The sequence below is a fragment of the Salidesulfovibrio brasiliensis JCM 12178 genome (genome assembly GCF_001311825.1).
Classification (GTDB): domain Bacteria; phylum Desulfobacterota; class Desulfovibrionia; order Desulfovibrionales; family Desulfovibrionaceae; genus Pseudodesulfovibrio; species Pseudodesulfovibrio brasiliensis.
On record NZ_BBCB01000003.1, the window covers coordinates 1 to 56,752 of the forward strand.

Consider the following 56,752-nt stretch of genomic DNA (forward strand, 5'->3'; position numbering starts at 1 on the left):
ATATGAGCGGGCTTTTTTGCGTCAACATGGCATGGTTCCACAAATACACAAACGGCAGGCAGGGACGGCTATGCAACTTCCAAAGCAGCCATTTACGGCATATTTGGCACCTCGGGGTTTTGTCAGCGACCTCGTGCGTGAACTTGGTGGAAAGCGGGCAGGCCTCGTGGTTCGGGACAGGTTGGTCCTTCGCCCCGGCGAGCCTGTCGAGTCCGCGTGGGCGCACAATGTCTGGTTTGATCCCCAGGTCATCACTATTTCGTCCATCAAGGACGCGGCCCGCCAACTGAAGGCGATCCAGCGCAACTGGAGCCTGTATTCCGTTGACAACCACCGCCGCGCAAAGCTCATTCAGGAGCAACTCCCTCACGTTTCAGCCAAGCCGATCCCGTTCGGCAGTCCTCTTCCTGACAGCCCGCTCGGCTCGTGGACCCTCTGGAGTCACGACACCGTCATTGCATCGCCGACATGCTCCAGCCCTGTGTCGGATGGTGAATACTATTTCGTGGAAAACAAAACAGATCCGCCCAACCGCGCATATCTCAAGCTGTGGGAGACGTTTACCCGTCTGAACCGTTTTCCGCGCCCCGGCGAACTCTGCCTTGACCTTGGCAGCAGCCCCGGCGGCTGGAGCTGGGTTGCAGCCGAGTGCGGGGCCTATGTATTCAGCATCGACAAAGCGCCGCTGGACGGAAGGATTGACCGTCACCCACGCATTCAACACTGCATCGGCAGCGGATTCGGTCTCGATCCCCGACATTGCGGCACCATAGACTGGCTATTCTCGGACATGGCCTGTTACCCCGAGCGTCTGTACAATCTTGTGACCCGTTGGCTTGAGCTTGGCCGATGCAGGAATTTTGTCTGCACCGTCAAGCTGCAGGGCGAAGAATATGCCAAAGATCTTGAACCCTTTATGGCCATCCCCGGCTCTCGTCTCATGCATCTGTCTCACAACAAGCATGAGCTGACCTGGGTTCTTTTCGACACGATCTAATACTGCTGGCATACCCGGCCGGTTGTGCTATGGCTTGGGTATGAAGGTCTTTTCAGCCATACTTTTTTTTGCGGTCCTGCTCGGCCCGCTGTCGGCTTCAGCTTTGGAACTGGCGCTGCCTCTTTACGCAGGTGCCAGCGATCCTGTGCTGGTCGAAATGGTTGATCTTGATCCGCGCCCCGGTTCGTGCGACGCCAATGGCGGCGAGCTGGCGCGGGACGGCTCTCGATACACGGCGCTCATGCTTCCGGAGCGCCTGGTGCACCATGGGGTATACGTCCTTGCGGCAGCCGCCGGTCGTGTCTCCCGCGTCGGCATGACCGACTCCGGCGCTGTGAGCGTCTCCATAATGCACGACAACAACTGGCAGACGACCTATGCAGGGATAGCCCCGGATTCCCTTTCCGTGTCGGTGGGGAACACTGTGGAGCAAGGTGCGCCGCTCGGTCTTCTGGCCCATGGTCGAAAAGGTATTCACTCTGCGCTTCAGTTCATGGTCACGCGAGCAGGTCGGGCGTACTGTCCTTTCTCCGGTGTTCCTGAAGGCGGCGGCTGCGGCTCACGAGGTGTACCCATGTGGACCATGCGTGCCGAGCTTGCCATGGCGTATCGCTCCGAGGCGGTCGTTGACGCAGGATTCGGGTTCAATTCACCAGCAGGGGTGGTCTTTCCTGCGCCGCCTTTTGCGTTTCCGGCTCAATCCGATCCGGTGTTCTGTGCCACGGTGATGGGAGCCCGGTCCGGAGACATCATGCACCTCTCCATCCACTCGGGACATTCGCCTGTTGCAACGCGTAAAATCGTCATTCAGCATGAGAAGAAAATCACCTCGGAATGCCTTGCGGTCCCAGCCCGCTCTGGGCTATCCAAGAGCTTCCGGGGCGAGATGCGCCTCGAGCGGGAGCGTGACGGGATGCGGGCAACAGTGCTCAAGGCCTCGGCTTCCGGAAGCTGGAGGTAGCATGTATTTCGAGAGCCCGAACGGCTCAGACACCGAGTTTTTGCCGCCGGACGTTCTGAGCCGGGAGGATGTCGCCCGTCAGGCACAGGCCATCAAGGCTTCCGGCGCATTCTGTTTTTCCGATTACATTCCGTTTGGGCTGATGGTTCTCAACGATCACCGGCAGGCTGTTTTCGCCAATCGCGGTGCGCTGCGCATGATCGATGCGGAGTCGGCCGCAGATGTGGTGGGCAAACGCCCCGGCACGATTTTTCGTTGTATTCACGCCAACAGCCGGGAGAACGGTTGCGGCACGACGGTTTTCTGCCGGGAGTGCGGGGCGGCCAATGCCATCAAATCGTCGCTGGGCGGGACCGAGGCGCAGGGAGAGTGCCGGATGCTTTGCGAGCGCGGTGACGGTCCGGAAGCCGTGGATCTTCGCGTCACCGCTGCACCGTACGTCAGTGAAGACGGTGAGCAGTTTACCGTGTTCTCACTGGAAGACATATCCGCAGACAAGCGCCGCCGGGTGCTTGAGCGCGTTTTCTTTCACGACATCCTCAACCACGCTGGGGGCCTGCGGGGCATGGCCCAGTTCATTGCGGGCAATCCGGGGTCCTTTGACGAGGAAATCGCCTCGGTCATGGCAATGACGCTTGAAAAGCTCCTGAACGAGATTCTTGCACACAAGGACCTGACCGCCGCCGAAAGTGGCGAACTCCATCCCGTATCCAAGCGTATCCATACGGTTGAGCACATCACCAACGTGGCCAGAGTGTATCGTAAGCACGTGGTCGCCGAAGACAAGCGGGTGGTGGTGGACCCCGCATCGGTTGATGTTTCCATGGATGTGGACCCGGTGCTCCTGAACCGCGTTATCGGCAACATGGTCAAGAACGCGCTGGAAGCCAGCGTCTCTGGCGAGGCAGTGACCATCGGCTGCCGTGAGGAACAGGGGGCTGTCGTGTTCAGCGTGCACAATCCGGGCGTGATGCCGGAAAAGGTCAAGCGGCAGGTGTTCAAGCGCTCCTTTTCTACCAAGGGCGTTGATCGCGGCCTCGGAACGTACAGCATTCTGCTTCTGGGCGAGAAGTATCTCGGCGGAAAGGTCGGGTTCAGCTCCGACGAAGGCTTCGGCACCGAGTTCCGAATAGCTTTGCCCGTGTAGAAAGGAAAACGGCCCGTCTCCTGCGAGACGGGCCGTTTTTTTCGTGCTGTTCAGGCGCGCTAGAGCACTTCGCAGCCGTCTTCGGTAATGAGCACTTCGTGTTCCCAGCGGATGCCGCCCCAGTCCGACCAGTACAGGCCGGGCTCCACGGTGACGATCATGCCGGGTTTGAGTTCGCCCTTGGCGTGGCGGCTCAGGCGTGGCGCCTCGTGAGTTTCAAGCCCAACCCCATGGCCGAGGCCGTGGGTGAAGTAGTCGGCGACGCCGCGTTTTTCCAGATAGTCCCACGACGCTTTCCAGCCGTCATAGCAGGTCAGGCCCGGTCGCAGGATGTCAATGGCAGCCTGTTGCGCGCCCTGAACCATCTCCAGAACCTCCCTGAAGCGGTCGGAGGGCGTGTCGCCCACCCAGAAGGTCCGCGTCTGATCGGAATTGTAGTTGTCAAAGCGGCAGCCGGTGTCGATGAGCACCAACTCGTTGTCGCGGAGCGGTTCGTCGGACGGCACACAGTGGGGCAGGGCAGCGTTTGGCCCAACGCCCACGATGGTGGAGAAGGCCAGCTCCTGAGCGCCGTTTTCGCGGAAGAATTTCTCGATCTCCCAGGCAATGTCTTTTTCGCTCCTGCCGGGTTCGAGCTGTGTTTCGATGTAGGCCATGAGCCGGTGGTTCAGGTCCATGGAACGCTTCAGGCGGGCGATCTCGTCTGCGTCCTTGATGACGCGCAGTTCCTCCACCAGTTCCTTGGCCGAAACCAGCTCCAGATGCGACTTGAGGCCTTCGTAATCGAAGAGGCTCATGGCTTCCGGTTCAAAGGCCACGGTTTTGTACCCCTTGCCCCGCAGGAACGTGGCGATGGTTTCCAGCCGCTTGGCCGAGTAGATGCAAATGTTTGCCTCGTCCCAGTGCCGTTTGGCCGCGTCCTCAAAGCGCGGGTCGGTGAAGAGGTAGTCCGGGCCGTCCTTGGTGATGCACAGCCAGCCGGAGGTCTCGTTGCACTGTCCGTCGTGCAGCTCGAAGCCGCTGAGGTAGTAGCGGTTGGCGGCGTGGGAGACGATGAGCGCGGGCAGGTCGCGTTCGGTCAGGAGTCGCTTGAGGTTCTGCCTTCTGGTTTCAAATGCGGTGTTATCCATGATTACTTCCGAGTGTAGGTTGTTTCCGGGGTTCCCTGAACGATGAAGTCGGCCCATTCCACGCCCTGCATGACGCTGTGATCCATGTTGGCCGCCTCGTACTTCCAGCCGCCGAAGCGACCGCGGGAGTAGATGCCCTGCGCCTCCAGCCGGGGCTGGATGTGATTCAGTCCGGCATCGCGCTCAAGGGTGGGCACCGGGTAGCCGTAGTCCACGCTGATCTCCCAGCGGGTCAGGATGTCAGGCTTTCGGGAGCCGTCCATGAGGGTCGTGTTCACGAGCCCGTCCACGGTGCGTTCCATGAGGCTGTCGAGCGCTTCCGGCTTGTGCTCCGAGTAGGACGTCTCGCACATGAAGGCGAGCTGGTTGCCGGGGTCGGCCGTATTGTTGGGCGAATAGTTGTGGAAGTTCGTGACCCTGTAGAAGGGGCAGTTGTCTTCCGGGAAATACATCCAGCAGCGGCTGTTGCGTTCGGACGGGGCCTTGACGTCAAGCCCCACGCCGCCCACATACACGCCGTTGCGCTTGAGCTTTTTGGTGGCTTCGACCATGGCTTCGTCTCGCTGGGCGAGCCACTGCCCGGCGAGAATATCCAGCGGGGCCGTGTTGAGCAGATGCTCGTATTCCACGGTCAGTCCCTGCTGCGTGGTGAGGGTCCGCGCCTGGCCGTCCACCTGCGCGACCGCCTGACCGTAGTGAATCTTTTCGCCGAGGGTGTCTGCCAGTCGGCGGAAGATTTCTCCGGTGCCGCCGTGCAGGGGGAAGAAGAAGGTGTTGTTCGGCCCCCAGCCCACGTCGTCTGTTTCAAGGACGATGTTCTTGATGACACCTTTGAGGTCCACCACGCTCACGCGCTCGCCGATCCAGTCGTACTGCATCAGCTCCGGCGGCGTGGCCCATACCTTGTAATTATAGGGCCAGAGAAAATGTCTGCCGATGCCTTTGCCGAAGATGTGCTCGATCCATTCGCCGAAGTTGTTCGGTCGTGTTTCGGGGCGTTTGCCCGGCAGAAGACCGCGAACGCATTCCCACCGGGCCTCGGGGGGCAGGTGGCGGATGTTGTTCTGGAACGGGTAGGGCACCCATGTCCCGCAGGAACGTACCCACGATTCGCGCTGGTGTTCGAGCCGGTCGTCGCCCATGAGGGTGTCCATGAGGCGGTCGAAATAGTTGTAATGGGAGAACACCACGTGACCGCCGATGTCCCATGTGAATCCGGCATTGTCGCGGAAACTGGCCGCCAGCCCGCCCGCGTGGTCGTTTCGCTCCAGAACCACGCAGTCGTGTTCGCCCAGTTCCGCCAGCCGGTGGGCGGCTCCAAGCCCGGTGGGACCGGCCCCGATGATGGCGTATTTCGTCTTCATGCACCCTCCTGATTTCCGGTGCCGTATTGCACGCTATATTGGCGTCACAATCAAGCCCGGACCGAAAATAACATGCCGCGAACATAGTGTAACTTACCTTTCGTTACGGTGTCACGGTTTCGTAACAGCATATTGGTACCACATCCGGGTCGACGCTGAGGCGTGTCAATTTTTGAGACCTGAAATACCTTTATCTGGAGGAAGAAATGAAAAAGTCCCTCATCGCCATTGTGGCGCTGCTCGTTCTGTCCGTGGCCTCTCTGGCCTCTGCCGCTGAAATCAAAGTCAAGGGTTCCACCACTGTTGACCCGGCCATGAAGAAGTGGGCCGCCGCCTACGAAAAAGCCAATCCCGGCGTGCATTTCTCCATCTCCGCCACCGGCTCCGGTGACGGCGCCAAGGCCATCATCAACGGCACTGCCCAGATCGGCATGATGTCCCGCGACATGAAGCCCGCCGAAGTTGAAAAGTGCAAGGCCAACGGCATCGAGCCCAAGCAGTTCGTGGTTGCCCTCGACTGCCTCGTGCCCATCGTGCACCCCTCCAACTCCGTCTCCGGCCTGAGCACCGACCAGCTCAAGGACATCTATCAGGAAAAGATCACCGACTGGAAGGCCGTCGGCGGCACCCCCGGCTTCATCGCCCTGTTCTCCCGTGAGACCAACTCCGGTACTTACGAAGTGTGGCACAAGAAAGTCATGAAGAAGGAAGACGAAGCCCAGCTCGTTTCCCGCATGCCTTCCAACGCCGCCATGCTGCCAAGATCGCCGGTAACAAGAAGGGCATCGGCTACGTGGGTCTCGGCTTCCTGAGCTCCTCCGTCAAGGCTCTCACCGTCAACGGTGTCGAAGCCAACGTCGAAAACGCCATCAACAAGTCCTACCCGCTTTCCCGCGGCCTGAACCTCTACACCGCTGGCGAGCCCACCGGTGAAGTCAAGAAGTTCATCGACTTCTGCATGAGCGCCGAAGGTCAGGCCATCGTGCAGGAAGTCGGCTTCGTGCCCGTCAACTAAGCGTCATTCCGAGAGGAATCGCTGAGCTAGACAAGTAAACCCGCCCGGGGTGCCACGCGCGCCCCGGCGGAATCCCTTGAAAAGGGGCCGGAGGAACAGATTCAATGAGAAGACAGACCAAGGAAAGAGTGATTCAGGGAATATTCTTCTCCTGTGCCAGCCTTTCCATCATCGCCCTGGGCTGATCATGTACTTCCTGGTCACGGAAGCCCTGCCGACCTTCACCGGCTTTGACGCCATGGGTGAACATCACAGCGGCGTCTCCTTTATAGATTTCATTTTCGGTGACAGGTGGATGCCCGTATCCGAGAATCCGCGCTGGGGGATTTTACCTCTGATCATGGGTTCCGTCTGGGTGACGCTCATCTCCTCGGCCATTGCCATTCCGCTTGGCATCATGACCGCCGTGTACCTTGCCGAGATCGCGCCGCCGAAAGTGCGTGAAATCGTCAAGCCCATGGTGGAACTGCTCGCCTCCCTGCCGTCCGTCGTCATCGGCTTTTTCGGGCTGGCGGTGGTCGCCCCCATCATGCTGGAGATTTTCAACATCCGCTTCGGCGTGAACATGCTCAACGCGAGCATCATGCTGGCCTTCATGGCCGTTCCCACCATCACCTCCATCGCCGAGGACGCGATTCACTCCGTCCCCGATGAGTTGAAGGAAGGTTCGCTCGCGCTGGGTGCAACGCATTTCGAAACCATTCGCCGCGTCATTTTGCCCGCATCGCTTTCCGGCCTCTCCACGGCCGTCATTCTGGGCATGTCCCGCTCCATCGGCGAGACCATGGTCGTGCTCATGGTCGCAGGCGGCGCGCCGCGCATCCCGCAGACGATCTTCGATCCGGTCCGGCCCATGCCCGCAAGCATCGCCGCGGAAATGGGCGAGACCAGCTTCGGTCTGGAGATGCACTACTTCGCGCTGTTCGCCATCGCGATGGTGCTGTTCCTCATCACCTTCATGTTCAACCTGCTGGCTGACCACATCGCTCACAAGTACAAGCAGGTCGGCTCCGCCACCCTGTAAGGGAGAAGAACCATGTCCGAAACGGTTAGCGAAGTTGCCCAGATGCAGCGAAACGGTGATGAAGGCCGCCTTGCGCGGCGCAGGATCACCCAGCACTTCTGGTTCAATCTCTTCCGCTTTGCGGTGCTCATCAACGGTCTGGCCCTGTTCATCATCGTGGGCTACATGGTCTACTACGGCCTGCCCGCCATCAGCTGGGACTTTCTTACCGGAATGCCCACGGAAGGCGGCCTTGCCGGGGGAATCTTCCCCTGCATCGTGGGGACCTTTTACCTGAGCATAGGCTCCATGGCTCTGGCTCTGCCGCTGGGCGTGGCCGCAGCCATCTATCTTCACGAATACGCCAAACCCGGACTGGCCATGCGCCTTATCCGGCTGGCCATCAACAACCTCGCCGGCGTTCCGTCCGTCGTGTTCGGTCTCTTCGGCATGGCCTTCTTCGTGGCCGCGCGCGACCTCGGCGGCCTCGGCCTCGGCGTGTCCATCGCGGCAGGCGCCATGACGCTGGCGGTGCTCATCCTGCCGGTCATCATCGGTACCTCCGAAGAAGCGCTCCGGTCCGTGCCGGACACATTCCGCGAAGCCTCGCTCGGTCTCGGCGCCACCAAATGGCAGACCATCTTCAAGGTAGTGCTGCCTGCGGCGCTGCCCGGCGTGCTCACCGGCTCCATTCTGTCCATCTCCCGCGCGGCGGGCGAGACTGCGGCCATCATGTTCACGGCTGCGGCCAGCTACAACCCGCGCCTGCCCGCCTCCATCTTCAACGAGGTCATGGCCCTGCCGTACCAGATTTACAGCCTGTCCGTTTCCTCCACCGACCCGGAGGCGACCCTGCCGCTGCAGTACGGCACCTCATTGGTGCTCATCACGCTGGTGCTGGGCATGAACCTCGTCGCCATCGTCCTTCGTTCCAAGCTGCGCAAGCGTCTGGTACGATAGGAGCGCGGCTGTCCTGAAAATTTGAAGCCCCTGCCGTGATACGGCAGGGGCTTTTTGCTTCAGGGGCGGCTTACCCATTGCCAAACAGGGGCCCATGGGTATAATCGCGTCGTCAACCAAAGGAGAATCCGATGCTTTTGAAAGGAAAGAAAGCGCTCATCTTCGGCGTGGTCAATGAACGCAGCATTGCCTACGGCATCGCCAAGCAGTTCAAGGAGCAGGGCGCGCGCCTTGCTTTCAGCTACGCCGCAGATCCCATTAAACGCCGTCTGGAGCCCATCTGCGAGGAGCTCGGCGGCGAGTTCATGTTCAAGTGCGACGTCACCTCCGACGAGGAGTTGGCCGAAGGCGCGCAGCTGGTCAAGGACCAGTGGGGCGACGTGGACGTGCTGGTGCACTCCATCGCCTACGCCAACCGCGACGACCTCAAGGGCCGTTTCATCGACACCAGCCGCGAAGGCTACAAGGTGGCGCTGGACGTGTCGTCCTATTCCCTCGTGGCCCTCTGCCGCGAATATGAGAAACTCTTCAACCCCGGCGGCTCCGTGCTGACGCTCAGCTACTACGGCGCGGGCAAGGTCGTGGCCAATTACAACGCCATGGGCGTTGCCAAGGCCGCACTGGAGGCCTGCGTGCGCTACCTGTCCGTCGATCTCGGCGAATCGGGCGTGCGTATCAACGCCATCAGCGCCGGGCCGGTCAAGACCATGGCCGCCACCGCCATTTCCGGCTTCAGCTCCATCCTCAGCCGCATTGAGGAAAAAGCGCCGCTCAAACGGAACATCACGATTGACGACGTGGGCAAATGCGCCCTGTATCTCGCCTCGGACCTCTCGTCCGGCACCACCGGCGACGTCATCTTCGTGGACTCCGGCTACAACATCATGGGCGTCTAGCCCGCCCCGGCACACGATCTGGCATTACGGCCCCTGTCGATTCGGCAGGGGCCTTTTATTGTGGGCGATGAAGAAAGCAGGGTGCGTTAGCTACAGAGCGCAGCCGGGAAGCGCATGGTCGCGGTGGTGCCGCGCCCCGGTTCGGACTGGAAGTCGAGGCTGCCGCCGTGCTCGTGCATGATGGTGGCGGAGATGGACAGGCCGAGGCCGGTGCCGCCCTCCTGCCTGCGGGTGGTGTAGAAGGGGTCCTGAATGTGCTTGAGGTCGGCCGGGTCGATGCCGCGCCCGGTGTCCGTCACCGCGACGAACGGGCCGCTCCCGTCCGTGCCGATGCGGACCGTGATGCGCCCTCCGCTCTCGGGCAGCGCGTCGCAGGCGTTCAGGAGCAGGTTGAGCATGACCTGTATGAGCCGCTGCTCGTCGCCGTTCACATGCACGGGCGGGTCGGCGGGGTGCGCCTCAAGCTCTGCGCCGTGGCTCTTGAGCCGGTGCCCGAGAAATGTTCCGGCCACGTCGAGAACGCGGTTCAGGTCAACGGGCTCGCGGTGGTCCACGGGCGCCTGCCGGGAGTAGTCCTTGAGCCGCGTGACCATGGAGCTGATGCGTCCGGTGGCGTCGATCATCTCCTGCATGAGGTAGGGGAGCTGTTCGCGGACTTCTCCGTACTGCAGCCCGCCGAGCAGGAATTCGCCGTGGTCTTCGGCAAATTCGTCCATGAGATGCAGGGCGTCTCGCCAGACGTCCCGCAGCAGGGGCAGGTTCAGGGAGAGATGGCTGGCCGGGTTGTTGATCTCGTGGGCAAGCCCGGCCACGAGCACGCCGAGGGCGGCCATTTTGTCCGCCTGTGCCGCCTGTTGGCGACGAAGCTCCGTGCTCCGCTGTGCGGCTTTCTTGCCGGATATGTCCGTGAGCTTGCCCTCCAGATACAGCGTCCTGCCGTCCGTGTCCTTTTCCGAGCGACAGTTGAATTCCACCCAGATGACCGAGCCGTCCTTGCGGCGCATGCGCGTCTCGAAGTCCTTGACCACGCCCTGACTGCGCAGCACCGAGAAGACCCGTTCCCGGTCTTCGGCGTCGCAGTAGAGCTGGCCGCTGATGTCGCGGACTGAGTCCATGAGGTCCAGCGGCGACTCGTAGCCGAGGATGCGGGCCATCTCGCGGTTGGCCTCGATGAAACGGCCCTGCGGGGTGGAGCGAAAGATGCCTTCCAGCGCCTTGTCGAAGATGGAGCGGTACTTGTGGCCTTCCTTCTCCTTCTCGCTCCATTCGGTGATGTCGTGGGCAAAGACGGCCACGCCTGTGATGCGCCCGTCTTCCACGATGGGGAAATAGGTGTTCTGGTAATGCTCGGGGCCGCCGTGACTCAGCCGGTACTGGCGTTTGAGCATGTAGGTCTCGCCGGAGAGGGCGCGGTCGAAATGCCGGATGGCGGCCTCACGTTCTTCCGGGGTGCCGAGAACGTCGGGAACGGCCATGCCCTGCTGGATGTCCACGCCCCATTTCTGGCGCACGAAGAGTCTGTGGGCGCGGTTGAAGGCGGTATAGCGGTACTCGGTGTCCAGCGAGAAGCACATGACGTTGTCGGGCGCGTCCAGCAGGGTCCGGAGCCGTGAAAGCTCGTCCTCCAGTTCCCTGATGCGCCGTTTCTCGTCACTCATGGGCTAGTCCTTGCGCCGCATGTTGTTCAGCCGCTTGTTCAGGGCCTGACGGCTGACGCCGATCAGCTGCGCGGCGAGGCTCTGGTTGCCGTCGGTTCGGCGCATGGCCTCTTGCACGAGGTCGTCGCAGACTTCCTTGAGCGAGGGCAGCTCCGGGCCGAAGACCGTCCGCGTGCCCTGCGGCGGGGGCGTCAGGTCGGCCCTGTTGCTCACGGTCTCGCGGATTCGGGCCATGTCCAGCGTGCCTTCGTGGGAGGCACGCACCGCGTCGTGGATGAGAAAGCGCAACTCGCGCACGTTGCCCGGAAAGGCGTAGCCCGAGAGCAGGGTGATGGCCTCCTGCGGGATGTCCAGCACCGGGCGGTTTTCTTCGCGGCAGACCTCGCGCATGAAGTGGTTGACCAGCAGGGGCAGGTCCTCCATGCGCTCCCTGAGCGGCGGAATGTGCACATGGTGGGCGCTCAGGCGGTAGTAGAGGTCGCTTCGGAAGCGGGCGTTGCTGCCCAGCGCGGAAATGTCGGCGTTGGTGGCGGCCACGATGCGGGCGTCGGTCTTGCGCGTCAGGTCCGAGCCGAGGGGCAGGTATTCGCGTTCCTGCACCAGCCGCAGGAGCTTGAGCTGCGAGGCCTGCGAGAGGTCGCCGATCTCGTCCAGAAAGAGCGTGCCGCCTCTGGCGTTTTCCACCAGCCGGAGCGGGAGGCGTCTGCGCCGGTGAACGCGCCCTTGCGGTGCCCGAAGAGGGTGTCCGCAAAGATGTTGTCGTCAAGCCCGGCCACGTTCACGGGCACGAACTCGCCGCTTCTGCCGGAGACATGGTGCACGGCCCGGGCCAGCAGCTCCTTGCCCACGCCGGACTCGCCGGTGATGAGCAGGGGCTGGGTGCTCCGGCCCACGGCCTCCACGTACTGAAACACCAGCCGCATGGCCTTGCTGCAGGTGACGATGTGCTCGAAGGCCTCGGGCGTTTTCAGGGTGTCCTGCAGGAAGCTCTTTTTAAGCGAGGCGTTTTCCCGGCGCAGCTCACGGATTTCCAGCGCGTGCCGGATGCCGTTGACGAGGCTGGACTTGTCGTAGGTCTTGACCATGAAGTCGAAGGCCCCGAGCTTGATGCAACGCACGGCGGCTTCCACCTGACTCATGCCCGTGACCACGATGATGGGGATGTCCGGGTGGGTGGCGTGGACTCGTTCGATGAGTTCCTCGCCGGACATGCCGGGCATGGAGAGGTCTGCGGCGATGGCCTCCACCGGGGTCTCGGCCAGAAGCGGCTCCACCTCGCGGGCGTCGGTCAGGCCGATGACGTTGTCGATGCCGCCGGAGCGCAGGGCGAGGGTGAAGGAGCGCAGCCACGACGGTTCGTCGTCCACGAGGAGCACGGGGTTATGGGGGTACATGCCGTTCATCCGGTTCTCGCTCATGGTTGATCTTTACCCGTATTCCCGGTCGTCTACAAGTGCGGGGGCGTCGGCTTCCAGTTCCGCGCCCTCGGGCAGGATGTCGATGACCGGGTTGAGCTTGACCCGGCCGATGAACGCGGCGCGGAAGGCCTCCACGTCGAGGTCGCCGTCGAGCTGAAGCTTCACGGTGATGCGGTCGCGGCCCTGCGGGTTGTCGAGGGCGACCTGATGCCGGGTTACGGAGTCGAACATGGCGGCAACTTCGGCCACCTGCGAGGGGTAGACGAACTGGCCCTTGACTTTGGCGGTGTCGTCGGCCCTGCCGAGGATTCCGGCCAGCTTGACGGTTTTTCTGCCGCAGGCGCACTCGTCGCTCACGATGCGGGAGAGGTCGCCCGTGGCAAGGCGGATCATGGGATAGTCGGTGGTGAAGGGCGTGACCACCACTTCGCCGGTCTCGCCCTCGGGGAGCGGCTCGCCCGTTACCGGGTCGCAAATCTCCACGTGGCAGCGGGACGAGAGGTGCATGCCGCCCAACTCACTGCATTCGTAGGCGATGCAGCCCACGTCTGCGGTGCCGTACCCCTGCCGGATGACCATGCCGAACATCGCCTCCACTTCGGTGCGCAGGGATTCGGGCAGACGTTCGGCGGCCACGAAGGCGGTGCGCATGGTGATGTCCGTGCCGAGGTCGAGCCCCTGCTTCACGGCCTTTTCCCCGAGAATCTTCAGAAAACTGGTCATGCCCACGAAACCGGTGACGGGCAGGGTGGTCATGAGCTCAAGCTGCACGTCCGAGTTGCCGGGACCGGCCGGAATAACGGCGCAACCCAGCTCGTGCAGCGGCTCCTCAAGCATCAGGCCCGCCGGGGTCAGGTGGTAGCTGAAGGTCATCTGCACGAGGTCGCCGGAGCGGAATCCCGCGGCGTGGAACGCCTCGGCCCAGCCCCAGTAGTCCTCGCCGCGCCCTTCGGGATCAAGCAGCGGGCCGGGGGACTGGTAGACGCGGCGCAGGGAGCCTGCGGGCGCGGTCAGGAACCAGTCGAGCCCCTTTTCCTGTTGCAGTCTGGCGAGGTCCTTCTTGCGAAGCGGCGGTATTTTGGAAAAGTCATCCAGCGTGCCGATGACGTGGGGGGCCATGCTCGCGCTGTCCAGCCGCTGGCGGAACTCATCGCAGTGTTCGGCGGCGTGCCGGACCACGCGCCTGAGTTCGCCCAGCACGCGCTCGTTTCGCACGGTCATGGGTTCGGATTCCTGCGGCCGGTAGTGGTCGGTGCTCTTCATGTCCGTCTCCGTGGGGTTAGCCGAGCCAGCGTTTGCGCCTGCGGTAGTGTTTCACGTCGCGATAGCTTCGCTTTTCGCCGCCGTTGGAAATGCCGAGGTAGAACTCCTGCACGTCCGCGTTGTTCAAAAGCTCCGGGCCGGGACCGTCCATGACGATGCGGCCGTTTTCCATGATGTAGCCGTAATCCGCGATGGAGAGCGCCATGCGCGCGTTCTGTTCCACCAGCAGCACGGTCACGCCCTCTTCCCGGTTGAACCGCTTCACGATTTCAAAGATTTCCTCCACCAGCAGCGGGGCGAGGCCGAGGGACGGTTCGTCCAGAAGCAGCAGCCGGGGCCGGGCCATCATGGCGCGTCCGATGGCAAGCATCTGCTGTTCGCCGCCGGAAAGGTATCCGGCGAGCTGGGTGCGCCGCTCCTTGAGCCGTGGGAAATAGTCATACACTTTTTCGAGGTTCGGGGCGAACTCCTTGCGCGGGCGGGTGTAGGCCCCGCAGCGCAGATTTTCCTCCACGCCGAGGTCCTCGAAGATGCGGCGGCCCTCCATGACCTGAAAGACGCCTTTTCGGACCAGCTTCTCCGGGCTGCCCCGGCCCACGGTCTCGCCAGCGTAGACAAGCTCGCCGGACGTGACCTTGCCGTTCTCCCCGGCCAGCAGGCCCGAGATGGCCTTGAGGGTGGTGGACTTGCCCGCGCCGTTGGCCCCGAGCAGGGCCGTGATGCCGCCTTCCGGGACCTTCAGGGAGAGCCCTTTGAGCACCAGCACCACGTCGTTGTAGACCACTTCCAGATTTCGCACTTCCAGCAGATTCATCGCGTGTCCTTGTTTCCGGCCCGCCCGAAGGCGGGCCGGGTGTCGTCGTGCCTAGTGGCCGAGCCACTTCCTGTCGCGCGGCAGGGTTTCAATGCCGAGCGACTTCATTTCGCCGTTTTCGTAGGTGACCACGTTTACGGCCATGTTGGGCCGGTGGTCATCCGGGAAGAAGCTGATGGCCGGGGCCAGCCCCATGGGGTCGTAGTCACGCATGTTCTCCAGCGCGGCCTTGATGCTCTCGCCGGTCACTTCGCCGGAGTCTGCGGCGCGGCGCATGCCTTCGGCCAGCACCAGCATGGAGACAAAGCCGCGTACGTAGTGGGTCATCTGGGGTTCGCCGCCGGTCAGCTTCTCAATGACCTTCATGCCCGGAACGTCCTGCCCGTAGATGGCTGCGGCCTGCAGGCCGAGGTGTCCGTTGGCCGCGTCACCGGCCATTTTCTGCAGGTTCTCGTCGTTACCCCAGATGTTGACGATGAAGGTGGTGTTCATGCCGAGCTTCTTGGCATCCTTCATGATGACCGCCGTGGAAGGCGTGGTGCCGCCCACCCACACGAAGTCCGGGGCTTTTTTCTTCAGGCTCAGAAGCTGCGGGGAGGCGTCCATGGCCTTGAGACTCACGTTCTCCTCGCCCACGATCTCGAAGCCCAGCTCTTCGGCGTACTCTTTCAGGGCCGGGATGGGCACCAGGCCGTAGGGCTTGTCAGGATACAGGAAGGCGATGCGCGGCGTGCCGGTGCCTTTCCAGTTGCTCTTTGCGTATTTGAGCCCCGCGCGGCCCTGCGTGGAGTAGTCCGGGGCCACGGTAAAGTTGTACGGAGCCTTTTCCGGGTCCATGAGGTGCGGGGAGTAGGAGGCGGAGAAGACCGGGATGCGGTCCTTGGCCACGAAGCGGACGAGGGCTTCGGTGTCGCCGGTGCCCCAGCCCTGCATGGCCACGATGCCCTTGCTCTTGAACCGCTTGTAGGCAGAAAGCGCCTGCGGGACCTTGTAGGCGTAGTCCACCTGATCGTAGGCGATCTCTTCGCCGCCGATGCCGCCGTTGTCGTTCAGGTAGGTGATGCAGTCCTTGATGCCTTTGGCGTAGGGCGTGCCCACGCTCGAGGTGGGGCCGGAGAGGTCGGACAGCACGCCGATTCTGATCTCTGCCAGCGCCGGGACCGCCATGAGGACGGCCATGACCACTGCCAGCGCGGTGATGTGACGTTTTTTCATTCCCATGCTCCTTCGTTTGGGTAAAAGGGTGTCCCGCGCTAGTAAGCGAACGGGTAAAGCTTCCAGTACGCCTTTGCCAGCCGCCACTGCCTGACCAGCCCTTCGGGCTCGAAGATCAGGAAGAGCACCAGTGCCAGCCCGAACACGCCTTCCTTGAGCGCGGCCACCATGGTGGTCACGTCCGGGAAGAACGATCCCGCGGCCCCGGCCGCAAGGTTCAGCAGTTCCGGCAACAGGGTGATGAACACGGCGCCGAAGATGGAGCCGAGCACCGAGCCCATGCCGCCGATGATGATCATGGCGAGGTAGTTGATGGACAGGGCGATGGAGAATTGCTCGGGGGTTATGTACATGGTGTACGCGCCCCAGAGGCCGCCCGCGATGCCCGCCATGAACGCGCTCAGGGCGAACGCCCCGAGCTTGGTGGTGAAGAGGTTCACGCCCACGTTTTCCGCAGACTGGTGGAAGTCCCGGATGGCGACGAAGGCCCGCCCGAAGCGGCTTCGCATGACGTTCGTGGCTGCCAGCACGCACAGGGCCGCGGCCCCGAAGATGAGGTAGTACATGCGCTCGTCCGTATCGAACACGAAGCCGAAGATGGACGGGGAATCCACGGGCATGCCGGACGCGCCGCCGGTGACGGGGTCCCAGTGCAGGAACACGTATTCGAGGATGAGCTGGGCCGCCAGCGTGGAGATGGCGAGGTAGATGCCCTTGAGCCTCAGGGACGGGATGCCGAAAATCATGCCCGCCAGCGCCGTGACAGCCCCGCCGAGCAGGATGGCGGCGAGAAACGGCACGCCGTGCCCGGCAAACCACGCCGTGGCGTACGCGCCACGCCCACGAACGCGCCCTGACCGAGGGACATCTGGCCGCACATGCCGGTGAGCAGGTTGAGCGACACCGCCGCGATCACCGCGATCATGATGAGGTTCATGATGGAGACCACGTACAGGTCGAAGACCTGCGGCACCGCGACCATGGCGAGCAGGAAAAGCCCGAGGCAGACCTTCTGGAACCGCGTCGGGAAGAGCGCCTTCTCGCCGCTGTAGCTGGTGAAGAACAGACCGCACTGTTTCATGCTAGACCCTCTCGATTTCCTCGGTTCCGAACAGTCCGTACGGCTTGACCATCAGGATGATGACCAGCACCACGAAGGAGGCCACCTCGCGGAATCCGCCGAGGTTCAGGAACTCCCGCGCCGCGCCTTCGCAGACGTTTTCCAGCACGCCGATGATGAGTCCGCCGAGGGCCGCCCCGAGCAGGCTGTCCAGCCCGCCGAGGATGACCGCCGGGAAGACCTTTAGGCCGAGGTACCCGAGCTGCGAGTTGATGCCGTTGATGTTGCCGAGGATGATGCCGCCGATGCTGGAGACGATGGCCGCGATGCACCAGCTCATGGCGAAGATGTTTCGGATGCCGATGCCCATGGACTGGGCCGCCTGCTGGTCGAAGGCCGTGGCGCGCATGGCGATGCCCATGGACGAGTACTTGAAGAACAGCGAGAAGATGCCGAAGAGCACGAGGCAGAGCACGAAGGCCGCGATGTAGACCGGGGCCACGGGCACGCCCGCGATCATGATCGGGTCCTGCGGCAGAATCTGCGGGAACACGCGAATCTGCGTGCCCCAGAACAGCTGCACCAGCGACTTGAGGATTGATGACAATCCGATGGTGACCATGATCACCGAGATGATCGGCTCGCCCACCAGCGGCCGGAGCACCAGCCGTTCCACCACAAGACCCAGCAGCACCGAGAACCCGAGCGTCATCAGGAAGGAAATGAAAAACGGAATCTGGTATTGCACGGTCAGCGAAAAACAGACGTAAGCGCCGACCATGACCAGTTCGCCCTGCGCGAAGTTGACCACCTTGGTGGCCTTGAAGATGATCACGAATCCCAGCGCAACGAGGCTGTAGATCGAGCCGACAACGAGGCCGGTGATGACGAGTTGGAGATAGTATTCCATCTAGGTCTCCGGGGTTCGGGCCGGAACGGGAACGTCCCGGACGGTGATGAGGCCGCACATCTCGCGTTCGGAGCCGTCCTGATAGCGGATGCATGCCGTGAGGTTCAGGTTGCCGGTGCCGTTGTAGAGCGCGGTGATGAGGTCGCCGTAGCGCTGCTCGATGATCTTGCGCCGGATCTTCCGGGTCCGGGTCAGTTCGCCGTCGTCCGCGTCCAGCTCCTTGAAGAGCAGGGCGAACCGCCTGATCTCCGTTCCCTCCTGCAAGGATTCGTTGACGCGCTCCACCTCGCTCTGGATCAGGTCGTACAGCTCGGGCTTGGCCGCGAGGTCCTGATAGGTGGTGTAGGTGAGCTGCTCGGCCTCGGCCCAGCGGCCAGCGATGTCCGCGTCAAGGCAGATGATGGCCGCGATGTGTTCGCGCCCGCGCCCGAAGACCACGGCCTCCTGCACGAAGGTGGAGAACTTGAGCTTGTTTTCGATGAACTGGGGCGAGAAGCGCAGGCCCCCCTGCATATCCATGACATCCGAGAGGCGGTCGATGATGACCAGCTGGCCGTCGTCCGTGAAGAATCCGGCGTCGCCCGACTTGAGCCAGCCGTCCTCCACGGTCTCGGCAGTGGCTTCCGGGTTGTTGAGGTAGCCCTGAAACACTGCCGGGCTTTTGGAGAGCACTTCGCCCTCCTCCGAGATGCGGATTTCCGTTTCTTCGATGGGGTGCCCCACGGTCTCCACGGCGATTTCGCCGTCGCGGTGGATGCAGGAGATTCCCGCGATTTCGGTCTGGCCGTAAATCTGCTTCAGGTTTACCCCGAGGGCGTGGAAGAAGGCGAAGGTGTCCGGCCCGAGCGGTGCGCCGCCCGTGGACGCCGAGCGCACCCGTGAGAAGCCGAGGCGGTCGCGCAGGGCCCGAAACAGGCAGGCGTCTGCGAGCTTCTTGCCGAGCCTGTCCACGAGGCCCGGTGCCTCGCCCGCCAGCACCTTGGCGGCGTACCGGGTGCCCATGGGCAGGAAGGTGTTGAAGAGAAACCGCTTGAAGGGCGTGGACTCCATGACCTTGACGCGCACCGACGCGGCCATGTTTTCCCAGACGCGCGGCGGCGAGAAGATGAGGTGCGGGCCGATCTCGCGGATGTCCTCGCGCACGGTGTCCGGCTCTTCCGGGAAGTTGACGCAGAAGCCGAAGAGCAGGGCCGACGAGGAGGCCATCATCTGCTCGCCCATCCATGCCAGCGGCAGGAAGGAGACGAACTCGTCCGTGTCTTTCTTGGGGTCGGAAAGGCCGAGATTCCAAGCCATGGAAAGCAGGTTGCGGTGGCTCAGCAGCGCCAGCTTGGGGCGCCCGGTGGTGCCGGAGGTGGTGGCGATGAGCGCGGTGTCGTCCGGGGAGACGCCGCTCGCCAGATGATCGAAGGAGACCGGATTGGCACGGCCCATGGCCCGGACAGCGTCGAAGTCCATGAGCCCCTCGACCGCGTAGCCCGCCAGCTTTGGGGTCGTGATAGATGATGTATTCGAGGTGCGGCAGGTTGTCGCTGAAGGAGAGGATCTTGTCCACCTGCTCCTGATCCTCGGCCACAACGAGGCGTGCCTTGGAAATCTCGAAGATGAACTCGATTTCGTCCGGCGGCGCGTCCTGATACAGGCCGAGAGAGATGCCGCCGAGGCCCTGAATTGCGGTCTGGGCCCAGAGCCATTCGGGGCGGTTGTCGCCGATGATGACGATGATGTCTTCCCGGCCGAGGCCGAGCTGCCGCAGTCCGCCGGCGAACTCTTCGGTGATGGTCAGGTAGTCCTCGTAGGTGTAGCTCTGCCAGATGCCGAGGTATTTCTCGCGCATGGCGGTGCGGGTGCCGCGATCCTCGGCGTTTTTGACCAGCAGCGCCGGAAGGGTGGTGTCGTACGCTTTCATGGCTACCGTCCCAGATGCACGCCGTCGTCGTCGCCGAGGTAGGCGCTGACGACCTTGGGGTTGCTGCGGACCTCGTCGGCGCGCCCGAGGCCAGCACGCGGCCGAAGTCGAGGACCACGACCTTGTCCGAAATATCCATGACCACGCCCATGTCGTGCTCCACCAGAAAGACCGTGACGCCCCATTCCTCGTTTATGTCGAGGATGTAGCGGGCCATGTCCTCGGTCTCTTCGAGGTTCATGCCCGCCATGGGTTCGTCCAGCAGGATGAGTTCCGGCTCGGCGGCCAGTGCGCGGCCGAGCTCCACCTTTTTCTGCACACCGTAGCAGGTGCCCGGCGATGCTGTGGCGGTATGGGGAGAGGCCGAGGAAGTCGATGATCTGTTCCACTCGCTCGCGGTGGATGGCTTCCTCCCGCCGGGCCTTGCCGAAGTAAAAGATAGAGGCGATGAGGCCGTAGTCCATGCGCGAGTGGCGGCCGGTCATGAGGTTGTCGAGGACCGAGAGGCCCTTGAAGAGCGCGATGTTCTGGAAGGTCCTTGCCAGCCCGAAGGCGGTGCGTTTGTGGGGCGGCACGCCCAGCAGCTTCCGGCCGCCCATGGTAATGCTGCCGGAGTCGGGCACGTAACGGCCCGAGATGCAGTTGAGCATGCTGGTCTTGCCCGCGCCGTTGGGACCGATGAGCGAGGTGATGGCCCCTTTGGGCACGGTGCAGGAGACGCGGGTGAGCGCTGCAACGCCTTTGAAGGTCAGGGTCATGTCCCCGATTTCGAGGAGGGTGTCGCCGTTACTGCCAGTCATGGCGGAAGTCCTCCGGGCCGACCACTTCGTAGCCGACCTTCTGCAATGATCCGGCGATGGACGAGGGGTTGGGCGTGTCCACGCGCACCACGACCATGCGGCGGTCCTTGTGGTGGAAGGTGCCCGTTGAAATAATGGAATAGCCGAGGTCGTCGATGATGGCCGAGACTTCGCGCAGCACGCCGGGGCGGTCCGCCACTTCGAAGACGATGCGGGAGCCGCCTTCTGCAAAGCCCAGCTCCTCGGCAAGCACGTCGAGAATGACGGTGCGGTTGATGTAGCCGATGAGCTTGCCGGACTCGTCCACCACGGCCAGCCCGGCGAGATCCTTTTCGCGCATGATGACCGCGGCTTCCTCGATCTCCATTTCCGGCGGCACGGTGGTGATGTCCGTGCGCATGATGCGCTTCATGGTCAGCTTGGACAGCAGGTAGTTGAGTTCGTGCTTGTCCAGCCCGGTCATGTGCGAGGGCATGGCGGCGCTGACGTCCTCGCGCCGGGCGTAGCCCACCAGTGTCCCGTTGTCCTTCACCAGAATCATCCAGAGACGTTTCTCTTCCATGATCCGTTCCGCGTCCTCGGCCAGCATGTCCGGTGTGGCGGTTACGAAATCCTTGAGCATCTTGAGCCCTACGAACATGGTCACTCCTCGTTGATTGCGTTGCGGCCTGTGCCGGAGTGTCCATAGGAAGGTTCATGCCAATTTGGTTGCAAAGGATGAAGCAGGAGGCTTTTCAAGATGTGACGTAAATAAAAGTTCTTTCATTTGCGAATGTTGCGCAATGATCATTTTAATGAATGCGTTCGGGCAGGATGGGTCTTGCAACGTAAGGAGACATTTGCGTAGAGGGTGGGCAGGTTTTTCTGCAACTTTTATTGACAGGATGCGCGAGGTGTTTGTTGCTATGCGCCAAATGTTGCAAACAGCGCCTTTGCAACTTTTTTTTGCGCAAGCAACTAAAGTTGCGATTTGTTGCGCGTGTTAGTGAATCCGGGGGGTTGAAGGCGGGCCGGTGGGTGTCCGGCCCGCCTTCCAGGAGAGGGAGGTTCTGTTATGCGGCATCCCTGATCCGGGCTCCGAAGAGTTCCCAGGTCTCAAGGAAAGTTTGGTCAAAGGTGCGATGCTCCATGCGGGAGCGTGCCTTGCGGCGCATGTAGTTGAGCCGTTCGGGGGCATCGGTGAGGTGCAGGATGGCGCGGATGAGCGCGTCCGGGTCTGCGGCGGGGATCACCAGCCCGGTTTCGTCCGGGTCGATGTTCTCGCAGGGGCCGCCTTCGTCCGTGACGATGCAGGGCAGCCCCGAGGCTTGGGCTTCGAGGACCACGTTCCCGAAGGTGTCCGTTGCCGAAGGAAAGACGAAGATGTCCGAGCTTGCGTAAGCTGCGGAAAGGTCCTCCCCGTGCAGCGGGCCGGTGAAGACGGCTGGCGTGCCGCGCAGAGTGCGCTTCATTTCGTCGAGATACGGCCCGTCTCCGATGACCACCAGCGAGACGCCCGGACGCATCCGGGAGAGCCTGCGGTACGCCTCGGCGAGGGTGTCGAGGCCCTTCTCCTTGGACACGCGGCCCACGTAGAGGAGCTTGGTGTCGGCCTGCACGTTGAATTTGTTAAAAAAGCCGTTGCGCTTGGCCGGATGGAAGCGCTCCACGTCCACGCCGCGAGGGTAGGTGGTTATCTTGCCGGGATCGATGCCCCGGTCGATAAGCTCCTGCCGAGTGGCTTCGGAGGGCGCGTAGATGACCTGCATCTGGTTGTAGAACCATGTCATGAATCGCCAGCAGCCGTCTTCCAGCGCGGTGTCCTCGGTAAAGGCGCGCACGTACTGGGGGAATGCGGTGTGGTAGGTGCCGTGGAACGGAATCTTGAGAATCTTCGATACCGCCAGCCCGGCGAGTCCCACCGGTCCCGGCGTAGCCGCAAGGATGCAGTCGAACTCCCTGTCGAAGCAGTATTCCAGCATTTCGAGCACCGGCGGATAGCGCAGGGTCAGCTCCGGATATTCCGGAATGGTGAATTCGCCCACCGGGTCGAAGTTGGCAAGGCCCCGGCGCGAGCCGTCCGAGCCGCAGGTGACCACGGTCATCTGCTTGCCGTGGCGAGAGACGAGGTCCAGCTGGCTCTTGATGGTCTTGGCCACGCCGTTGATCTCGTCGAACGTGTCCGTGAAGTGGGCGATGCGCAAGGGGCGCTTCTGCTGGTCCTGCACGCCGAACCGCTTCAGTGCGCGGTTGCAGAAGGTGCGCTCCCGGCTGAAGAGGTCGTAGCCCACGAAGTACGGCGCGAGCAGAACATACAGCGATCCGGCCGAGCCGATGGTATGAAATATGTCGAAAAAGTTGCCGCCCATGGCGCTGTCGAGCACCTTGTCAGCAAAGTTTCGGAGCACCCGGTTGGCCGAGCCGGAGATGAACCGGGCCAGCTCGTTTTCCAGCAGCCGCGGCTCGCCGCCCTTGCCGTGCGCCACGCGCATCAGGTCCGGGTCTGCGGTGATGATGTCCGAGGCGCTCTTCAAAAGCGAGTCGCGCATGGAGTCGTCGTGCGAGGAGGAAAAGGAGTGCAGCGCGGCCTTGCTCCTGCCCACGAAGCGGCGGAAGCGGTGGATGATGCCGCCCGGGTCCTCGGTGCGCGCAGGGTCGAGAATCTTTTCCCCGAAGCGCATGACAACGTGCTGCCGCGCGGCGTCCGAGAGGTTGGCCCGGCGCATGTAGAACTGGTAGCGATGCCGTACAGGTTGTGGGCCATGGTGCGCGGGGTGGCGGCTTCGCCTGCCGGGGCGCAGGTGCCGTCAGCAATGGCCTGTTTGAGCCCGTTCACGCAGGCCTTGCCGTTGAAGCGGGTGTGCATGCGGGCGATGTTGATGGAGCTGTGGTCGTCCGATCCGCCCACGATGACCTTTTGCCACGGCGTCTTTGACACCGGTTCGATGCCGTGGATGTCGGCAAGGCGTTCCATGAGGCGCGGGCCAAGGCCGTTCACCACCGCTTGCAGGGATTCGTTCTGGCGAGCATCCCGGGAGCCGTTGGCCTCCAGCACGTCAAAGAGCAGGAGGGCCTGCTCGAAGTGCTCAAGCGTCAGGCGGTCGTTGACCGCGAAGAGCGGGTGGGCCAGCGCGTGGGTGATGTTCTGCTCATGCAGGTAGGGCACGAGGTCGAAGACGTTTTCCCGGAGCTTCTGGAACTCGGCGTGCTGGGCCTCGGTGATGTCCCATGCGAGGACGTGGAGTTTGCAGCCGTCATCAGGGAAGTAGGTGGTGATCTCCTCACTGATGAACGTGTCGTCGTGGTGGGCGATTTCAAGGGCACCATCGATGGTGTTGTGGTCGCTGATGGTGACGAGGTCCATGCCCCGTTTTTTGGCGGTTTCATAGATGAGCGCCGGATCGGTGAAACTCTCCGGGCAGCCGATTTTTTGCAGGATCCATTGCGACGGGCGCTTGGAAAAGCGCGAATGCACGTGCAGATCGATCCTGAGCGGTGTGTCGCCCATGGCGTGCTCTCCTTGCTGTGTTATGCGCAGGCAGGGAGGCCGGTCTCGCGGTCTTCCTGACAGCGAATGCACAGACGGGCGTCGGGGCGGGCCATGAGGCGGGCCTCGCCGATGTCGTCGCCGCATTCGGTGCAGATCCGAATTCGGGGGAGTTGATCCGCTCGAGGGCTTCCTCGATGCGCTGGACCTTCTCCCGGTCACGTTCCTTCAGAGCCAGGGCCATGCTGTGAGCGGTAAGCTGGGTGGCGTAATCCGCATCGTCAGCAAAGTTTTCGAGCGCAAGGTGAGATTCTTCATGACCGGCAGCGATGATGCTGTTCAGGGAATCGGTCAGACGGGCCTTGATGGTGCTTTTGGCAACTTCGTTCATGACGACCTCCGACGGTTCGGGTGTTATGTCTTGCTCTATGTAGCCACAGCAGGGATGCGTGTCGTTTCAGCGCCGTTACGCTTGCGGTTCACTTGTGTGGAGAAAAAAGGGGCTTGGGACGATTTACGGGGGCGTGAAAGCGGAGTAGACTCCCGCCTCATGAAATGGTTCTTTTTTCTTGTGGCATATCTGGCCGGGACGTGCGCTGCCGTTCAGGTTGGTGTGAACAACAGCCTTCGCGCCGCCCTCGGGTCGTCCATCAGTACCGCGCTGGTCTCCTTCGGCGTGGGCACGGTGGTGCTGCTCGGCTTCGTACTGCTGGCCCGCATCCCCATGCCGCTGGCGCAGGCCGCCGCCTCCGGGCCGTTCTGGATATGGCTCGGCGGCGTGCTCGGGGCCACCTTTGTGGCGGCAAGCATCCTCGTTGCGGCAAACATCGGCGCGGCCGGGGCCATGGTCTGGATCATCGCGGCGCAGCTCATCACTTCCATGCTGCTCGACCACTACGGCTTCTTCGGCTTCCACGTCCGGGAGATCAATCCGGTCCGCGTGGTGGGCGCGTTGCTCCTGCTCGCGGGGGCGTTCATGGTCAGCCGCTACTAATCGAATACGGAGTTGGATAATGAATCTTCTGAAGAATATCGGCGCGGTCTGCCGCATGATCAAGATCGAGCACTCGGTGTTCGCCCTGCCGTTCGCCTATGTGGGCGCGTTCTTTGCCGCCGGGGGCTGGCCCGGCTGGCGGGTGATGATCTTCCTGACCGTGGCCATGGTGGCTGTGCGCTCCTTTGCCATGGCCTTCAACCGCCTCGCGGACGTGGACATCGACGCAAAGAACCCCCGCACACAGGATCGGCCGCTCATCTCGGGCGAGCTGACCCCGCGCTTCACCATGCAGTTCATCGCGGTCTGCGCCGCCGTGTTCGTGCTTGCGTGTGCCGGGCTGAACTGGGTCTGCCTCGCGCTTTCGCCGCTGGCGCTCGGGTGGTCGGCGTTTTATTCCTACTGCAAGCGGTTCACCCACTGGTGCCACTTTGTGCTCGGCTCGGTACTCGGGCTTGCGCCTGTGGCCGGGTGGCTGGCCGTTACCGCCGAGATTTCGCTGGCCTCGGTGCTCTTCTTTTTCGGCGTCCTATTCTGGGTGGCCGGGTTCGACCTGCTGTATGCCTGTCAGGACCGCGAGTTCGACCGCGAGGAAGGACTCCACTCCATCCCCGCCAACCTCGGGATTCGCGCCGCGCTGGGCATCTCCTCGGTCAGCCATTTCGCCACGGCGGTGTTCTTTCTGCTCGCCGGAGCTGCCGCCGGTGCAGGGATCGTCTATTATCTCGCGGCACTGGCCGTTGGCGGCTTTCTCATGTGGGAGCACAGGCTCATCTCCGCCGAAGACATGAGCCGCGTGAACCTTGCTTTTTTCACCGTAAATGGTGTTATTTCAGTATTGCTGTTCGTCGGCGTGCTCGTCGACATCGCCATACGCTAACCAGGGGGAGACGTGATGCCTGAAGCGATGCAGAAGATTCTGGAAACCCTGAAAAGTCTTTTCATCAAGGCGCAGGAGCGGCTGCTGACCGTGGAAGCTGCGTTGCAGGGGCTTCTCGTGCTGGCCTCGTTCTTTCTGGCCCTGCTCGTCTGGAAGCCTGTGGAGCGGCGCGTCCGCAGCAAAGCCGAGGCCATCGACGGCGAATGGGTGGCCCAGCTGCTGCGCACCTTCGCCCGATACGGCTGGCTTATTCCGTTCATGCTGCTCTGCCAGATTTCCGCATTTGCCATGGGCATGGCCGGAAAGCCGACGCTCATAATAGGCATCTTCACCAATCTTTCCGCTGCATGGTTCGCGGCGCAGATTCTTCGCTCTCTCGTGCCCAGCCGGTTCTGGGGCAAGATGCTTGCCTACACCGCATGGGCCATGGCCGCGCTGCACATCCTCGGTCTGCTGGAGCCGGTCATCGGTTTTCTCGACGGCCTCGGCGTCACCTTCGGCGAGACGCGGCTCACAGCGCTGGTGCTGGTCAAGGGCGTGCTGCTGGGCGTGATTCTCCTGCAGGCCGCTGCGGTCACGTCCCGCGTGGCAGACCAGAGGATTACACACTCCAGCCTGTCGCCGTCTTTGCAGGTGCTGTTTGTCAAGACGCTTCGCTTCGGTCTGTTTGCGGGAGCCGGGCTGGTGGTCATCAGCTCCATGGGCATCAGCATGACCAGCTTCGCGGTCTTCTCCGGCGCTGTCGGCGTGGGTATCGGTTTCGGTCTGCAGAAAATCTTCTCCAACCTCGTGTCCGGCGTCATTCTGCTGCTGGACCGCTCCATCAAGCCGGGCGACACCATCGAGGTGCAGGCGCGTACGGCTACATCCGTTCGCTGCATGCCCGGTACGCCTCGGTGCTCACCCGCGACGGCAAGGAATACCTGATTCCCAACGAGCTGTTGATTACCAATCAGGTCATCAACTGGACCTTCTCCGACAACCAGGTTCGGCTGCGCCTGCCCGTGGGCGTGACCTATGAGTCGGACCTGCGACTGGCCCTGGAGCTGATGGAAAAGGCCGCCGAGAAATGCCCGCGCGTCATGAAGGACCCCGAGCCCGCCGCCCGGATCATCGGCTTTGGCGACAGCAGCGTGGACCTTGAACTGCGCGTGTGGATTCGCGACTCCGACAAGGGCATCGGCGGGGTGCGTCATGACGTGTTGCTCGCCATCTGGGATTCCTTCCACGAAAACGGCGTCGGTATGCCGTTCCCGCAGCGTGACGTGCTGCTGAAGCAGGATTCGGAACTCAAGGTGACGCTCGACGACAAAAGGCGATAAGTCTCGCAATGAAATAATGGCGAATGGATGGAGATGTGCTATTATTAGTGTATGGTGCTCTCCATCCGTTTTGTCGCAATCATCTTCCTGCTGATCTCGGCCGTTCTGCCGGTCCGTGCCGACGGGCTTGAGCTGACGCAGACGGAGCGCGAGTGGATTGCCTCATCAGACTCCATCCGCGTCTTCATCGGCAACTGGCCGCCCTTTCAAATCATGGAGCCTGCGCCGCACGGCATCTGCCGTGACTACCTTGAACTGGTGGAGCAGAAGACCGGGCTTGATTTCGAGTATGTCAAGGCACCCGCCACATGGGGCCAGACTCTGGAGAGCATGCGGGGGGACGATCCTCTCGTAGACGTCCTGCCCACCATTCGCCGCACCAAGGCCCGTGAACAATACCTGCTCATGACCGATCCCTATCTCGCTCTGCCGTGGGTCATTGTCACCAGAAAGGATTACCCCAGAGTCAGTAGCCTTGCGGACCTGCCCGGTGCGGCAGTCGCCGTGCCCAAGGACTTTGTCATTCATGAAATGATGGAGCGGGACTATCCCGACATGCGCTACCTGCTGACCGATAATCCAGAGCAGGCGCTCATGGCCGTCTCCACGGGAGCGGTGGATGCCTTTGTTGGCAATATCGCCGGGGCGGCGTGGCTTATCGACAAGAACGGCCTGTCCAATCTCAAGATAGCCTCCTCCACCGAGTATGGACGACATGAACAGAGCATGGGCGTGCGACGCGACATGCCGGAGCTTGCGTCCGTCCTGAACAAGGCTTTGGCTTCGATCACTCCGGAGGAGCGCGCGCAGATACTGAACCACTGGGGCATGCTGCGGGTGGAACAGACCGTGGCCTTTGGAGATATTCTGCATTGGGCATTGATGATTTTGTTGCCGGGTGCGGGCATCGTGCTGGTGCTGTGCTACTCGAACCGCAAGCTCAGGCGGGAGGTGGCCGAGCGCAAGGAGGCCGAACGAAGAGCCCGCGAAAGTCAGGAGGTTCTCCAACATGTCTTTGACGGTCTTCATGCGGCGGTTGTGACTGTAGAGCCAAAGGATCAGGTCGTCATTGATGCCAATGAGCAGGCCGAGGTGTTGACCGGCTATTCTCGTGAAGAGCTCATCGGTCGCACCTGTCATTTTCTCTGCGGCAGGATGAGCGCCAAGGGCCAGTTTGCCGGGTGCCCGCTTCTGAACAAGAACATCCATCTCGGCGAGTTCGTCGCCACGCGTGCCGACGGGCGCAAGGTGCCGATAATGAAGACCGTGGTGGCCTCCCGGCGCGAGGGACGTGTGGTTTTCCTCGAAGTCATATTCGACATCTCCGAGAAAAAGGAAATGGAGCGGAATCACCTTCAGGCCCAGAAGCTGGAATCCATCGGACGCCTTGCCGCGGGCGTGGCCCATGAGATCAACACTCCCTCCCAGTTTGTCGGGGATAACCTGCGGTTCCTGAAGGAAGAGCTGGAGCCGTTCATCTCCATGGTCGACGAGGCGCGAAAAGAGCTTTGTCCGACACTTGAAAATATGCCGAAGCAGGGAGCCGTGGAACGGTTCTGCGACGAGTCCCATACCGGATACCTGCTTGAGGAGATGCCGCAGGCGCTGGATGAGACTCTGGACGGAGTCAAGAGGATCACGCAAATCGTGCGGAGCATGAAATCCTTTGCGCATCCTGACGAAATCCGGCCCATCGAGATCGACGTTGCGGAAGCGGTGCAGAACACCGTTATGGTCGCCAGAAACGAGTGGAAACAGGTGGCCGACGTGCAGGTTGACGTTCCTGAGAAGCTGCCGCGCATCAGGGTCATCCCCGGCCAGTTCAATCAGGTGGTGCTCAATCTGCTCATCAATGCCGTGGACGCCATCCGGGAGAAGGTGGAGGGCAGCGGCGACATCGGCAGGGTCAGGATCACCGGCAGGCTCCATGGCGACATGGTTGAGCTCACGGTGAACGATAACGCAAACGGCATCCCTGAGTCTGCGCGCGACAACGTCTTCGACCCGTTTTTCACCACCAAGCCGGTGGGGCGCGGCACCGGACAGGGGTTGTCCATCGCCTACGCCGTCATCGTGGAAAAATACGGCGGCGAACTCTTTTTCGACTCCACGGTGGGAAAAGGCACGACCTTCACCGTCCGTCTTCCCGCTGCGGACTGACCATTCCCCGGCAAATACCGACCGTTCGCCATTCCCCCTGTGGACCGGGCCTGAATAATGGTGGTACGTACTCCGTGATACGCTGCCTATGAATCGGGAGATTGTTCATGCTGCTTGGAATCGATGTTGGGGGAACGCATACGGACGCCGTGGCGCTGGCCGAGCGGGGCGGGTGCATGGAAACGGCCGCATCCTGCAAGGTGCCCACGGACCATGACGACCTGCTCGGCTCCGTGACCGCGGCGCTGCGCAAGGTGCTGGAAGACGTGGACCCGGCAACCGTCACCCGCCTGAATCTTTCCACCACGCTGTCTACCAACGCCATCGTGGAGGGCAAGGTGGAAGACGTGGGCGTTTTTGTCAGCGCCGGGCCGGGCATCGACCCGCACCATTTCATGCCGTGCCGACACTTCTTTGCGCTGGATGGCTACGTGGACCATCGAGGCAACGAGATTCGCGCGCTTCGACCCAATCAGGTGGAAAAGGCTGTCAATGAGTGCCGGGAGCACGGCATCCGCGTTTTTGCGGCCGTTGGCAAGTTTTCCACCCGCCATCCCCGGCACGAAAAGCTCATGCGCCGCGCCATCTGCGCCTGCAAGGACGAGAACGCCTGCGATCTGGCGGATTTCGTGACCATGGGGCACGAGCTCGGCGGCACCCTGAATTTTCCCCGCCGCGTGGCCACGGCCTACTTCAACTGCGCGGTCTGGCGTGTCTACAACGATTTTGCCGCTGCTGTTGAGCGATCGCTGGCCGATATCGGCCTCGGGCACGTGCATGTGAACGTGCTCAAAGCGGACGGCGGGACCATGCCGCTGGAGCAGTCCAAGCTCATGCCGGTGCAGTCCATCTTTTCCGGCCCGGCTGCGAGCGTGATGGGTATTGTGGCCCTGTGCGACATCGTGCACGACTCGGTGATCCTCGACATCGGCGGCACCACAACGGATATCGCGGTTTTTGCCGCCGGTGCCCCGCTGGTGGAGCGTGAGGGTATCGACATCGGCTCCCACCCGACGCTGGTGCGCGCCCTGAAGGTCCGCTCCATCGGCATGGGCGGGGACTCGGCAATATCGGTGCTCGGCGACGAGGTGCGCGTCGGCCCGAACCGGCTGGGACCGAGCGCCTGCAACGGCGGAGAGCGGCCGACCCTGACCGACGCCCTGAACATGGTGGGCGAGTCGTCGCTCGGCGACGTGGAGGCTTCGCGCCGGGCCATGGAAGCTTACGGCGACGCGCACTCCATCCCTGCCGAAACCCTTGCGGAGCGTGCCGTGGAGTACGCTTCCCGGACCATTCACGAGCAGACCCGAAAGCTGGTGGAGGAGATCAACGCCAAGCCGGTCTACACCATCCACGAGCTGCTTGAAGGCAAGCAGGTCGTGCCTCGCAAGGTGTACCTGATGGGCGGCCCGGCCGAGTCCATGCGGATGCCGCTTTTCTCGCGCTTCAAGCTCTCCGTGGAGGTCCCTTCCGATTATTCGGTGGCAAACGCCATTGGCGCGGCCCTGACCCGGACCACGTGGGACCTTGAATTGTTTGCGGATACCGAGCGCAACGTCATGTTCATCCCGTCCCTCTCGTACCGGGAAAACATTCCCTCAAGCTATACGCTGGAAGACGCCAAGCGGGATGCCCTCAACCAGTTGACCATGCACCTCGACAACATGGGCGTATCGCTTGATAAGGGCGAAGCCCAGATCACGCACGCGTCCAGCTTCAACATGGTCAAGGATTTCACCATGGCCGGGCGCAACATTCGCGTGCAGTGTCAGGTCCGGCCGGGCGTGACCCGGAAGATGGGGAGCGTATGACCAGACATTTTTTTCGCATCACAGTGAACGTTTCCACAGCCTGTCACGGCGGGAGTCGACATGCTCAAGGCAGATAATTCGCTCGGAATAATCTTTTTCCCGGCCTTTGACTGGGCCATATCCCCCACGCATCCGGAGCGCGAGGAGCGCCTTCTCTACACGCAGGACCAACTCCGCGAGGAAGGGCTTTTCGATGTGGAAGGCATTGACGAGTACAAGCCACTGGTGGCCGGAGTTGATGATGTGGAGCGCGTCCATTTCTGTTTTCCGGAAGTTTCATCCGTTGCCACGCGGTCGCACATGGTCTCCGCAGGCGGTGCCATGCGTGCCGCAGACCTCGTTCTGAGCGGCGAGAAGGAGCGCGCCTTTGCCATGGTTCGACCGCCCGGGCACCACGCCATGAAGGTCGTTCACGGTTCGCGCGGCTTCTGCAACATCAACATTGAAGCCGTGATGCTGGAGTATATCCGCGAAAAGTACGGTCCGAAACGGGTCGCCATCGTGGATACGGACTGCCACCACGGGGACGGAACGCAGGACGTGTACTGGCACGATCCGGACACGCTGTTCATCTCGGTTCATCAGGACGGGCGCACCCTGTACCCCGGAACCGGCTTTCCGAACGAGCTCGGCGGACCGCAGGCGCGGGGCAGGAATCTGAATATTCCCCTGCCGCCCGGCACGTCTGATGACGGTTTTCTGGAGGTCATGGAGCAGGTCGTCATGCCCATTCTCGATGACTTCAACCCGGACCTCATCATCAATTCCGCAGGGCAGGACAATCATTTCACGGACCCGATTACCAACATGAACCTTTCGGCGCAGGGCTATGCGCGCATGAACGCCATGCTCAAGCCGGATATCGCGGTGCTGGAGGGGGGCTACGCCATTCAGGGGGCGTTGCCGTACGTGAACCTCGGCATCTGCATGGCCATGGCCGGGATGGATTTTTCAGGCATACGCGAACCGGACTTCACTCCCGATGCCGTTCGGCAGGACCCGAGGATCGTCAAGTACATCAGCGAAATGTGCGCGTCTTTCCCAGAATTATATTTCAATCCGCCACCCTTTGACGGCTCGGAAAAGTCCCGCGACGGCGTGATTTCCGGTGGCTGGTTCGTCCGGCACAAGGACATTTACTACGATGTGGACGGCATTACTGAAGCCCAGACCGAAATGGTCCGGCAGTGCAACGACTGCAGAGGGCTTTTGAAAATCGAAACCCGTTCGACCAATAATCCGTTGTGTCTGGGCGTGGAAATTCCGCAAGGTGCCTGTGATACGTGCCGGGACGAGGGGTACAGGTTGCTCGAAGAGTCGCAGTTGAAGGGCGGTTATCGCTACATTCAGTTCGTCAACAGACGCGACAACGAGCACGTTCGGCACGGATTCTGATCGTAAAAAACGGCAACCGCTGACTGTTTCTCAGCCCCAAAGCGTGCCATTTATGGCAGGTTTTCGAGAGTCTCGCGTTCGTTTTCCGGGTCGTGTTCATACGGCAAAAAGGCCGTAAAGGTTGTCCCTTCCCCTTCTTCAGACTCCACACATATGCTGCCGCCGTGTCTTCTGACCACGGAGTTGGCGATGGAAAGCCCCTGTCCCGAGCCTTTCCCGGGGGTTTTGTGGTGAAAAAGAGTTCGAAAACCTTCTCCCTGTGCTCTTCGGGAATACCTATGCCATTGTCGGAAACGCTGACGTGAATGCCTTCGTCGTCGTGCGAACTGCGCACGACGATCTTGCCTTTGTCGCCAGTAAGGGCGAATTTTTCTTCCACCGCCTGCGCCGCATTGACGATCAGATTGAGCAATAGCTGGCCGATCTCCCCGCAGTTGCAAACCAAAGGCGGAAGCTCTGCGTCGAGATCGAGGGCGAGTTCGGCGTTGTATTTCCATTCATTGCGACTGATGGTGGCCGTGTCGGTGATGACATCGTTGAGGTTTGCTTCCTGCAACGCACACTCCCCGCCATGGGCAAAACGCTTCATGGAGTTGACGATTTCAGCGATTTTGTTTGCGCCTTCCATGCTTTCTGCAATGGCCTCGCGCATTTCCTCCGCTTCCTCTCCGCTCATGCTTTTTGTGACGGTTCCAAGAAATTCAAGGTTGCTTGATATGTATTGGATGGGTGTGTTGATCTCGTGGGCGATGCCTGCGGCAAGTTCTCCGAGCGAAGCAAGTTTTTGCTGCGTGATTTCCTTGGAGTAGTTTTCGCGGGCCTCGGTGATGTCCTTCATCAGGATGGCCGTGCCGGTGTATTTGTCGCTGATGTCGAGCATCCGGGTCATGGAGACTTCCATGAAGCGCGGGCCTTCTTCCAGACAGACTTCGCGCACCACGGTGCGCTCCTCGTCCTCGGATTTGCTGAAGTCGCGCAGATCCACGGCCAACCATGGGAAGACCTCGGACGCCTTTCGCGCATCCGGCTCCCGTTTTGGACCGCGTTCCCCGATGCTGCAGTAGTATGAGTTGCCGGGACGCTGCTTCAGTTCGGAAAGGGTCCAGTGAACATAGAGCAGGGTGTCGTCCGTGCCGATGAGGATTACCGGCTGGCGCAGGCTCTCCAGAAGCGAGAGAAACATGTTCTTTTCATTGGTGGCGATTCGGTTGCGCCGCTGAAGCTCTGCGAGGTGGTCACGGTCCGCGTGGGAACACCACTCCTGCAGAAATCCCATTTCGATTCGGCTGAAGGACGCATTGAGCGTGTCCGAGTAATGGGTCCGTTTTTCACTCACGAGGTCCGGGTCGTCCGCGATGAGGTCAAGGTATGCCTGACGATAGTACTTGAACAGCCCGAGGAACATGGTCAGCGAGACACCTCGCTCCCGGTGCCGGATGGCCTCCCTGATGGCGAACGCGCACAGGGGGTCGCTTTCGTAATCCTCTTCCGGCAGAAGAGGAGGCGGCGTCTCCATCTCCGCTGCTTCCTGACCGATGGCCTCGGTCAGTCCGGAGACGGACAGGCGCCAGTCTTCCGCATGTGTTGATGCGTACTTGGCGTACCCGAAACGTTCGGCATACGCGTGTACTCTTTCGAGGAGCTGGTCCTCATGATCGACTAGGTAGCGGTGAAGCGTTCGCATACCTATCCTTACCATATATATGTACGGGAAGAACCCCCTTAAATTGGTTCCAAAGCGACTTTATTCCGCAGGGCTTTTCCCGTATCCTTCCGGGACCGAACAAACCAAGGAGATTTGATGCAACTGGTTTCCAAGCAAATACACGGTTATATGGACAAAGCGTCCTGGATTCGCAAGATGTTCGAGAAAGGCGCTGAGCTCAAGGCCAAATACGGCGAGGAGAACGTCTGTGACTTCAGCCTCGGCAACCCCGACCTGCCGCCGCCGCCTTCGGTTGCCGACGGACTGCGCGGCATGGCCGAAAAGGCCGGTGAGCCTTTTGCTTTCGGCTACATGCCGAACTTCGGGTACCCGGACGTGCGCGAGTCGCTGGCCGAATATGTTTCCAAAGAGCAGGGGACGGACGTTCCTGCCGGGAATCTGGTCATCACCTGCGGCGCGGCGGGCGCGCTGAACGCCTTCCTGCGCACGGTCATGGACCCGGGCGAAGAGGTGGTCGTTCCCGCTCCCTTCTTCGTGGAATACGGATTCTACTGCGAAAACCACGGCGCGGTGCTCAAGCCGGTTCCGGCCAAGCCGTTGACCTTCGAGCTGGACATCGACGCCATTGACGCGGCCATCACGGAAAAGACCCGTGTGGTGCTCATCAACTCGCCCAACAACCCAAGCGGCGCAGTCTACTCCCGCGAGAGTCTGGAGCAGCTGGCCGAGGTCCTGACCCGGCACAGCGAGGGGCGCGAGCGGCCCATCTTCCTGCTTTCCGACGAGCCGTACCGGTTCCTCGCATACGACAGCGTGGATGTGCCGAGCCTGCTGCCGCTTTATTCGCACACCGTGGTCTGTTCGTCCTTTTCCAAGAACCTGAGCCTTGCTGGTGCCCGCGTCGGTTACGCGCTGGTCAATCCGGCCATGCCGGACGCGGAAACCCTGCTGGCAGGGCTGGTCATGAGCAACCGCATCCTCGGGTTCGTCAACGCGCCCGCGCTGGGCCAGCGCCTGCTACCCGGCTCGCTCGGTTCGCAGGTGGACATCTCCATCTACGACGCCCGCCGCAAGGCCATGGCCGAGGTGCTCGATGCCGCAGGGCTTCGATACACCATGCCCAAGGGAGCCTTCTATTTCTTCCCGGAAGCGCCCGGCGGGGACGACGTGGAGTTCACCAACATCCTGCTGGAGCAGCGCATCCTCGCCGTTCCCGGCAAGGGCTTCGGCTATCCCGGCTATTTCAGGTTGACTTTCTGCGTGGGCGAGGACGTGATTCGTCGCAGCGCCGAAGGCTTCAAAAAGGCTGTGGAAGTGGCTGGCAAGTAGGCATGAAAAAGGGGAAGTCCTGGCAGACTTCCCCTTTGTCGCCTCGGCGGTGTTCGCGGCACCGCGATGAAGCTGGCCCCGCCCAAGGAGAGGGGTGGGCGTGACCGGGTGTCCAGATGAGTTGCTCAACCGGAACGAGTCACACCTTACGGACGTTCCTCTTTTCGGTCTAATTGTAATGATTGAGGGTAGGTTTCGGAAAAACCGATGCCTCAAATCTTGTTTATGGGAAAATAATGGAACTCTATCAGCTCAGAACGTTTGCGGCCGTGGCCGAGGAAGGAAGCCTGACAAGGGCGGCGGCGCGGCTGTACGCCAGCCAACCTGCGGTCAGCGCGCATATCAAGTCGCTTGAGGAAGCTCTTGGCCTTGCCCTGTTCAACCGCACCCCGCGCGGCATGGTGCTGACCGAAGCCGGAGCCTTGCTGCTTGAGCGCGCCCAGCGCATCCTTGTCGAGGCTGAGGATATGGTCGCGGTGGCAAAAGGGCTGGCCGGTGAGCTTTCCGGCGATCTGCGGGTTGGGTTGAACACCGATTCGGAGTTCCTCCGCGTGACCGAGCTTATAGAGCTTCTTTCCGAGATTCATCCCGGTCTGAAGCTGCACTTCGTGCAGACCTCCACCGAGGGCATTCTGCGCGATGTGCGGGGCCGCAGGCTGGACGGCGGGTTCATCTTTTACGGCTCGCCGTTCGATGACCTTGCCACGGACGTGCTGGCCAAGTCGCGCCTGAACGTGGTGGCGCCCGCACACTGGGCCGAGCGGGTCGAAGGGCTTTCTGCCGAGGAGCTGCTGAAGCTGCCGTGGATCTGGCCCGCAACGCACTGTCCGTTCCGCAACATTCTGGCCGAAAACGCGGAGCTGTTTGCCACGGACCCGGAAAACCGCATCGAAGTGGACTCGGAAGATATCATTCGACAGCTCGTTTCCGCCGGAAAGGGGCTTTCGGTCATGCGCGAGGACGAGGCCGAATCAGCAGCCGCAGCGGGCAAGGTGATCATCTGCCTCGAAGACCGGGACTTCACCACGAATATTCTCTTCACCTATCTCAAGACTCGGGCGCAGGACCCGGCCGTGGCAGCCTTGGCCGAGGCAGTCCGCAGGGTTTGGCAGTAGCGCCGATACGCGTCTGAATCAGTCAGCGTAGCCGCTTCCGATGGCGGAGAAGGGAAGGCTCACGTCGAGCTCCTGCACTTTGTTGATGATCCAGGCGGTGAAGGTGTTGCTGTTGGGGCCGGGGAAGGCCTTGTAGGTGTCTGCCCACGGGTAGTCTTTCGCCGCTGCGTCGATCTTGTCTATGATCGCGTCGAGACCGTCGCCCCGTTGGTCGGCCAGCAACTCCGGGCGTTCGCCGAACCAGTATCGGTCCGGGGCGTCACGCTCGATGCGCACCACCGGCAGCCCGCGTTTCTCCCGCCAGCCAACGACCTCATACACGGTATAGCTGTCCTCGCCAGTGCGTTTGGCAGAAATCCACGTATGGACGGCAAACCAGCCTCGCCAACCCCACGCGGGAGCGGCATATACCTGAACCACTGCTTCCTGTGTCGTTGCGGGATCGGGCGCGATCCCGGCCGGTTCCCGGCTCGCCGTGCGCCAGTCGCCGGTGGAGCAACCGGCCAGAGCGGCGACTATCAACAGTGACCACAATATTTTCTTCATTATCGTTCCTTGCGTGTATCGAGCAGGCTTGCCGAGTCCCGGTTCGTCAAGCGGCGTCAGAGGTGAGACTGTCTCGTTTCGCGCTTGGCCGTGCTGCGTTTTTTATGCATACATCACTTGAAAGAAAAGGATAAGAATAATCAGTGGCACAAGTCGCAAAAGAAAAGCCCCGCCAAGAGGCGGGGCTTTTTGCTTGTATGCGGTATCAGCTAGAAGCCGAAGAAGTGCAGGGTTTCGTTCATGTACCAGGTGGCAACAAGGCCGGTGATGCTCATGGTCACGGTGTAGGGCAGCGCCAGCAGGACCATGCGGCCGTAGGAGAGGCGGATGACCGGTGCCAGCGTCGAGGTGAGCAGGAACAGGAACGCGGCCTGACCGTTCGGGGTGGCGATGGACGGGATGTTCGTGCCGGTGTTGATGGCCACGGCCAGCTTGTCGAACTGGTGCATGGTGGCGGCGACGGTGTCCTGAATGCCTTCGGGCAGAGTCTTGATGACGTCCGCGCGGTAGTTCTTCGGGTCGGTCAGCTGGTCCATGAGGGCCGGACCGTTTTCCACGCCGGGCATGGCGGAGAGCACCTGCGTGAAGTGCATCTTGGTTTCCGAGATGTACACGGTGGCAACGAACACGTTGTCCGAGATCATGGAGAGCACGCCGTTTGCCACGTAGTAGGCGGCAAGCTGCACGTGGCCGCTCATGGCGAGCACGTATTCGACCACCGGCTTGAACAGGTGGTTGTGGTGGATGACCGCGACGATGGCGAAGAAGACAACAAGCAGGGCGGTGAAGGGCAGGGCCTCTTCAAACGCCTTGCCGAGCTGGTGTTCCTCGATGATGCCGTTGAAGGCGGTCAGCAGCACGATGACCGAGAGGCCGATGATGCCGACTTCGGCGAGGTGCAGCGCCAGACCGATGACCAGCCAGATCGCGACGAGGCCCTGAACCCACAGACGGGCGCGGCCCTTGATGCCGGCCTTTTCTTCGTCGCGAATGGCCTGCTCGAGCAGGATGGAGCGGACGTTGCCGGGCAGCTGGGCGCCGTAGCCGAAGAGCTTGAATTTTTCCAGCGTGAAGCAGGTCAGCAGGCCCACGATCAGGACGGGCATGGAGATGGGGGCCACTTCAATGAAGAAGTCGATGAAGTGCCAGCCCATTTCGTGGCCGATCAGCAGGTTCTGGGGTTCGCCCACGATGGTGCAGACGCCGCCGAGGGCGGTACCCACCGCGCCGTGCATCATGAGGTTGCGCAGGAATTTGCGGAACTCAAGCAGGTCATCGCGGTTCATCTGTACTTCGTCATCGCTGCACAGGTCGTGCGAACAGGTCATGTCCTTGTTCGATGCCCAGCGGTGGTAGACGTTGTAGAACCCGTATGCCACCGCGATGATGACCGCGGTAACGGTCAGGGCATCGAGGAACGCGGACAGGAACGCGCCCGCGAAGCTGAACAGAAGCGAGATGACGACTTTGGACTGGATGCGCACCAGCAGCTTGGTGAAGGTGTACTGCAGGAGGTCCTTCATGAAGTAGATGCCCGCCACCATGAAGATCAGCAGCAGGATCACCGGGAAGTTGTGCAGCGCCTCTTCATAGACTGCTTCGGCGGGCGCCATGCCCATGGCCACGGCCTGAATGGCAAGAAGACCACCTGCGGGCAGGGGGTAACACTTGAGAGCCATCGCCAGTGTAAAGATGAATTCCGCAATGAGAACCCACCCGGCGATGAAGTGTCCGTCCGGCACCAGGTACCAGATGATCGGGTTGATGATAAGGAAGCTCAGGATGCAGAGCTTGTACCAGGTCGGGGCGTTACCCAGCATGTTGGCTTTGAATGCTTGACCGAGAGTCATGGCCGCACCATCTCCTTAGGTTATTGAATGATTATATGGTTTAGTCGTCGGTCGGGACGAACGGTGCAATGGAAAGCGAAGGGAACAGGCCCTGCCTGTCGCCCTGCGTGAACGGCATGAGGATGTTGTAGGAGACGCGCCGGTTGTTCTGGGCGTGTCCGCTGTTCTCCCCGTTGCCGTCGTAGAATGCGCCGTTGAGTTCGAGGATGTGCTCGATGCGGTGGCCGAAGCCTTCCACGAACTTGGCCCCGATGCCTTCGAAGGTCATGTTGCCGAGCTGGAACTGGCCCTTGAGCTTGGCAAAGTCGGAAAGGGACATGGAATGGGTGTCCAGGTCTGCGGCTGTCTTGATGAGGCCCCAGACGAGGTGGTCTTCCGGGATGCTGATGGGCTCGGTGGCGTCGATGATGGTGTGGGGCATGACGATGCAGCCGTTGCCCACTTCCACCGGGGACTTTTCGAGACCGCGCAGGAAGGAGTTGAAGCCCACGAAGGTGTTGGTGCCCATGCGGCAGTTGATGACCTTGCCGCCGTGCGCCGTGACGTTGTTTCCTTCGTAGTGGGAGTTGATGATGTAGCAGTGCTCCTGCGCATTGGCGCCCTTGCCGAGGTAGGAGTCCTCGATCCAGCTGCGCTGGGCCACCAGCACGTTTTCACCCACGGTAACGTCGCCCTTGATCATGGCGTAGGGAGAAACCTTGGAGTTCTCGGGCACATCGAGGTCATGCTCGAAGGCCACCGTGGCGTAGACCGGGACAAAGTCTTCCTTGCGCTCGTCGAGGAAGTCCATGAACACGCCGGAGGGGCGGCCCTTGTCGTCCATGTTGATGTATTCGGCCAGTGCTTCTTTGGGGTACTGGTAGTTCCATTCAAAGGCTCCCTCGGCCTTGACCCAGACACGGCCCGGATCGATGCGGGTATGGAGCATTTCGCCCGCCTGCACGTAGGAGAACTCGCCGAGGGCGCAGTCGTGGGCCACGGAGAGGTCGATGGTTGCAAAGGGTGCGAGGAATACGCCGTTGAGGGACGTGCCGTGAATGTTGGAGAAATGCAGTGCCACGGTGTTGTGGATCTTGAAGAGTTCCGGATTCTGCGGGTCCTTGGCGTGGCAGTGGACCAGGGTCTTCATCAGGAAGCTGTCGCGAATGTGGAACTTCTCGTCTTCGCGCAGCGGGATGGTGATGCCTGCGATGTCGACCTTGTCGCCTTTCTTCTTGAGTTCGTCGCCGCGAATGTCGCTCTTGTACAGCACGGAATCAAGCACTTCGCATTTGCCGAGGAAGTAGGTTCCGGCAAGGCTGGAGCCTTCAAAGCGGAACAGGTTGGTCCGTTCGCAGTCGAGGGAGTAGAAAGCGTAGTATTGGGCGTGCGATTCGCTGGGAATCAGCCCGTGAACGTAAGGGCTGACGTCAAGCAGGGGCTTGCGCAGGTTGGCGTTCACGCGCCGGATGATTCTGTCGATGAGCTTATCGAGGTATTTCACGGTTTCCGTCCTTGTTTTTGGGCGGTTGAATAGTGGCGGGCGGCCTCACTACCTAGTGAGACCGCCCGGTGGTTATATCGTTTTGATTAAGGAAGGTAAATGGGCATGCCCATGATTGGCCAAATTGCAACCACCGCAACGGCGACGACGGCCATGAGCATTATACTTGCCGGTACACCGTAGGCGAAAAACTCGCCGGTGGTGAACTGGCCGGAGTCGTACGCGATGGCGTTGGGGGCCGCGCCCACGAGGAGCAGGAAGGGCATACCTGCCACCACGAGGGAGGAGTACAGGATGACTTCCGGTGCAACGCCAAGGTAGGGTGCGATGACAAGGGCAACGGGCAGCGAGATGGCGATCGCCGCGACGTTCATGATGAAGTTGGTCATCATCATGACGAAGAAGGAGATGCCCATGATGAACACGAAGCCCGGTGCTTCCTGGAACATACCCAGCCAGTTGACCGCGAGCCACTTGGCCGCGCCGGTCTCCCAGAGGCAGAAGCCGATGGACATGGCACCCGCGAAGAGCAGGATGATGTTCCACGGGATGTCTTCAAGGTCCTTGAGGTCAAGAATCTTGAAGATGTAGAACGCGATGGAGGAGCACAGAATCAGCGCGGTCTTGTCGATGGCTCCCAGCGCGGGCACGAAGGAGCGCAGGGACATCAGCACGATGACGCCGCCCACGATGACCGCCGCGAGGATTTCGTTGCGAGTCATGCCGCCGAGACGGCTGTTGAGCTCCTTGGCCTTTTCGCGCAGGCCGGGGATGCGGTCCTTTTCGGGCTTGAAGAAGACCATGAAGAAGCCCCAGAGCAGGAAGGTCATGAGCCAGCCGATGGGGAACATGTAGTAGCTGAGTTCGAAGAAGGAGACGTCCTTGTTGACGATCTCGGTGTAGAAGCCGAGGGCGACCGCGCCTCGGGCCGCGCCGAGCAGGGTCACGATGGAGCCCGCGCCCGCCACGAAGGCCATGCCCATGAACAGGCCCTTGCCGAACTTGGTGGCTTGTCGCCTTCGCCGTAGAGGGCGTAGATGGCGATGAGCAGCGGGTAGATGGTCGCGGCCACGGCGGTATGCGCCATGATGTGCGTCAGCGCGGCGGTGACCACGAAGACCCCGAGGTATATTCGGCTCGTCTTTTCCCCGACGACCATGAGCATCTTGTACGCCAGCCGCTTGGTCAGGCCGGTCTTGGTGAAGACCAGACCGATCATGATGGAGGCGAAGATGAACAGGACGGACGGGTCCATGAAGTCCTTGAAGGCGACCTTGGCGTCGCGCACGTGGAACATGGCCTGCAAAACGCCGATGGCAAGCGAGGTCACGCCGATGGGCACGACTTCGAACACCCACCATGTCCCGGCGAGCAGGAAGATGGCGATGGCGCCCTTGCCTTCACGGCTCAGGATGAAGTGTTTGCCCATGGGGTCGACGGCGTCGGGCCAGGGCGGGGCCATGTATACAAAGGTAAATAGCGAAACGCCCAGCAACATGAAGATGAGGCGCTTCCAATTGAAAGATGGCTTGGCGGCCTGTGCGGCATCCATTGTCAGTCTCCTTTATTCAGAAAAATTCTCTGGGTATCCGCCTACAGCTTGCAGGCCTGAATGGATTCCCGAAGGGTGTCGAACACGTCGCCGAGGCGCAGCACGCCGACGACCTCCTTGCCGTCCATGACGATCAGCGGCTGATGCACGCCCATGATGAAGGCGTGCAGGGCCAGATCGAGCGTCTCATCGGCCTGGATGAACTCTTCCTTGGCGGGCGTGTGCATCACGTCCTCGACCTTGCGTTCCGCGCCGTAGCTGCAGGCTTCCTTGAGCGACGAGGACCAGAGGTCGTATTCGTTGAAAATCTTCCTGACGTAGTCGCCGGTGAGGATCTGGCCGTTGGCGGTGGTGTCCATCTTGGCGTAGGATGGCTCAAGGGCCATGAACACGTCCAGAATGGAAAGCTTTCCGCGCAGGTCACCGGATTCGTCGACCACGAGCACATCACGGTGCGGTCGGGAAAGGCCTTCGGGAATGGAGTTGTCCAGCATGTTGAACAGCTCCTGAAGCGTTTCCTTGCCCGTAGCGGTAGTGTACTCGGACAGCGGTATCATCAGATCTCTAACCTTCATTGAGTTCACACTCATCCCCCTTGTGTATGAATAGCGGACCTAGGCCCCACGCCGGAGCTTGCGGGCCGCCAGAAGTTTGTCCATGAGAGCATCAACGTCCACGGGAACGGAGACTTCGTCGAACACTCCGAGCTTCATGGCCTCTATGGACAAGGCCACGTCCTTCGAACTGCTGAGCAGAATAACACGTGTTTCAGGGCATGTCTCTGCGACATCCTTGATGATCTTCAGGCCTTCACGCCCGAAGCCGCCAAGGTCGAGCAGGACCGCGTCCACGTCGCAGTCGTGCGCGAGCGCGCCGACGCCTTCCGCGCCGCCCGCCACGTTCACGGTGCACCTCGGCCGCGAGCCGCTGGCTCAGGTGGGTTCCGAATTCTTCGTCAGTCTCGACGACCAGTACGTTGAGATCGCTCATGTCTTCCCCGGTTAATCTGTTCCGCCGCCCCCCGCGGACGGCCACCAGAAGATCGTTTGCCGTTCGGCGCACGACCGCCCTTCTTGAGCAATGAGGGTGCCAAGAGTCTTATGTCCTGTTTTTACAGGTGGATAATGATTTTTGCGAGTTGGGGAAAATGGTGCAGGGAACCGAAGTGAAACAAAGCGAAACGATTTGAGAAATAATTCTCAAAACATAATGAAACAAATTGAGACAACTACAGGGGGCAATCGTACAGGATGGTGCCGCTTTCAAGTCGGCCTTCGAGGAAATAGGACAGAACCTTGTCCACCGGGCCGAGAACATTGTCGAACACCGCGACTTTTTTCCAGATCAGGTATTGATGGTATTCTTCCTCGATGGCAGAGCAGATCACGGCGTCCATGCCGTCGGCGATGATGATGCGGCAGAGCTCTTCCGGCGAGGCTTCGGAAAGAACCACTACCTTTTCGGTGGCCCGGGGTGAGCCGTCGTTGCGGCGGTCCACGTGGACCACGAGGACTTCGGTGGCCAGATCGAAGCGGGGAGCCACTTCGTTCTCGTAAAGGGGAATAAGTACTTTTTCAGCCATTGCCGTCCCTCTAGTCGCTTATGCCGTGGCGTTTCATCTTGCGCCAGAGCGTGCTTCGCCCCCAGCCGAGGATTTCCGCGGCCCGGCCCTTGCGTCCGCCTGCCCGCAACAGGGCGTCCATTATCATGCGTTTCTCCAGATCTTCCCACGTATCCGACGTGTCAGCCGGGGCCATGCGCGGCCCTGCGCCTGGCTCTTCCCTGCTGTCGCCAGCCATGGGGGAGATGGGTGATTCCACAAGGTATTCCGGGAGGTGGTGGAGCTGGATGTCCTGCTCGGTGCAGAAGTTGACCGCATACTCCACGATGTTTCGCAGCTCGCGCACGTTGCCGGGGTAACGGTATTGCAGCAGTCGCTGCTTGGCCGGTGCCGAGAACCCGTTGATTTCCTTGTGAAAGCGCTTGGTATAGGTGGTAAGAAAATGCTTGATGAGCATGGGGATGTCGTCCCCGCGTTCGCGCAGCGGCGGCAGGTGCAGGCGAACGACGTTCAGCCTGAAGAGCAGGTCCTCGCGAAAGCGTCTTTCATTGACCATCAGCCGAAGATCGCGGTGCGTGGCGCAGATGACGCGCACGTCCGCGTGAAACCCTTCGGTGCTGCCCAGCGGATAGATGACCTTGTCGTCGAGGAAGGAGAGCAGCTTGACCTGAAGCGGCAGAGGCAGGTCCCCTATTTCCGTCAGGAAGAGCGTTCCCCCGTGGGCCATGCGGAAGCGGCCGGGCTTGTCCTCCACCGCGCCCGTGAACGCGCCCTTGCTGTGGCCGAAGAGTTCCGACTCGAGGAGCGTTTCCGGCAGCGCGCCGCAGTTGACCTTGACGAACGGGCCGCTTGCCCGGTCCGAGTTCTGGTGGATGACCTCGGCGAGCATGTCCTTGCCGGTGCCGGTCTCGCCGGTGATGAGCACGGAAGAGTCGGTGCGGGCGATGCCCGGCAGCATCTGGAAGAGCTTGTCCATCTCCGGGCTGTTGCCGACGATCCCGCCGAGGCTGTATGCCCGCGAGGCCTGATTGCTGAGTTCCGAGACCTGTCGCATGTCCTGAACGGTTTCGAGAAAGCCCACGGGCTCGCCTTCGGCGTTCAGCAGCGGGGCCACGGTCAGCCGGATGGGGATGAGCTGTCGCTCGGTGTTGATGATGTCGGTTTCCCGGGTCATTGGCTCAAAGGTCTTTAGCCCTTTGAGCACGCGGCATCCCTGCGTGCAGAAGCGGCAGCGCAGGGCGTGCATGCAGGGAAGGCCCATGACTTCTTCGCGCCCGAAGCCGGTGAGGGTCTTGTAGGCCCTGTTGACGAGCCGTACGCGTGCCTGCCCGTCGATGAGCGCCACGCCCACCGGAATCTCGTCCAGAAAGGGTGCGAGGTGCAGGGGGGCTTCGGTGAGCCCGCTGATGATGCCGAGTGATCCGAGAACCATTGATTATACCCACTTGTTGCGGCCGGACTCATAGGTATCACGGAGTGTCTGGCGATACAACAATGCACGGTCAGAACGTGTCCGCAGGTTTTCACAATTGACAAGCCCCTGTAACCATCATCGGCTTCGGGCTTTGTACAGTGTGTTCGGAAAGGCGTTGGAAAGAACCTCGCTCTCCCATTGGGGAAGGTCGGATCCGGCCCCGGCCTTCCCCCCTCTCCTGGCAAAAAGGCCCCTGCCACTCACGCGGCAGGGGCCTTTTTCCTGTGTATCGTTGCGGCTCGGCTAGGCGGTCTTTTCCTTGATCGCCTTGCCGAGGGTGCGGCCCAGCTCCACGCACTCCTTGAGGGTCTCGTGGGTGGGGATGTGCTTGACCTTGACGTTGGGTTCCACAACTTCGCAGCCGATGTCCTCAAGCCACTTGTTGAGAATCTTCACGCACTCGCCGGACCAGCCGAAGGAGCCGACAGCCGCCCCGAGCTTGTTCTGCGGGCGCAGGCCTTTCATGTAGGTGAGCATGTCGGCCATCATGGGCAGGATGCCGTTGTTGTGCGTGGGAGAGCCCACCACCACGGCAGCGGCCTCGAAGACTTCGCTCATGACCGTGGAGTGGTGGTTGTGCTTCATGTTCATGACCTTCACGGAGATGCCTTCTTCGTTCAGGCCGGTGGCCACCGCGAGGATGAGTTTTTCCGTGGAGGCCCACATGGTGTCGTAGACGAGCACGGCCTTGTTTTGCGGCTTCTGCTCTGCGAATTCCTTGTACTTTTCCAGCACCCACGCGCAGTCTTCGTCGCGGAAGATCAGGCCGTGGTCCGGGCAGAGCATGTCGATGTCGAGGTTCATTTCGCCCAGCGCCTTGAGGGTCTTCAGAACCACCGGGGAGTAGGGCAGCACGATGTTGGCGTAGTACTCCTTCATGGCCTTGAGCACTTCGTGGCGGTCATACTCGTCCACAAAGCGTTCGCTGGAGGCGATGTTCTGGCCGAAGGCGTCGTTGGTGAAGGCAAGCTTGGCTTCGGGGCAGTAGGTCAGCATGCTGTCGGGCCAGTGGAGCATGCGGGTTTCCACGAAGTGCAGGGTCTTTTCACCCAGCGAAATCTCGGACCCGGTGGGCACGACCTCGACCGGCCAGTCTTCGTAGTGGAAGTGGGCCTTCATGGCCTTTTCGCCCATGGGGGAGGTGTAAATCTTTTCCGGCTGATACTTCTCCACGGCTTCGGCCAGACAACCGGCATGGTCGGGCTCAAGGTGGTTGATGACGAAGTAGTCGATCTTGCGGTCGCCGAGGGCGTGGGCGATGTTGCACTTCATCTGCGAGAAAAAGCTGCGGTCCACGGTGTCCACGAGGGCTACTTTCTCATCGATGATGAGGTAGTTGTTGTACGTGGTCCCGCGGGGGGGAGAGGGAATAGCCGTGGAAATTGCGGCGGTTCCAGTCAATGCAGCCGATCCACCAGATATCTTTTTTTATTTCAACAGGTTTCATTTCCGTGCTCCGGGGAGGGTTCGGGCCGCAGGTGCGGCGGTTAACAAAAAAAGAACGCGGTCCACCATGGCAAGGCGGACCGCGTTTCCCTACCTAAAAAAACTGCACGATCGCAGCGGGGCCGAAGCGTTTACGCTTCAGGCGAGAAGTTATCCTTGGGAGCGCCGCAGATGGGGCAGACCCAATCATCAGGGATGTCTTCAAAGCTGGTTCCCGGTGCCACGTCGTTATCGGGGTCCCCGACTTCGGGGTCGTACACATAGCCGCAAATGTTGCAAACGTATTTCTGCATGTCAGCGTTCTCCTTGTCAGAGCCTTTTTTCTCAGGTGAGGCACTCCCTGTCAATCCTTCGGAAGCGCCGGTGGTGGGCAGTTCGCAGTCGGCAGCAGTGGAGCCTTCTCCTGCGAGCGGGCGGAAGCACTTCTTGGTGCCGCCGCAGATGGGACAGCGCCAGTCGTCCGGAAGGTCCTCAAACTTGGTGCCTTTGGGGATCTTCCCCTTTCGGTCGCCTTTGTCCGGGTTGTAAATGTAGCCGCAGTTGACTGTTTGGCATTGCCACATGTCTTCAGGACGAGCCATGGCATCCTCCCATCAGGAAAAATCATGAAAAGGCGGAGCGGCCTCGCCGCCCCGCCCTGTTTCATTACTTGTCAGCCCAGAGGCCGTGGATGTTGCAGTAGGCGCGGGCGCTCAGTTCACCGGTTTCGCCGCAGAGGCAGAACTCGGCCTTGGGAGCGTCGCCGGGCTTGAGCATTTTGGTGTAGACCTTGTCGCCGACCATCAGTTCAATCCACTCGATGTAGTGCTTATCCTCCATCGGGTGATCGACGCTGCCGACCTTGACAACGGCCTTGTCGCCGTCGCGCTCGATGACCGGGACGTGCTTTTCCTGCGCGGCGTCCTGGGTGTTTTCCTTCATGAGGACCATGTCCTCACCGCAGCAGACAAGGTCGCCGCCGCCAGCGTGAACCACGATGACGATATTTCCACACGCTTCACATTTGTAGACTTCACCGAGATTGGTAGCCATAGAGTTGTACCTCCGGTTTTGGCGGGATTACCAGTTGTAATCGCGCATTTCAAAGTGGGCCTTGGGGTGCGCACATGCGGGGCAGAGTTCCGGGGCCTTGTTGCCCTTGTGGTTGTACCCGCAGTTGCGGCAGCGCCAGGTGATTTCTTCGTCCTTTTCAAAGACCTTTCCGTCCTCGATGTTCTTGATGAGGCCGAGGTAGCGTTCTTCGTGGTAGGTCTCTGCCTTTGCGATGTTGCGGAACACGCAGGCGATGTCCGAGAAGCCTTCCTCGTCGGCGATCGTTGCGAATTCGGGATACATGGTCACGAATTCGTAGTGTTCGCCTGCGGCGGCTTCCTTGAGGTTGTCCAGCGTGGAGCCGAGCACGCCCGCGGGGTAGGATGCGGTGATTTCCACTTCCCCGCCTTCCATGAACTTGAACAGGCGCTTGGCGTGTTCCTTTTCATGGTTCGCGGTTTCCTCGAAGATGGCGGAAATCTGCACGTATCCTTCCTTCTTCGCGATGGATGCGAAGTAGGTGTACTTGTTGCGGGCCTGGGATTCGCCGGCAAAGGCTTTCAGCAGGTTCTGTTCGGTTTTGGTGCCTTTGATGGATTTGGTCATTGTAAATAACTCCTTAACAACTTGGAATTAGGGCGACCGACAAGAGCCGGTCACAATTGATGTAGCATAATCACCGGAAATGTGAAGCCCTCTTCGGGCAAATGTCTGCTTTATTACTGCGCAGTGCCCTTGCACTCCGGACAGACGCCCACGAACTCGATGTTGCAGTTGTGGATGTCAAAGCCGCAGTCACAGCCTTCAGGCAGCTCGGGAACCGAGACCTCTTCCATCACGTCGACGATCTTAGAGCAGACCTCGCAACGGATGTGCGGGTGAGGAACCGGGTTCCCGTCGAACCGCTTCTGCTGCCCCGGGCCGCCCAGCTTGAGCACAAGCCCCTTGGTGCAGAGGAATTCGAGGTTTCGGTACACGGTACCCAGACTGATTCTCGGTAGGGTCTGGCGAACCATGTCGTATACTTCGTCCGCAGTGGGGTGGGAGGTAACCTTCTTGAGTTCCTCCAGAATCACCCGCCGTTGCTTGGACAGTCGAAAGTTCATATCAGCGTTCATGCCATGCCTCCATGTCTTAGCGATAATTATTACTAGCTAGGATTCGTTGAAGCGTCAAGGGGTATCCGAAAAAAAAGGGGCGCCCTTGCGGGACGCCCCTGGGGTTTGGTTTCGTGTACGACTATCCCTTGAACTTATCAACCAGTCGCGTGAGTGTTTGCGCCATTTCATCCACATCCCGGATGCCTTCGTTGGATTCCCGGATGCCGGTGAGAATCTCCTGCGAGAGTTCGTTGATGTGGTTCACGCTGGAGTTGATCTGGTCGCTGGTGGCGGACTGTTCTTCGGCCGCCGCCGCAATGCCCTGGACCATGTTGGCGATGACCCCGGCCTGCTGCACGATCTGTTCGAGCTTGTCGCCCGAGCTTTGTGCCATTTCGGACGCCTTGACCACGCGGCCCTTGGTGCTGTCCATTTCGCCGACCACCTCGTTGGTGCTCTGCTGGATCAGGGAAATGGCGTCTTCCACTTCCTTGGTGGCCTGCATGGTTTTTTCCGCCAGCTTGCGCACCTCGTCCGCCACAACGGCAAAGCCCCGTCCGGCTTCGCCCGCGCGGGCGGCCTCGATGGCCGCGTTCAGCGCCAGCAGGTTGGTCTGGTCCGCGATGTCGTTGATGACGCTCATGACGTGGCCGATGTTCTCGGCTCGCTCGGAGAGCTCTGCCAGCGACGTGGCCAGCCGTTCGGTGGTCCCGGCCACGAGGTCGATCTCGCTGACCGTGGTGGCGACCACCTGACCGCCTTCTGCCGCGACCTGATTGGCCTTGTCCGAGGCTTCCGATGTCTCGGAAGCGTTCTTGGCCACTTCAAGCACAGTGGCGTTCATCTGCTCCATGGCGGTGGCTACCTGACCGGTCTGGTCGGCCGTGGTGTCCACGCCGCGAGAGAGGTTTTCCATTTGCTGTGAGAGCTCGGTGCTTGCCGCGGAAAGGCGCATGGCTACTTCCGTGACCTCGGTTGCCACTTCCATGAGGTTCTGGCGCTGCAGCTCGATGTTCTTCTTGTCCTCTTCCTCTCGGGTGAGGTCAATGAGCACGCCGATGGCACCGACGACTTCTCCCTTGGCATCAACCAGCGGGGAGCACTCGAAGTGCACCGGTATCTTGGTGCCGTCGTCGCGGACATAGACGAAGTTGCCCGAGAGGGCCACGCCCGAGCCGATGACATGGGCGGCGTCGCAGGTTTCGTCCCCCTCGGCGCAGTCGAACGTCTCGGCAACGGTCTTGCCGATGACGCCGTCTTCGCTGCTGCCGAGGATTTCGAGCATGGGATTGTTGACGAACTGGAAGCGTTCCTGCGCGTCGGTAACGAACAGGGGCACGATGATGCCCTGGAGAATGCTCTTGTTGTACTGGAGTTGGTCCTTGATCTGCTGGACCATTGTCGAAAGGTAATGACTCAGGTTGCCGAGCTCGTCTTCGCCCTTGACGGAGAATTCCGCGTCAAGGTTGCCGTTGCTGACTTCCTCGGTGGCGTCCGCGATGAGTTTGATGCGGTTGACCACGTTGGTGCGCATGAACACGATGAGCGCGGCCAGGAGGGCCAGCACGCCGAGGAGCGAGATGCCCGCTGACTGAATCTGGGTGTTCTTCAGGCTGCTGAACTGCGGGGTGACATCCTGCACCAGCACCATGGTGCCGAGAATCTTGCGGGACCGCCCGTGACAGTGGTGGCAGCTCTCCTCGTTCTTGATCGTGGTGACACCGGCGTAGAAGAGACCGTCGTCGGTCTCCACAAGATCGCCTCCCTGAACCTCGTCTTCAAGGCTCTCGATGACCATGTCGGTGGCCCGCTTGATCTTGAAGACGTCAAAGATGTCCTTGCGGACCGTGTCGGGGTTGGTGGCGTAGGTGATCTCGCCCTTGTAGTCGAGCATGTAGGCGGTGATGTCCTGATACCGCTGGGCCACCTCGTTGAACTTCGCGATGGTGCCTTCGTTGTCACCCACTGACATGGGCTCTTCGATGGCCATGTAGAGCATGTCGGAGGTCCGGTCGGCCGCGCCGTGGATCTCCTCGAGCATGGTTTCGTAGTTGGCGTATGAGTTCCACAGGAACAGGCCTGTGAAGGCCACGACAGTAAGCAGCGACGTGAGCAGCAGGACCTTGACGCCGAGCGATTTGCGAATGAAGTGCATCGGTAAGCCTCCTAGTGCGCCCCGCCGAAGAGCAGCGGTTTGTAGTCGAAGGCAGCGACGCGCTCGGCATTATGACATGTCTCGCAGTCGGAAACCTCAAGGTCGCCCTTGATAAGGTAGGGATCACCCCCGGACTCGACGTGGTCGTAGCCGGGACCGTGACAGGCTTCGCATCCGGCATCGGCGAGCTCCGGGGTCTCCTCGAAGCTTACAAAGCCACCGGGTTTGCCGTACCCCGTCACGTGGCAGGCGTAGCATTCCTCAAGCTCCTGCCTGGTCAGATCCCCCGCCATGATCTTGATGGATTCGCCGGCGTGGGCCTTTTTGGAATACTGCTTAAAGTTTTCGTACTCAGTTTCGTGGCAGTCCTGACATTCCGCGCTACCGACATAGCGGCCGGAGCTTGAGGCCCCGGGCGTTACGCCTGCCGCAGTGAAGACCACCAAGGCGATGCCCAATATCAGAGCACCGGCCTTTGGCCGCATAGAAATGAACATTTTACCCCCTCGGTAACTAACCGGATGCCGCAGGGACGCCGCCCTCCTCCCAGTAGACGAACATCCCGTTATAAAAACACCATGCCCTTTTAGTATTTTTCCACGAAAGGGTAAACCCCTTCTAATATGTTCTGTTGCATAAATGTTACCAATCGAGCGTGGCCTTGAACGCTGTAACAAGCGTTTGAACAGACGCTTGGACAAGTGTATCTTCGGCGTATTTCACCAGAAGTTTAGGCTCTTTGCTGACGTTGCCGAGGCAGGCGAGGAACTGGCCTCGGAATTCGCGCTCGAATTCATCGCGCTGTTCCTGCGGCACGCTTACAAGGATGCGGCTGGCCGATTCGGAGTACAGCAGGCCGGTGGGATTGAGCGCGCCGCAGACCGGGGCCGCGCTGATGTCCACGTCCGCGCCGAGGCGTCCGCCGATGCACATTTCCGCCAGCGCAACGCCGAGGCCGCCGTCCGAGAGGTCGTGGGCCGCATTGACCAGCCCCTTCTGGGCGGCTCGGAACAGGCTGCGGTAGCGTTCGCGCGCGGATACGGCGTCCACGATGGGCACCTCGCCGTGCACGAAGCCGAGCTGGTCCGATATTTCCGAGCCCGCGAATTCAGGCCGGGTCTGGCCCAGCACGTAAATGGCGTCGCCCGGATTCTTGAAGTCCGAGGTCAGGCATTTGTTCACGTCAGGCAGCACGCCGATGACCGAGTAGAGCACGGTCGGCGGAATGGATATCTTTTTGCCGCCGCCCTTGTAGTCGTTCTTCATGGAGTCCTTGCCGGACACGCAGGGAACGTTGAAGGCGAGGCAGTAGTCGGCAAGCGCCTTGTTGGCGCGCACAAGCTGGGCGAGCTTGTAGTGTCCGTCGGGGGTGGATTCGGACTGTACCGGATCGCACCAGCAGAAGTTGTCGCACCCGGCCATGTAGTCCGGGTCCGCGCCCACGGCCACCGCGTTGCGGACCGCCTCGTCCACCGCGTTGGCCATCATCCAGTAGGTGTCGGCGTCCGAGAACTTGGGGCAGATGCCGTGCGAGATGACAAGCCCCTGATCGCTCTTCAGGTCCGGGCGAAGCACTCCGGCGTCCGAAGGGCCGTCTGCCTCCTTGCCGACCATGGGCTTGACCGCGCTCTTGCCCTGCACCTCGTGGTCGTACTGGCGTACCACATATTCCTTGGAGCAGATGTTCAGGCGGCCGAGCATGTCGTGCAGCAGGGTGTTGTGGTCGGCCACTTCGGGAACCGGCTGGTTCTCGATGCGGGGCGCTTCCCAGCGGGCTTCGAGTTTCATCTGCGGCACGCCGCCGTGCAGGAATTCCATGTCGAGGTCAGCCACCACGGTGTCGCCGTAGCGCACAAAGTAGCGGCCCTTGTCGTTAAATTCGCCGAGCACTGTGGATTCCACGTCCATGGCCTCGGAGAGGTCCATGAATTCGGCCAGCTTGTCCTGCGGCACGGCCACGGTCATGCGCTCCTGTGCCTCGGAAATGAGAATCTCCCACGCTTGAGCCCGTCGTACTTGAGTGGGGCCTTGGCGAGGTCCATGTCGAACCCGCCGCAGTCTTCGGCCATTTCGCCAACGGACGAGGACAGGCCGCCCGCGCCGTTGTCGGTGATGGCATTGTACAGGCCCTTGTCCCGGGCGCGCATGAGAAAATCGTACATCTTGCGCTGGGTGATGGGGTCGCCGATCTGCACGGCCGTGGCGGGCGAGCCTTCGTGCAGCTCTTCGGAAGAGAAGGTCGCGCCGTGAATACCGTCCTTGCCGATGCGGCCGCCGCACATGACGATGGCGTCGCCGGGCAGGGCGGCCTTGTCTTCGCTCGGGCGTCCGGCCACTTCCACGGGCATGGTGCCCACGGTGCCGCAGTAGACCAGCGGCTTGCCGAGATAGCGCTCGTCAAAGACGATGGAGCCGTTCACCGTGGGGATGCCGGACTTGTTGCCGCCGTGCTCCACGCCCTCGCGCACGCCTTCGAACACCCGGCGCGGGTGCAGCAGACGGGGCGGCAGTTCGCCTTCATGGAAGGGCGAGGCAAAGCAGAACACGTCCGTGTTGCAGAGCAGGTTGGCGCCCATGCCGGTGCCCATGGGGTCGCGGTTGACGCCCACGATGCCGGTCAGGGCTCCGCCGTACGGGTCCAGCGCAGAGGGGCTGTTGTGGGTCTCCACCTTTACGCAGACGTTCAGGGATTCGGAAAACTTGATGACGCCCGCGTTGTCCTTGAAGACGCTCAGGCAGTAGTCGCCGTAGGGGCCGGACTCGGCGTTGCGCTTGCGGATGGCTTTGGTGCTGCCCTGAATGTAGGTCTTGTACAGGCTGTCCACCACCTCGGTTTTGCCGGTCTCGGCGTTCTCGAAGGTGATGAGCGAGCTGAATATCTTGTGTTTGCAGTGCTCGGACCACGTCTGGGCCAGCACCTCGATCTCCGCGTCCGTGGGATCGGCGGGCAGGCCGTCATTTTTGCGCGATTCCATGATTTCCGGCTGCTGGTAGTAGTCGCGGATGGTTCGCAGCTCTTCGAGCGAAAGGGCCAGCGTGTTGGCGCGGGAGAAGTCCATCATCTCCTGGTCGCTCATGGAGGAGAGGCCGATGACCGCCACTTCGTCGCTTGCCTGCCCGGTGACGCGGGCCGCGCGGGCCTCGAAGCCCGGTTCGCGGCTCCACTCCTCGGCGGACTTGAATTCGTAGCGTTGAATGAGCTCGTTGGCGAGCAGGTCCTTGCAGACATGCTCCACGGTTTTGCGGTCAAGGTCGCCGGAAATGAGATACTGGTTGGCGACGTAGGCCTTCACGGATTCCATGCGGGCCTTGTCCAGCCCGAGCACGATGGCGAGGGTCTCCTGCGCGGTGCGGCCCTCGTTGTCGGTAACGCCGGGGCGGAAGCCCACCTCCACGGCCCAGTCGAATCCGGAGGCCAGCGGCTGGAGGGAGACTTCGTGCAGCACCGGGTCGTGCAGCGCGCCGCGCTCCACGGCGAGATCGATTTCGGACTGATCCAGCCCTTCCAGCGTGAACACCTTGATTACACGCACGCCATCAGTGGCGATACCCAGTTCGTTGGCGATCTTGCGGGCGACACGCGCACCCACCACGTCACGGACATGGGACTTCAGTCCCACCTCGACACGGCACAGCATCCGGTTTCTCCTTATGACTGTTATCAAAAAGCGAAAAGGCCGGTCCGCAATCCGGATCCGGCCAGTCAATTACTTGGTTCGGGTCAGCACGTAATCCGCAACCTGCCGCAGCACGGTCAGCTCGACGCCCTCGGGGAACCCGGCCAGCGAATCCTTGGCCTTTTCCACGAACGCCGCCGCCTCCTGCCGCGTCTTCTCCGCATAGCCGCCGGAGCGGATGCGCGAGAGCACGGTGTCGGTCATCTCCGGGGAGAGCGACTTCTCCTTGAGCCGGTCCAGCAGATCCTCGCCCGCGGCCTCGTCCGATTCCTCCATGAGCAGGATGAGCGGCAGCGTGACCTTGCCTTCGCGCAGGTCGCCGCCCTCGGGCTTGCCTGTCTCCGATGTCGGGGAGACATAGTCCAGCGCGTCGTCCACGAGCTGGAAGGCGATGCCGAGGTTCAGGCCGTACGCTCCGGCCGCGTCTTCCTGTTCGATGGTGGCTCCGGCCATGGCCGCGCCGCAGCGGCAGGCGGTCTCGATGAGCCGGGCGGTCTTGCCGATGATGATATCCATGTAGGTGTCGCGGTCCAGCGCGGGATCGCGGGAAAATTCGATTTCGCGAATCTCGCCCTCGGCGGTCTGCATGATGCCGATGGCCAGCAGGCGGCTCAGGCGGGCGTTGTCGTAGCGCGAGGCCATCTCGTTGGCCAGCGCCAGCAGGGCGTCGCCCGCGAGCACGGTCTCGGTGGTGCCGAACCTGAGGTGCGAGGCCTCGGTGCCGCGCCGGGTGTCGGCGTCGTCAAGATAGTCGTCGTGCAGCAGGGTGGCGGAGTGCAGGAGTTCAAGGGCGCAGGCCATGGGCAGGAAGTCGTCCTTCCCGTACCCCAGCGCGCGGGCGGTCAGAATGGTGAGCATGGGCCGGATGCGCTTGCCGCCGGAACCCATGATGTGCAGGCAGACGTCCCGCACGAGCCCGTTGAGCTTGCGCCCTTCCTCGTCGAGGAAGGCGTTCACTCCGGGCAGCTCTTTATCGAAATAGCCGAAAAGTTCTTTCATGTCCCCTCACCATTATCCGATCAGGCCGCGACAATCGCGGCGCACGCAACCTTGAGCGCAGTCAGTGCGCCGCCGAAATCCCACCCCTCGCGGGAGCCGACGCGGTTCGATACTGTGCGGATCTCCAGAAACGGAACGCCCGCCCTGAAACAGGCCAGCGCCAGGGCAAAACCTTCCATATTCTCAAGGTCCGCGTCAAATTCATTTTTCAGCCGCTCCGCCAGCTCCGGGGTGCCGGTGGAGGCCGAAACCGTCAGGCTGGATGCGGTCTCCAGCCACGGCAGCGTCAGGCCCATCTCGCGGGCGGCGGCCACCGGGTCCATGCAGACCCTGTTGGTCACCGAGACGCCGTTCCGTTCCGCCTGCGAAAACCGAATGCCTTCCGGGTCCACTCCATCCGCCGTGGCCAGCCCGAAATCCGGCCATGTTTCGCAGCGCACCGCACACACGGACTGGGTGGGCAGCCGCTTGGTGTCGAAGCTGCCCGCGATGCCAGCGTTGACCATGCCCTTGGCGCCTCGCTCCAGCAGCCGTCCTGCCGTTATCCCGGCATTGATCGGCCCGACTCCGGCAACAGCCAGCAGCCAGTCGCGGCCTTTGTGGGACCACGAGACGATCTCGCCTTCGCGGACATGGGGCGCGTCGAATTTGCCGAGCGCGGCCTGCATTTCCTTTTCCGCGGCGGTGACAAGGGCGAGCATGGCGGCCTACAGCCTCCAGATGTCGATGCCTTCGGCGGCCATCTCGGCACGGTCGAAGAAGCATTTGACATCGGCCACAAAGGCGTTTTCCGGATTGCGGAACATGGCCTTCAAGGCCGGGCCGTCCAGTTTGCGGTACTCGTTGTGCGACACGGCCAGCACCAGCGCGTCGAGTTCCTTGAGGGATTCCATGGGCGAAAGCTCCATGCCGTATTCCTCAAGCGCTTCCTCGGGATCGGCCATGGCGTCCGTGACCATCACTTCGCAGCCGTAGTCGCTCAGCTCCGCGACCACGTCCACCACCTTGGTGTTGCGCAGGTCGGGCACGTTCTCCTTGAAGGTGAAGCCCAGCACGCCCACGCGAGCGCCCTTGATGACCGCGCCGCTCTTGATGAGCCGCTTGACCACGGATTCGGCGATGAACTTGCCCACGCCGTCGTTGATTTTGCGGCCCGCGAGGATGACCTGCGGGTGAAAGCCCATCGCCTCGGCCTTGAAGGTCAGGTAGTAGGGGTCCA

Annotated in this window: 46 protein-coding genes and 8 pseudogenes (1 of these 54 cut by a window edge); 16 read left to right on the forward strand and 38 right to left on the reverse strand. The window is 61.4% G+C overall.

The window, feature by feature from the left end; genetic code table 11:
- Nucleotides 1-70 precede the first annotated feature (70 nt).
- From JCM12178_RS02095 to JCM12178_RS02105, 3 genes are read left to right on the forward strand one after another with little or no spacing between them, the layout of a single operon-like run.
- Nucleotides 71-997: an SAM-dependent methyltransferase gene (locus JCM12178_RS02095; protein ID WP_054648342.1), complete on the forward strand. Its 927-nt coding sequence runs from the start codon at nucleotides 71-73 to the stop codon at nucleotides 995-997.
- Nucleotides 998-1,037: 40 nt separating this feature from the next.
- Nucleotides 1,038-1,958, forward strand: a complete 921-nt coding sequence (locus tag JCM12178_RS02100; protein ID WP_054648344.1) for a M23 family metallopeptidase — start codon at nucleotides 1,038-1,040, stop codon at nucleotides 1,956-1,958.
- 1 nt (nucleotide 1,959) lies between these two features.
- Nucleotides 1,960-3,105 (forward strand): sensor histidine kinase, encoded by a 1,146-nt coding sequence (locus tag JCM12178_RS02105; protein ID WP_054648346.1) that lies wholly within the window; start codon nucleotides 1,960-1,962, stop codon nucleotides 3,103-3,105.
- 59 nt (nucleotides 3,106-3,164) lie between these two features.
- Here the strand turns inward: JCM12178_RS02105 and JCM12178_RS02110 are convergent, their stop codons facing one another.
- The gene (locus tag JCM12178_RS02110; RefSeq protein WP_054648348.1) at nucleotides 3,165-4,235 is read right to left on the reverse strand and encodes a M24 family metallopeptidase; all 1,071 of its coding nucleotides are present in this window, start codon (nucleotides 4,233-4,235) and stop codon (nucleotides 3,165-3,167) included.
- A 2-nt stretch (nucleotides 4,236-4,237) separates the two neighbouring features.
- Nucleotides 4,238-5,599: a protoporphyrinogen/coproporphyrinogen oxidase gene (locus tag JCM12178_RS02115; RefSeq protein WP_054648350.1), complete on the reverse strand. Its 1,362-nt coding sequence runs from the start codon at nucleotides 5,597-5,599 to the stop codon at nucleotides 4,238-4,240.
- 206 nt (nucleotides 5,600-5,805) lie between these two features.
- Between JCM12178_RS02115 and JCM12178_RS02120 the strand changes: the two genes are divergently transcribed.
- From JCM12178_RS02120 to JCM12178_RS02135, 5 genes and pseudogenes are all read left to right on the forward strand, one after another.
- Complete coding sequence (locus tag JCM12178_RS02120) at nucleotides 5,806-6,411, forward strand: PstS family phosphate ABC transporter substrate-binding protein (protein ID WP_245628564.1); 606 nt, start codon at nucleotides 5,806-5,808, stop codon at nucleotides 6,409-6,411.
- Nucleotides 6,393-6,614, forward strand: a complete 222-nt coding sequence (locus tag JCM12178_RS19170) for a type 2 periplasmic-binding domain-containing protein (RefSeq protein ID WP_245628565.1) — start codon at nucleotides 6,393-6,395, stop codon at nucleotides 6,612-6,614. Before JCM12178_RS02120 ends, JCM12178_RS19170 begins: the two co-directional genes overlap by 19 nt.
- Nucleotides 6,615-6,718: 104 nt before the next feature.
- Nucleotides 6,719-7,638 (forward strand): annotated as a pseudogene (pstC, locus tag JCM12178_RS02125) (phosphate ABC transporter permease subunit PstC).
- A gap of 12 nt (nucleotides 7,639-7,650) precedes the next feature.
- Nucleotides 7,651-8,577 (forward strand): phosphate ABC transporter permease PstA, encoded by a 927-nt coding sequence (gene pstA, locus JCM12178_RS02130; protein ID WP_054648352.1) that lies wholly within the window; start codon nucleotides 7,651-7,653, stop codon nucleotides 8,575-8,577.
- A 131-nt stretch (nucleotides 8,578-8,708) separates the two neighbouring features.
- Nucleotides 8,709-9,473, forward strand: coding sequence for an enoyl-ACP reductase FabI (locus JCM12178_RS02135; RefSeq protein WP_054648354.1), 765 nt, complete (start codon nucleotides 8,709-8,711; stop codon nucleotides 9,471-9,473).
- 86 nt (nucleotides 9,474-9,559) lie between these two features.
- Here JCM12178_RS02135 and JCM12178_RS02140 read toward each other — a convergent pair whose 3' ends face one another.
- From JCM12178_RS02140 to JCM12178_RS21210, 15 genes and pseudogenes are all read right to left on the reverse strand, one after another.
- Nucleotides 9,560-11,131 (reverse strand): PAS domain-containing sensor histidine kinase, encoded by a 1,572-nt coding sequence (locus JCM12178_RS02140; protein ID WP_054648356.1) that lies wholly within the window; start codon nucleotides 11,129-11,131, stop codon nucleotides 9,560-9,562.
- Between the two features lie 3 nt (nucleotides 11,132-11,134).
- Entirely contained in the window at nucleotides 11,135-11,554 is a 420-nt protein-coding gene (locus JCM12178_RS20600; protein ID WP_369404447.1) for an AAA-type ATPase lid domain-containing protein, read from the reverse strand.
- 41 nt (nucleotides 11,555-11,595) lie between these two features.
- Nucleotides 11,596-12,549, reverse strand: a pseudogene (locus JCM12178_RS20180) (sigma-54-dependent transcriptional regulator); the annotation flags it as partial.
- Between the two features lie 9 nt (nucleotides 12,550-12,558).
- The gene (locus JCM12178_RS02150; protein ID WP_054648358.1) at nucleotides 12,559-13,812 is read right to left on the reverse strand and encodes a phenylacetate--CoA ligase family protein; all 1,254 of its coding nucleotides are present in this window, start codon (nucleotides 13,810-13,812) and stop codon (nucleotides 12,559-12,561) included.
- 16 nt (nucleotides 13,813-13,828) lie between these two features.
- On the reverse strand, nucleotides 13,829-14,626 hold the full coding sequence (locus tag JCM12178_RS02155) for an ABC transporter ATP-binding protein (protein ID WP_083465686.1): 798 nt from the start codon (nucleotides 14,624-14,626) through the stop codon (nucleotides 13,829-13,831).
- 51 nt (nucleotides 14,627-14,677) lie between these two features.
- Complete coding sequence (locus tag JCM12178_RS02160) at nucleotides 14,678-15,841, reverse strand: ABC transporter substrate-binding protein (RefSeq protein WP_054648361.1); 1,164 nt, start codon at nucleotides 15,839-15,841, stop codon at nucleotides 14,678-14,680.
- Nucleotides 15,842-15,879: 38 nt separating this feature from the next.
- Nucleotides 15,880-16,641, reverse strand: coding sequence for a branched-chain amino acid ABC transporter permease (locus JCM12178_RS02165; RefSeq protein ID WP_245628566.1), 762 nt, complete (start codon nucleotides 16,639-16,641; stop codon nucleotides 15,880-15,882).
- On the reverse strand, nucleotides 16,584-16,922 hold the full coding sequence (locus tag JCM12178_RS19185) for a hypothetical protein (RefSeq protein WP_245628567.1): 339 nt from the start codon (nucleotides 16,920-16,922) through the stop codon (nucleotides 16,584-16,586). Before JCM12178_RS19185 ends, JCM12178_RS02165 begins: the two co-directional genes overlap by 58 nt.
- Before the next feature lies 1 nt (nucleotide 16,923).
- Nucleotides 16,924-17,811 carry a branched-chain amino acid ABC transporter permease gene (locus JCM12178_RS02170; protein ID WP_054648363.1) on the reverse strand — a complete coding sequence of 296 codons (888 nt, stop codon included), beginning with the start codon at nucleotides 17,809-17,811 and terminating at the stop codon, nucleotides 16,924-16,926.
- On the reverse strand, nucleotides 17,812-19,269 hold the full coding sequence (locus tag JCM12178_RS02175) for an AMP-binding protein (protein ID WP_250635929.1): 1,458 nt from the start codon (nucleotides 19,267-19,269) through the stop codon (nucleotides 17,812-17,814).
- A gap of 97 nt (nucleotides 19,270-19,366) precedes the next feature.
- Nucleotides 19,367-19,720 (reverse strand): annotated as a pseudogene (locus tag JCM12178_RS20185) (AMP-binding protein); the annotation flags it as partial.
- Between the two features lie 2 nt (nucleotides 19,721-19,722).
- A complete protein-coding gene (locus tag JCM12178_RS02180) occupies nucleotides 19,723-20,520 on the reverse strand; it encodes an ATP-binding cassette domain-containing protein (protein ID WP_439646685.1) in 798 nt (265 codons plus the stop codon).
- Nucleotides 20,507-21,160 (reverse strand): CBS domain-containing protein, encoded by a 654-nt coding sequence (locus tag JCM12178_RS02185; protein WP_054648365.1) that lies wholly within the window; start codon nucleotides 21,158-21,160, stop codon nucleotides 20,507-20,509. The genes JCM12178_RS02180 and JCM12178_RS02185 overlap by 14 nt, the downstream gene beginning before the upstream one ends.
- Nucleotides 21,161-21,572: 412 nt before the next feature.
- On the reverse strand, nucleotides 21,573-23,180 hold the full coding sequence (locus JCM12178_RS20605) for a glycosyltransferase family 4 protein (RefSeq protein ID WP_439646686.1): 1,608 nt from the start codon (nucleotides 23,178-23,180) through the stop codon (nucleotides 21,573-21,575).
- A 702-nt stretch (nucleotides 23,181-23,882) separates the two neighbouring features.
- Complete coding sequence (locus JCM12178_RS21210) at nucleotides 23,883-24,377, reverse strand: TraR/DksA C4-type zinc finger protein (protein WP_245628568.1); 495 nt, start codon at nucleotides 24,375-24,377, stop codon at nucleotides 23,883-23,885.
- A 159-nt stretch (nucleotides 24,378-24,536) separates the two neighbouring features.
- Between JCM12178_RS21210 and JCM12178_RS02195 the strand changes: the two genes are divergently transcribed.
- From JCM12178_RS02195 to JCM12178_RS02225, 6 genes are all read left to right on the forward strand, one after another.
- Nucleotides 24,537-24,980 (forward strand): DMT family transporter, encoded by a 444-nt coding sequence (locus JCM12178_RS02195; RefSeq protein ID WP_054648367.1) that lies wholly within the window; start codon nucleotides 24,537-24,539, stop codon nucleotides 24,978-24,980.
- Nucleotides 24,981-24,999: 19 nt separating this feature from the next.
- Nucleotides 25,000-25,860 (forward strand): UbiA-like polyprenyltransferase, encoded by an 861-nt coding sequence (locus tag JCM12178_RS02200; protein WP_054648369.1) that lies wholly within the window; start codon nucleotides 25,000-25,002, stop codon nucleotides 25,858-25,860.
- Nucleotides 25,861-26,279: 419 nt separating this feature from the next.
- Nucleotides 26,280-27,182 carry a mechanosensitive ion channel family protein gene (locus JCM12178_RS02210; protein ID WP_369404449.1) on the forward strand — a complete coding sequence of 301 codons (903 nt, stop codon included), beginning with the start codon at nucleotides 26,280-26,282 and terminating at the stop codon, nucleotides 27,180-27,182.
- 51 nt (nucleotides 27,183-27,233) lie between these two features.
- On the forward strand, nucleotides 27,234-29,342 hold the full coding sequence (locus tag JCM12178_RS02215) for an ATP-binding protein (protein ID WP_054648375.1): 2,109 nt from the start codon (nucleotides 27,234-27,236) through the stop codon (nucleotides 29,340-29,342).
- Nucleotides 29,343-29,449: 107 nt separating this feature from the next.
- A complete protein-coding gene (locus JCM12178_RS02220; RefSeq protein WP_054648377.1) occupies nucleotides 29,450-31,153 on the forward strand; it encodes a hydantoinase/oxoprolinase family protein in 1,704 nt (567 codons plus the stop codon).
- Between the two features lie 60 nt (nucleotides 31,154-31,213).
- Nucleotides 31,214-32,548, forward strand: coding sequence for a histone deacetylase family protein (locus JCM12178_RS02225; RefSeq protein ID WP_054648379.1), 1,335 nt, complete (start codon nucleotides 31,214-31,216; stop codon nucleotides 32,546-32,548).
- Here JCM12178_RS02225 and JCM12178_RS02230 read toward each other — a convergent pair.
- Complete coding sequence (locus tag JCM12178_RS02230; protein ID WP_054648381.1) at nucleotides 32,508-34,232, reverse strand: sensor histidine kinase; 1,725 nt, start codon at nucleotides 34,230-34,232, stop codon at nucleotides 32,508-32,510. The genes JCM12178_RS02225 and JCM12178_RS02230 overlap by 41 nt on opposite strands.
- A 117-nt stretch (nucleotides 34,233-34,349) precedes the next feature.
- Here JCM12178_RS02230 and JCM12178_RS02235 point away from each other — a divergent pair, with 117 nt between their 5' ends.
- Nucleotides 34,350-35,543 carry a pyridoxal phosphate-dependent aminotransferase gene (locus JCM12178_RS02235; protein WP_054648383.1) on the forward strand — a complete coding sequence of 398 codons (1,194 nt, stop codon included), beginning with the start codon at nucleotides 34,350-34,352 and terminating at the stop codon, nucleotides 35,541-35,543.
- Between the two features lie 236 nt (nucleotides 35,544-35,779).
- Entirely contained in the window at nucleotides 35,780-36,658 is an 879-nt protein-coding gene (locus JCM12178_RS02240) for a LysR family transcriptional regulator (protein WP_054648385.1), read from the forward strand.
- A gap of 18 nt (nucleotides 36,659-36,676) precedes the next feature.
- On the opposite strand, the gene JCM12178_RS02245 is transcribed toward JCM12178_RS02240, so the two are convergent.
- The 20 genes and pseudogenes from JCM12178_RS02245 to JCM12178_RS02335 form a co-directional block, all read right to left on the reverse strand.
- The gene (locus JCM12178_RS02245; protein ID WP_054648387.1) at nucleotides 36,677-37,204 is read right to left on the reverse strand and encodes a DUF3750 domain-containing protein; all 528 of its coding nucleotides are present in this window, start codon (nucleotides 37,202-37,204) and stop codon (nucleotides 36,677-36,679) included.
- Between the two features lie 209 nt (nucleotides 37,205-37,413).
- Entirely contained in the window at nucleotides 37,414-39,054 is a 1,641-nt protein-coding gene (nhaB, locus tag JCM12178_RS02250; RefSeq protein ID WP_054648389.1) for a sodium/proton antiporter NhaB, read from the reverse strand.
- 40 nt (nucleotides 39,055-39,094) lie between these two features.
- Nucleotides 39,095-40,537, reverse strand: a complete 1,443-nt coding sequence (locus JCM12178_RS02255; protein ID WP_054648391.1) for a transferase — start codon at nucleotides 40,535-40,537, stop codon at nucleotides 39,095-39,097.
- A gap of 86 nt (nucleotides 40,538-40,623) precedes the next feature.
- Nucleotides 40,624-42,089 (reverse strand): annotated as a pseudogene (locus JCM12178_RS02260) (SLC13 family permease).
- Between the two features lie 41 nt (nucleotides 42,090-42,130).
- Nucleotides 42,131-42,646 carry a DUF294 nucleotidyltransferase-like/CBS domain-containing protein gene (locus JCM12178_RS02265; RefSeq protein ID WP_083465688.1) on the reverse strand — a complete coding sequence of 172 codons (516 nt, stop codon included), beginning with the start codon at nucleotides 42,644-42,646 and terminating at the stop codon, nucleotides 42,131-42,133.
- 57 nt (nucleotides 42,647-42,703) lie between these two features.
- Entirely contained in the window at nucleotides 42,704-42,994 is a 291-nt protein-coding gene (locus JCM12178_RS02270; RefSeq protein ID WP_054648395.1) for a response regulator, read from the reverse strand.
- A 323-nt stretch (nucleotides 42,995-43,317) separates the two neighbouring features.
- Nucleotides 43,318-43,671: a NifB/NifX family molybdenum-iron cluster-binding protein gene (locus JCM12178_RS02275; RefSeq protein WP_054648397.1), complete on the reverse strand. Its 354-nt coding sequence runs from the start codon at nucleotides 43,669-43,671 to the stop codon at nucleotides 43,318-43,320.
- Nucleotides 43,672-43,681: 10 nt separating this feature from the next.
- Nucleotides 43,682-45,082 (reverse strand): sigma-54 interaction domain-containing protein, encoded by a 1,401-nt coding sequence (locus tag JCM12178_RS02280; RefSeq protein WP_054648399.1) that lies wholly within the window; start codon nucleotides 45,080-45,082, stop codon nucleotides 43,682-43,684.
- A gap of 285 nt (nucleotides 45,083-45,367) precedes the next feature.
- Nucleotides 45,368-46,571, reverse strand: a pseudogene (locus JCM12178_RS02285) (FprA family A-type flavoprotein).
- A 130-nt stretch (nucleotides 46,572-46,701) separates the two neighbouring features.
- A complete protein-coding gene (rd, locus tag JCM12178_RS19195) occupies nucleotides 46,702-46,863 on the reverse strand; it encodes a rubredoxin (RefSeq protein WP_245628572.1) in 162 nt (53 codons plus the stop codon).
- A 72-nt stretch (nucleotides 46,864-46,935) separates the two neighbouring features.
- Nucleotides 46,936-47,151 (reverse strand): annotated as a pseudogene (locus JCM12178_RS20620) (rubredoxin); the annotation flags it as partial.
- 64 nt (nucleotides 47,152-47,215) lie between these two features.
- Nucleotides 47,216-47,602: a desulfoferrodoxin gene (locus JCM12178_RS02295; RefSeq protein WP_054648403.1), complete on the reverse strand. Its 387-nt coding sequence runs from the start codon at nucleotides 47,600-47,602 to the stop codon at nucleotides 47,216-47,218.
- Nucleotides 47,603-47,629: 27 nt separating this feature from the next.
- Nucleotides 47,630-48,208 carry a rubrerythrin gene (gene rbr / locus JCM12178_RS02300; protein WP_054648405.1) on the reverse strand — a complete coding sequence of 193 codons (579 nt, stop codon included), beginning with the start codon at nucleotides 48,206-48,208 and terminating at the stop codon, nucleotides 47,630-47,632.
- Between the two features lie 113 nt (nucleotides 48,209-48,321).
- Nucleotides 48,322-48,720: a Fur family transcriptional regulator gene (locus tag JCM12178_RS02305; protein ID WP_054648406.1), complete on the reverse strand. Its 399-nt coding sequence runs from the start codon at nucleotides 48,718-48,720 to the stop codon at nucleotides 48,322-48,324.
- A gap of 121 nt (nucleotides 48,721-48,841) precedes the next feature.
- Nucleotides 48,842-50,857, reverse strand: coding sequence for a methyl-accepting chemotaxis protein (locus JCM12178_RS02310; RefSeq protein WP_054648408.1), 2,016 nt, complete (start codon nucleotides 50,855-50,857; stop codon nucleotides 48,842-48,844).
- A gap of 11 nt (nucleotides 50,858-50,868) precedes the next feature.
- Nucleotides 50,869-51,354, reverse strand: a complete 486-nt coding sequence (locus JCM12178_RS02315; protein ID WP_245628569.1) for a cytochrome c family protein — start codon at nucleotides 51,352-51,354, stop codon at nucleotides 50,869-50,871.
- A 145-nt stretch (nucleotides 51,355-51,499) separates the two neighbouring features.
- A pseudogene (locus JCM12178_RS02320) lies at nucleotides 51,500-54,495 on the reverse strand (phosphoribosylformylglycinamidine synthase subunit PurS).
- A 69-nt stretch (nucleotides 54,496-54,564) separates the two neighbouring features.
- A complete protein-coding gene (locus JCM12178_RS02325; protein WP_054648410.1) occupies nucleotides 54,565-55,533 on the reverse strand; it encodes a polyprenyl synthetase family protein in 969 nt (322 codons plus the stop codon).
- Nucleotides 55,534-55,553: 20 nt separating this feature from the next.
- Nucleotides 55,554-56,234 carry a futalosine hydrolase gene (gene mqnB / locus JCM12178_RS02330; protein ID WP_054648412.1) on the reverse strand — a complete coding sequence of 227 codons (681 nt, stop codon included), beginning with the start codon at nucleotides 56,232-56,234 and terminating at the stop codon, nucleotides 55,554-55,556.
- A 6-nt stretch (nucleotides 56,235-56,240) separates the two neighbouring features.
- Nucleotides 56,241-56,752: pseudogene (locus JCM12178_RS02335) on the reverse strand (nucleotide sugar dehydrogenase); it runs 801 nt beyond the window's last position.

What these genes read in the sequence shown, in the direction of transcription:
- JCM12178_RS02110 (WP_054648348.1), bottom strand. Translation starts at nt 4,235, where the DNA reads ATGGATAACACCGCATTTGAAACCAGAAGGCAGAACCTCAAGCGACTC.
- JCM12178_RS02235 (WP_054648383.1), top strand. Translation starts at nt 34,350, where the DNA reads ATGCAACTGGTTTCCAAGCAAATACACGGTTATATGGACAAAGCGTCC.
- JCM12178_RS21210 (WP_245628568.1), bottom strand. Translation starts at nt 24,377, where the DNA reads ATGAACGAAGTTGCCAAAAGCACCATCAAGGCCCGTCTGACCGATTCC.
- JCM12178_RS02295 (WP_054648403.1), bottom strand. Translation starts at nt 47,602, where the DNA reads ATGGCTACCAATCTCGGTGAAGTCTACAAATGTGAAGCGTGTGGAAAT.
- JCM12178_RS02115 (WP_054648350.1), bottom strand. Translation starts at nt 5,599, where the DNA reads ATGAAGACGAAATACGCCATCATCGGGGCCGGTCCCACCGGGCTTGGA.
- nhaB (WP_054648389.1), bottom strand. Translation starts at nt 39,054, where the DNA reads ATGACTCTCGGTCAAGCATTCAAAGCCAACATGCTGGGTAACGCCCCG.
- JCM12178_RS02220 (WP_054648377.1), top strand. Translation starts at nt 29,450, where the DNA reads ATGCTGCTTGGAATCGATGTTGGGGGAACGCATACGGACGCCGTGGCG.
- JCM12178_RS02315 (WP_245628569.1), bottom strand. Translation starts at nt 51,354, where the DNA reads ATGTTCATTTCTATGCGGCCAAAGGCCGGTGCTCTGATATTGGGCATC.
- JCM12178_RS02225 (WP_054648379.1), top strand. Translation starts at nt 31,214, where the DNA reads ATGCTCAAGGCAGATAATTCGCTCGGAATAATCTTTTTCCCGGCCTTT.
- JCM12178_RS02120 (WP_245628564.1), top strand. Translation starts at nt 5,806, where the DNA reads ATGAAAAAGTCCCTCATCGCCATTGTGGCGCTGCTCGTTCTGTCCGTG.
- JCM12178_RS02185 (WP_054648365.1), bottom strand. Translation starts at nt 21,160, where the DNA reads ATGTTCGTAGGGCTCAAGATGCTCAAGGATTTCGTAACCGCCACACCG.
- rd (WP_245628572.1), bottom strand. Translation starts at nt 46,863, where the DNA reads ATGCAGAAATACGTTTGCAACATTTGCGGCTATGTGTACGACCCCGAA.
- JCM12178_RS20605 (WP_439646686.1), bottom strand. Translation starts at nt 23,180, where the DNA reads ATGCGCTTCGGGGAAAAGATTCTCGACCCTGCGCGCACCGAGGACCCG.
- JCM12178_RS02245 (WP_054648387.1), bottom strand. Translation starts at nt 37,204, where the DNA reads ATGAAGAAAATATTGTGGTCACTGTTGATAGTCGCCGCTCTGGCCGGT.
- JCM12178_RS02325 (WP_054648410.1), bottom strand. Translation starts at nt 55,533, where the DNA reads ATGAAAGAACTTTTCGGCTATTTCGATAAAGAGCTGCCCGGAGTGAAC.
- JCM12178_RS02105 (WP_054648346.1), top strand. Translation starts at nt 1,960, where the DNA reads ATGTATTTCGAGAGCCCGAACGGCTCAGACACCGAGTTTTTGCCGCCG.
- JCM12178_RS02095 (WP_054648342.1), top strand. Translation starts at nt 71, where the DNA reads ATGCAACTTCCAAAGCAGCCATTTACGGCATATTTGGCACCTCGGGGT.
- JCM12178_RS02150 (WP_054648358.1), bottom strand. Translation starts at nt 13,812, where the DNA reads ATGAAGAGCACCGACCACTACCGGCCGCAGGAATCCGAACCCATGACC.
- JCM12178_RS02100 (WP_054648344.1), top strand. Translation starts at nt 1,038, where the DNA reads ATGAAGGTCTTTTCAGCCATACTTTTTTTTGCGGTCCTGCTCGGCCCG.
- JCM12178_RS02155 (WP_083465686.1), bottom strand. Translation starts at nt 14,626, where the DNA reads ATGAATCTGCTGGAAGTGCGAAATCTGGAAGTGGTCTACAACGACGTG.
- mqnB (WP_054648412.1), bottom strand. Translation starts at nt 56,234, where the DNA reads ATGCTCGCCCTTGTCACCGCCGCGGAAAAGGAAATGCAGGCCGCGCTC.
- JCM12178_RS02215 (WP_054648375.1), top strand. Translation starts at nt 27,234, where the DNA reads ATGGTGCTCTCCATCCGTTTTGTCGCAATCATCTTCCTGCTGATCTCG.
- JCM12178_RS02170 (WP_054648363.1), bottom strand. Translation starts at nt 17,811, where the DNA reads ATGGAATACTATCTCCAACTCGTCATCACCGGCCTCGTTGTCGGCTCG.
- JCM12178_RS02265 (WP_083465688.1), bottom strand. Translation starts at nt 42,646, where the DNA reads ATGATACCGCTGTCCGAGTACACTACCGCTACGGGCAAGGAAACGCTT.
- JCM12178_RS02310 (WP_054648408.1), bottom strand. Translation starts at nt 50,857, where the DNA reads ATGCACTTCATTCGCAAATCGCTCGGCGTCAAGGTCCTGCTGCTCACG.
- JCM12178_RS02210 (WP_369404449.1), top strand. Translation starts at nt 26,280, where the DNA reads ATGGGCCATGGCCGCGCTGCACATCCTCGGTCTGCTGGAGCCGGTCAT.
- JCM12178_RS02175 (WP_250635929.1), bottom strand. Translation starts at nt 19,269, where the DNA reads ATGGACTTCGACGCTGTCCGGGCCATGGGCCGTGCCAATCCGGTCTCC.
- JCM12178_RS02275 (WP_054648397.1), bottom strand. Translation starts at nt 43,671, where the DNA reads ATGGCTGAAAAAGTACTTATTCCCCTTTACGAGAACGAAGTGGCTCCC.
- JCM12178_RS02140 (WP_054648356.1), bottom strand. Translation starts at nt 11,131, where the DNA reads ATGAGTGACGAGAAACGGCGCATCAGGGAACTGGAGGACGAGCTTTCA.
- JCM12178_RS02240 (WP_054648385.1), top strand. Translation starts at nt 35,780, where the DNA reads ATGGAACTCTATCAGCTCAGAACGTTTGCGGCCGTGGCCGAGGAAGGA.
- rbr (WP_054648405.1), bottom strand. Translation starts at nt 48,208, where the DNA reads ATGACCAAATCCATCAAAGGCACCAAAACCGAACAGAACCTGCTGAAA.
- JCM12178_RS19185 (WP_245628567.1), bottom strand. Translation starts at nt 16,922, where the DNA reads ATGAAACAGTGCGGTCTGTTCTTCACCAGCTACAGCGGCGAGAAGGCG.
- JCM12178_RS02160 (WP_054648361.1), bottom strand. Translation starts at nt 15,841, where the DNA reads ATGAAAAAACGTCACATCACCGCGCTGGCAGTGGTCATGGCCGTCCTC.
- JCM12178_RS02230 (WP_054648381.1), bottom strand. Translation starts at nt 34,232, where the DNA reads ATGCGAACGCTTCACCGCTACCTAGTCGATCATGAGGACCAGCTCCTC.
- JCM12178_RS02280 (WP_054648399.1), bottom strand. Translation starts at nt 45,082, where the DNA reads ATGGTTCTCGGATCACTCGGCATCATCAGCGGGCTCACCGAAGCCCCC.
- JCM12178_RS02195 (WP_054648367.1), top strand. Translation starts at nt 24,537, where the DNA reads ATGAAATGGTTCTTTTTTCTTGTGGCATATCTGGCCGGGACGTGCGCT.
- JCM12178_RS20600 (WP_369404447.1), bottom strand. Translation starts at nt 11,554, where the DNA reads ATGGAGGACCTGCCCCTGCTGGTCAACCACTTCATGCGCGAGGTCTGC.
- JCM12178_RS02200 (WP_054648369.1), top strand. Translation starts at nt 25,000, where the DNA reads ATGAATCTTCTGAAGAATATCGGCGCGGTCTGCCGCATGATCAAGATC.
- JCM12178_RS02305 (WP_054648406.1), bottom strand. Translation starts at nt 48,720, where the DNA reads ATGAACGCTGATATGAACTTTCGACTGTCCAAGCAACGGCGGGTGATT.
- JCM12178_RS02180 (WP_439646685.1), bottom strand. Translation starts at nt 20,520, where the DNA reads ATGACTGGCAGTAACGGCGACACCCTCCTCGAAATCGGGGACATGACC.
- JCM12178_RS02135 (WP_054648354.1), top strand. Translation starts at nt 8,709, where the DNA reads ATGCTTTTGAAAGGAAAGAAAGCGCTCATCTTCGGCGTGGTCAATGAA.
- pstA (WP_054648352.1), top strand. Translation starts at nt 7,651, where the DNA reads ATGTCCGAAACGGTTAGCGAAGTTGCCCAGATGCAGCGAAACGGTGAT.